The 57671-nt window shown below is 63.3% G+C and carries 52 protein-coding genes and 1 pseudogene (1 of these 53 running past the window's edge); 23 read left to right on the forward strand and 30 right to left on the reverse strand.

Features of this window, described 5'->3' with window-relative positions; genetic code table 11:
* Window positions 1-157: 157 nt before the first annotated feature.
* The 6 genes from AB0362_RS19825 (at window position 158) to AB0362_RS19850 (ending at window position 12281) form a co-directional block, all read left to right on the forward strand.
* On the forward strand, window positions 158-595 hold the full coding sequence (locus AB0362_RS19825) for a hypothetical protein (protein WP_366236058.1): 438 nt from the start codon (window positions 158-160) through the stop codon (window positions 593-595).
* A 486-nt stretch (window positions 596-1081) separates the two neighbouring features.
* Window positions 1082-1543: a hypothetical protein gene (locus tag AB0362_RS19830; RefSeq protein ID WP_366236059.1), complete on the forward strand. Its 462-nt coding sequence runs from the start codon at window positions 1082-1084 to the stop codon at window positions 1541-1543.
* Between the two features lie 123 nt (window positions 1544-1666).
* The gene (locus tag AB0362_RS19835; protein ID WP_366236060.1) at window positions 1667-5077 is read left to right on the forward strand and encodes a helicase-related protein; all 3411 of its coding nucleotides are present in this window, start codon (window positions 1667-1669) and stop codon (window positions 5075-5077) included.
* Between the two features lie 130 nt (window positions 5078-5207).
* On the forward strand, window positions 5208-7955 hold the full coding sequence (locus tag AB0362_RS19840; protein WP_366236061.1) for a DUF1156 domain-containing protein: 2748 nt from the start codon (window positions 5208-5210) through the stop codon (window positions 7953-7955).
* On the forward strand, window positions 7955-8920 hold the full coding sequence (locus AB0362_RS19845; RefSeq protein ID WP_366236062.1) for a hypothetical protein: 966 nt from the start codon (window positions 7955-7957) through the stop codon (window positions 8918-8920). The genes AB0362_RS19840 and AB0362_RS19845 overlap by 1 nt, the downstream gene beginning before the upstream one ends.
* Complete coding sequence (locus tag AB0362_RS19850) at window positions 8910-12281, forward strand: Swt1 family HEPN domain-containing protein (protein ID WP_366236063.1); 3372 nt, start codon at window positions 8910-8912, stop codon at window positions 12279-12281. Before AB0362_RS19845 ends, AB0362_RS19850 begins: the two co-directional genes overlap by 11 nt.
* 214 nt (window positions 12282-12495) lie before the next feature.
* On the opposite strand, the gene AB0362_RS19855 is transcribed toward AB0362_RS19850, so the two are convergent.
* Both AB0362_RS19855 and AB0362_RS19860 read right to left on the reverse strand, forming a co-directional pair.
* Window positions 12496-13116, reverse strand: coding sequence for an HNH endonuclease signature motif containing protein (locus tag AB0362_RS19855; RefSeq protein WP_094639443.1), 621 nt, complete (start codon window positions 13114-13116; stop codon window positions 12496-12498).
* A 52-nt stretch (window positions 13117-13168) separates the two neighbouring features.
* Entirely contained in the window at window positions 13169-13429 is a 261-nt protein-coding gene (locus AB0362_RS19860; RefSeq protein WP_358373296.1) for a hypothetical protein, read from the reverse strand.
* A 738-nt stretch (window positions 13430-14167) separates the two neighbouring features.
* Between AB0362_RS19860 and AB0362_RS19865 the strand changes: the two genes are divergently transcribed.
* On the forward strand, window positions 14168-15340 hold the full coding sequence (locus tag AB0362_RS19865) for an ATP-binding protein (protein WP_094639440.1): 1173 nt from the start codon (window positions 14168-14170) through the stop codon (window positions 15338-15340).
* A gap of 88 nt (window positions 15341-15428) precedes the next feature.
* Here AB0362_RS19865 and AB0362_RS19870 read toward each other — a convergent pair whose 3' ends face one another.
* On the reverse strand, window positions 15429-15965 hold the full coding sequence (locus AB0362_RS19870) for a PH domain-containing protein (protein WP_094639439.1): 537 nt from the start codon (window positions 15963-15965) through the stop codon (window positions 15429-15431).
* Between the two features lie 392 nt (window positions 15966-16357).
* Here AB0362_RS19870 and AB0362_RS19875 point away from each other — a divergent pair, with 392 nt between their 5' ends.
* The 7 genes from AB0362_RS19875 to AB0362_RS19905 all read left to right on the forward strand — a co-directional run bounded on the left by AB0362_RS19875 (window position 16358) and on the right by AB0362_RS19905 (window position 28801).
* Window positions 16358-16807: a hypothetical protein gene (locus tag AB0362_RS19875; protein ID WP_141215293.1), complete on the forward strand. Its 450-nt coding sequence runs from the start codon at window positions 16358-16360 to the stop codon at window positions 16805-16807.
* Window positions 16808-16972: 165 nt separating this feature from the next.
* Window positions 16973-18493, forward strand: coding sequence for a hypothetical protein (locus AB0362_RS19880; RefSeq protein WP_366236064.1), 1521 nt, complete (start codon window positions 16973-16975; stop codon window positions 18491-18493).
* Window positions 18494-18740: 247 nt separating this feature from the next.
* Window positions 18741-19403, forward strand: coding sequence for a TraI DNA relaxase (locus AB0362_RS19885; protein WP_094639436.1), 663 nt, complete (start codon window positions 18741-18743; stop codon window positions 19401-19403).
* Complete coding sequence (locus AB0362_RS19890; protein WP_366236065.1) at window positions 19397-21292, forward strand: TraM recognition domain-containing protein; 1896 nt, start codon at window positions 19397-19399, stop codon at window positions 21290-21292. Before AB0362_RS19885 ends, AB0362_RS19890 begins: the two co-directional genes overlap by 7 nt.
* Entirely contained in the window at window positions 21289-21753 is a 465-nt protein-coding gene (locus tag AB0362_RS19895) for a DUF4913 domain-containing protein (RefSeq protein WP_176460363.1), read from the forward strand. Before AB0362_RS19890 ends, AB0362_RS19895 begins: the two co-directional genes overlap by 4 nt.
* Window positions 21754-21998: 245 nt before the next feature.
* Window positions 21999-22613 carry a hypothetical protein gene (locus AB0362_RS19900; RefSeq protein ID WP_222090475.1) on the forward strand — a complete coding sequence of 205 codons (615 nt, stop codon included), beginning with the start codon at window positions 21999-22001 and terminating at the stop codon, window positions 22611-22613.
* A 158-nt stretch (window positions 22614-22771) separates the two neighbouring features.
* Window positions 22772-28801 (forward strand): helicase-related protein, encoded by a 6030-nt coding sequence (locus tag AB0362_RS19905; protein WP_366236066.1) that lies wholly within the window; start codon window positions 22772-22774, stop codon window positions 28799-28801.
* Between the two features lie 69 nt (window positions 28802-28870).
* On the opposite strand, the gene AB0362_RS19910 is transcribed toward AB0362_RS19905, so the two are convergent.
* Together AB0362_RS19910 and AB0362_RS19915 are read right to left on the reverse strand one after the other, a co-directional pair.
* The gene (locus tag AB0362_RS19910) at window positions 28871-29536 is read right to left on the reverse strand and encodes a hypothetical protein (RefSeq protein WP_222090474.1); all 666 of its coding nucleotides are present in this window, start codon (window positions 29534-29536) and stop codon (window positions 28871-28873) included.
* Window positions 29537-29552: 16 nt separating this feature from the next.
* Window positions 29553-29897 (reverse strand): helix-turn-helix transcriptional regulator, encoded by a 345-nt coding sequence (locus AB0362_RS19915; RefSeq protein WP_366236067.1) that lies wholly within the window; start codon window positions 29895-29897, stop codon window positions 29553-29555.
* 120 nt (window positions 29898-30017) lie between these two features.
* On the opposite strand from AB0362_RS19915, the gene AB0362_RS19920 reads away from it, so the two are divergent.
* Window positions 30018-31655: a hypothetical protein gene (locus AB0362_RS19920; protein ID WP_222083392.1), complete on the forward strand. Its 1638-nt coding sequence runs from the start codon at window positions 30018-30020 to the stop codon at window positions 31653-31655.
* A gap of 222 nt (window positions 31656-31877) precedes the next feature.
* On the opposite strand, the gene AB0362_RS19925 is transcribed toward AB0362_RS19920, so the two are convergent.
* From AB0362_RS19925 to mobF, 3 genes and pseudogenes are all read right to left on the reverse strand, one after another.
* Window positions 31878-32885, reverse strand: a complete 1008-nt coding sequence (locus AB0362_RS19925; protein WP_222090472.1) for a hypothetical protein — start codon at window positions 32883-32885, stop codon at window positions 31878-31880.
* Window positions 32886-32913: 28 nt separating this feature from the next.
* A complete protein-coding gene (locus AB0362_RS19930) occupies window positions 32914-37593 on the reverse strand; it encodes an AAA family ATPase (RefSeq protein ID WP_366236068.1) in 4680 nt (1559 codons plus the stop codon).
* Window positions 37594-37906: 313 nt separating this feature from the next.
* A pseudogene (gene mobF, locus AB0362_RS19935) lies at window positions 37907-39298 on the reverse strand (MobF family relaxase); the annotation flags it as partial.
* On the opposite strand from mobF, the gene AB0362_RS19940 reads away from it, so the two are divergent.
* From AB0362_RS19940 to AB0362_RS19965, 6 genes are all read left to right on the forward strand, one after another.
* Window positions 39297-39677, forward strand: coding sequence for a hypothetical protein (locus tag AB0362_RS19940; protein ID WP_366236069.1), 381 nt, complete (start codon window positions 39297-39299; stop codon window positions 39675-39677). The pseudogene mobF and the gene AB0362_RS19940 overlap by 2 nt on opposite strands.
* The gene (locus AB0362_RS19945; RefSeq protein ID WP_366236070.1) at window positions 39674-40492 is read left to right on the forward strand and encodes a hypothetical protein; all 819 of its coding nucleotides are present in this window, start codon (window positions 39674-39676) and stop codon (window positions 40490-40492) included. The genes AB0362_RS19940 and AB0362_RS19945 overlap by 4 nt, the downstream gene beginning before the upstream one ends.
* Window positions 40493-40494: 2 nt before the next feature.
* The gene (locus AB0362_RS19950; RefSeq protein ID WP_366236071.1) at window positions 40495-41049 is read left to right on the forward strand and encodes a hypothetical protein; all 555 of its coding nucleotides are present in this window, start codon (window positions 40495-40497) and stop codon (window positions 41047-41049) included.
* A 110-nt stretch (window positions 41050-41159) separates the two neighbouring features.
* Complete coding sequence (locus AB0362_RS19955) at window positions 41160-41495, forward strand: hypothetical protein (RefSeq protein WP_094688991.1); 336 nt, start codon at window positions 41160-41162, stop codon at window positions 41493-41495.
* Between the two features lie 41 nt (window positions 41496-41536).
* On the forward strand, window positions 41537-42040 hold the full coding sequence (locus AB0362_RS19960) for a hypothetical protein (RefSeq protein ID WP_366236072.1): 504 nt from the start codon (window positions 41537-41539) through the stop codon (window positions 42038-42040).
* A gap of 190 nt (window positions 42041-42230) precedes the next feature.
* Window positions 42231-42668 carry a hypothetical protein gene (locus tag AB0362_RS19965; protein WP_366236073.1) on the forward strand — a complete coding sequence of 146 codons (438 nt, stop codon included), beginning with the start codon at window positions 42231-42233 and terminating at the stop codon, window positions 42666-42668.
* Between the two features lie 288 nt (window positions 42669-42956).
* Here the strand turns inward: AB0362_RS19965 and AB0362_RS19970 are convergent, their stop codons facing one another.
* The 9 genes from AB0362_RS19970 to AB0362_RS20010 all read right to left on the reverse strand — a co-directional run bounded on the left by AB0362_RS19970 (window position 42957) and on the right by AB0362_RS20010 (window position 47874).
* The gene (locus AB0362_RS19970) at window positions 42957-43235 is read right to left on the reverse strand and encodes a hypothetical protein (protein ID WP_317549652.1); all 279 of its coding nucleotides are present in this window, start codon (window positions 43233-43235) and stop codon (window positions 42957-42959) included.
* Window positions 43232-43819, reverse strand: a complete 588-nt coding sequence (locus tag AB0362_RS19975; RefSeq protein WP_317549653.1) for a DnaB-like helicase N-terminal domain-containing protein — start codon at window positions 43817-43819, stop codon at window positions 43232-43234. Before AB0362_RS19975 ends, AB0362_RS19970 begins: the two co-directional genes overlap by 4 nt.
* Window positions 43820-43866: 47 nt before the next feature.
* Window positions 43867-44100, reverse strand: a complete 234-nt coding sequence (locus AB0362_RS19980; RefSeq protein WP_317549654.1) for a glutaredoxin family protein — start codon at window positions 44098-44100, stop codon at window positions 43867-43869.
* A gap of 695 nt (window positions 44101-44795) precedes the next feature.
* Complete coding sequence (locus AB0362_RS19985; RefSeq protein WP_317549655.1) at window positions 44796-45176, reverse strand: hypothetical protein; 381 nt, start codon at window positions 45174-45176, stop codon at window positions 44796-44798.
* Complete coding sequence (locus tag AB0362_RS19990; protein ID WP_317549656.1) at window positions 45173-45505, reverse strand: hypothetical protein; 333 nt, start codon at window positions 45503-45505, stop codon at window positions 45173-45175. Before AB0362_RS19990 ends, AB0362_RS19985 begins: the two co-directional genes overlap by 4 nt.
* A gap of 122 nt (window positions 45506-45627) precedes the next feature.
* Window positions 45628-46584 carry a hypothetical protein gene (locus tag AB0362_RS19995; protein ID WP_317549657.1) on the reverse strand — a complete coding sequence of 319 codons (957 nt, stop codon included), beginning with the start codon at window positions 46582-46584 and terminating at the stop codon, window positions 45628-45630.
* A gap of 38 nt (window positions 46585-46622) precedes the next feature.
* Window positions 46623-47282 carry a DUF6349 family protein gene (locus AB0362_RS20000; protein WP_317549658.1) on the reverse strand — a complete coding sequence of 220 codons (660 nt, stop codon included), beginning with the start codon at window positions 47280-47282 and terminating at the stop codon, window positions 46623-46625.
* Complete coding sequence (locus AB0362_RS20005) at window positions 47279-47554, reverse strand: hypothetical protein (protein WP_317549659.1); 276 nt, start codon at window positions 47552-47554, stop codon at window positions 47279-47281. The genes AB0362_RS20000 and AB0362_RS20005 overlap by 4 nt, the downstream gene beginning before the upstream one ends.
* 80 nt (window positions 47555-47634) lie before the next feature.
* Window positions 47635-47874 (reverse strand): hypothetical protein, encoded by a 240-nt coding sequence (locus AB0362_RS20010; RefSeq protein WP_317549660.1) that lies wholly within the window; start codon window positions 47872-47874, stop codon window positions 47635-47637.
* 234 nt (window positions 47875-48108) lie between these two features.
* On the opposite strand from AB0362_RS20010, the gene AB0362_RS20015 reads away from it, so the two are divergent.
* A complete protein-coding gene (locus AB0362_RS20015; RefSeq protein WP_317549661.1) occupies window positions 48109-48327 on the forward strand; it encodes a transcriptional regulator in 219 nt (72 codons plus the stop codon).
* Between the two features lie 103 nt (window positions 48328-48430).
* Here AB0362_RS20015 and AB0362_RS20020 read toward each other — a convergent pair whose 3' ends face one another.
* The 9 genes from AB0362_RS20020 to AB0362_RS20060 form a co-directional block, all read right to left on the reverse strand.
* A complete protein-coding gene (locus AB0362_RS20020) occupies window positions 48431-49342 on the reverse strand; it encodes a hypothetical protein (protein ID WP_317549662.1) in 912 nt (303 codons plus the stop codon).
* A complete protein-coding gene (locus tag AB0362_RS20025; protein ID WP_317549663.1) occupies window positions 49299-50066 on the reverse strand; it encodes a ParB N-terminal domain-containing protein in 768 nt (255 codons plus the stop codon). Before AB0362_RS20025 ends, AB0362_RS20020 begins: the two co-directional genes overlap by 44 nt.
* Before the next feature lie 94 nt (window positions 50067-50160).
* A complete protein-coding gene (locus AB0362_RS20030) occupies window positions 50161-50445 on the reverse strand; it encodes a hypothetical protein (protein ID WP_317549664.1) in 285 nt (94 codons plus the stop codon).
* A gap of 150 nt (window positions 50446-50595) precedes the next feature.
* Window positions 50596-50982 (reverse strand): hypothetical protein, encoded by a 387-nt coding sequence (locus AB0362_RS20035; protein WP_317549665.1) that lies wholly within the window; start codon window positions 50980-50982, stop codon window positions 50596-50598.
* A gap of 387 nt (window positions 50983-51369) precedes the next feature.
* Complete coding sequence (locus tag AB0362_RS20040; protein WP_317549666.1) at window positions 51370-52221, reverse strand: hypothetical protein; 852 nt, start codon at window positions 52219-52221, stop codon at window positions 51370-51372.
* 65 nt (window positions 52222-52286) lie between these two features.
* Window positions 52287-52487 (reverse strand): hypothetical protein, encoded by a 201-nt coding sequence (locus tag AB0362_RS20045; RefSeq protein WP_155291147.1) that lies wholly within the window; start codon window positions 52485-52487, stop codon window positions 52287-52289.
* Between the two features lie 2 nt (window positions 52488-52489).
* Window positions 52490-52642 (reverse strand): hypothetical protein, encoded by a 153-nt coding sequence (locus AB0362_RS20050; RefSeq protein WP_196249247.1) that lies wholly within the window; start codon window positions 52640-52642, stop codon window positions 52490-52492.
* A 41-nt stretch (window positions 52643-52683) separates the two neighbouring features.
* Window positions 52684-53070 (reverse strand): hypothetical protein, encoded by a 387-nt coding sequence (locus AB0362_RS20055; RefSeq protein WP_032390481.1) that lies wholly within the window; start codon window positions 53068-53070, stop codon window positions 52684-52686.
* A complete protein-coding gene (locus AB0362_RS20060) occupies window positions 53067-53267 on the reverse strand; it encodes a type II toxin-antitoxin system HicA family toxin (protein ID WP_008720157.1) in 201 nt (66 codons plus the stop codon). Before AB0362_RS20060 ends, AB0362_RS20055 begins: the two co-directional genes overlap by 4 nt.
* Before the next feature lie 196 nt (window positions 53268-53463).
* Between AB0362_RS20060 and AB0362_RS20065 the strand changes: the two genes are divergently transcribed.
* On the forward strand, window positions 53464-53835 hold the full coding sequence (locus AB0362_RS20065; protein WP_032390480.1) for an Lsr2 family protein: 372 nt from the start codon (window positions 53464-53466) through the stop codon (window positions 53833-53835).
* Between the two features lie 174 nt (window positions 53836-54009).
* Here AB0362_RS20065 and AB0362_RS20070 read toward each other — a convergent pair whose 3' ends face one another.
* The 4 genes from AB0362_RS20070 to AB0362_RS20085 all read right to left on the reverse strand — a co-directional run.
* Window positions 54010-54771 (reverse strand): DUF4839 domain-containing protein, encoded by a 762-nt coding sequence (locus tag AB0362_RS20070; protein ID WP_317549667.1) that lies wholly within the window; start codon window positions 54769-54771, stop codon window positions 54010-54012.
* Between the two features lie 169 nt (window positions 54772-54940).
* The gene (locus AB0362_RS20075) at window positions 54941-55882 is read right to left on the reverse strand and encodes a DUF2637 domain-containing protein (RefSeq protein ID WP_052053084.1); all 942 of its coding nucleotides are present in this window, start codon (window positions 55880-55882) and stop codon (window positions 54941-54943) included.
* 458 nt (window positions 55883-56340) lie between these two features.
* Window positions 56341-56961 (reverse strand): recombinase family protein, encoded by a 621-nt coding sequence (locus AB0362_RS20080; RefSeq protein WP_032390479.1) that lies wholly within the window; start codon window positions 56959-56961, stop codon window positions 56341-56343.
* Window positions 56962-57106: 145 nt separating this feature from the next.
* Window positions 57107-57671: the 3' portion of a recombinase family protein gene (locus AB0362_RS20085; RefSeq protein WP_094689029.1), read on the reverse strand. The gene runs 35 nt beyond the window's last position; 565 of the gene's 600 nt are visible here — the last part of the coding sequence; its start codon lies beyond the right edge, outside the window — the gene reads right to left on this strand; it ends in the stop codon at window positions 57107-57109.

Below are 57671 nucleotides of genomic sequence, written 5' to 3' on the forward strand. Positions count from 1 at the left end.
CGACTACGAAAACGAGTACCGTCATCAATGCTCGACCGCCACCTCCGACCGCGAAGTGGCTTGAACCAGGTCTCCATCAGATCCAGGACGGTTCAGACTCTGCAGCGTAGAGTTCGGTCCCCTGCGTCGAACCGCTATGCGATGGCATGCTCAAATAATGAGGCATCCTGCCAGCCACCGAACCCACCTGGTGTCGCTGTCGCCGTGGCGCAACGCTCTCGACGTCTACGTCGCGGACGACGAAGCAGCTGAAGAGGCCAACAACGATCTGGTCTGGGAGTCTCCTGACACCTGGGACATCGGTGACGTCATGATCATCGTCGTCCCAGGCAGACAACGCGCCATCCTCAACGTCGAAGTCTTCTCCAGCAACTCCGAGCAGGGCACCTTCGAACACAAGACAGCGCTGATCCCTACACTCGCGGCATATCCGTGGCCGCACTCGAAGCCCGCCTACATCGGTCTATCCCTGCCGCACCGACCACTCTCGACGCAGAGTTCGCACAGCAGCTCCTGGAAGCGATCGATGAAGAAGCTCAACACCCCACGCCGTGGTACCTCACGGACACCACAGGATGCGCCGACGGATCGGTAGTAATCGAACCCGACTTGACCCGCCGCTACGGCCTGATCGATCCATGGAAGTGCTTCTGCTGCAACAAAGACTATTCAGCCCAACCGTTTTGGGCTGGCCGCGACGCGCTGCAACTCCACCAGTGTTCGTCCGAAGACATCTCGCAACTCGATGTGTTCATCTTTCCAACCGGTCCTGAGGCCGGCGTCACCGTGTGCGGTGGTTGCCATGCGATGTTGCACAACCCATTCGGGCCATCGGTTATGGACCTACTGCTCGGATGGAGACCACCCTGTCCCAAATGCCAGCGGTACCACGCGCTACGAGTACTCCACCGTATGCCAGCACAATCCCCGCCCCCCGGCACCATCCACGCCGCCGAACCCGTCGCTGACGACAACTTGGCCCCGCACTACCACTGTGGACACTGCGGACACGAATGGCCCACTCCGAGAAGCGCCGAATAAATGTTCGTGTGCGACCACCCGCAGTTTTAGGAGGAATACCGTGCTCATCGACCCGGAGTTGACTCTCCCACCGCTAGACGACGGACGACGACTGTTCATCTGCGTGGGCGACCCGTGGGACCAGGCTCTACGAGACGTGCGCGCCGGACGTGCGGATTCGACGTTTCTGTGGAACGTCGGCCGAAGTTACAAGAAGGGCGACTGGATTCTCACCTACCTCGGTACCCGCCCCCGCGTGTTCCTGTGCTGGGAGCAAGCGACCCGCGACGCGACGCCGAACGGCAAACTGTGGGTCGATCATGAGACCGCTGTGTACTTCTCGAACCTGGTCATCGTCGACGACATCGAAAAGCAGACGGGCTTGAAGATTGCACCGAAAGCCCAGTTCGGAGGTGCCGAAGCGCAAAGCATCCGGCACGAACTGATCACCAAACTGTGGTACCCCGCAACCTGGCATGGTCTCGATGGAAAGGTGACAGGTGCTGACATCGCTGACTATTGAGCGCGGCCGGTGACATGAGCGACGTGGATGTGGCGTCAAGTCGTTCCAAACCAGTGCCGAATCAGCGGCGCTGTCAGACCTGTCCACTAGCGTGGGCCGACTATCGAACTGGAGGTCCTTTACGTGCAACTCGAGAATCTGAAAACCGGGCTCCGTCTGGCCGGAGTCATCCCGGCCGACGTGGTCACTGTCATTGCAGTGCAGTGGCACGGTGCGGATGCACTCGAATTAACGTACAAAACCACGGCTGGAGCGCTCGGTCAGCAAGTCGTCTTTCGGAGGGACCAGGATCAGCTCGACGTCGCGCAGACCGGCAGTCGTCCGTTCGACGCCCCTGCGTCCGACTTCAAGTTGGCTGCGGAAGCACAGCGTATCGGTCTCGCAGGGCTGTTCGACCCCATGCTCGCCGTCGCCACCAGCGACGTCCAGCCGCTTCCCCACCAGATCAGAGCAGTTTACGGTGAGCTGCTTCCCCGCACCCCGCTCCGATTTCTCCTCGCGGACGACCCCGGGGCCGGTAAGACGATCATGGCCGGTCTTTACATCAAGGAACTGATACTGCGCGACGACGTGCGGAAGTGCCTGATCGTCGCTCCCGGCGGTCTGGTCGAACAGTGGCAAGACGAACTTTTCTTCAAGTTCGGTCTGCGATTCGACTTGCTGACGAACCAGCTGATCGATGCGAACGTCAACCTCAACGTCTTCGACTCCAACCCGCTGCTGATCGCCAGGATGGACCAACTCGCCCGAAACGAACAACTCCAAGACCAGCTCGCTGAGACCCAATGGGATCTCATCATCGTCGACGAAGCCCACCGCATGGGAGCCCACTACTTCGGTGGCAAGCTCCAGAAAACGAAGAGGTTCATGCTCGGTGAAGCGTTGGGAGAAATCACGCGGCATCTGCTGCTCATGACCGCTACCCCCCACTCCGGTAAGGAAGAGGACTTTCAGCTCTTCCTCACACTGCTCGACAAAGACCGATTCGAGGGAAAGAACAAGGTCACAGCCGACACAAGCGGTGTGATGCGCCGGATGGTCAAAGAGGACCTACTCACGTTCGAAGGCAAAAAGCTTTTTCCCGAACGCATCGCCGAAACCGTCCCGTACGAGCTCACTGCCGGTGAATACGACCTCTACGAGCGCGTGACCAGCTACGTCCGCGAAGGCATGAACCGCGCAGAACGCGTTGGCGGGAAGCGCAAAAACACTGTCGGTTTCGCCCTCACCGTGCTGCAGCGCCGACTCGCGTCAAGTCCCGAGGCGATCTACAAGAGCCTGGTTCGGCGAACCGAACGTCTCGAACGTAAGAAGCAAGACATCATCAACGGCACCTACACCGAACCGGCACCACGCCTCGACCTCGAAGACCTCGACTCCGACGACTACAACGCCGAAGAGATAGAAGAACTCGAAGAAGAACTCCTCGACGCAGCCACTGCTGCCCAAACCGTCGAAGAACTCGACACCGAACTACTCGAGCTTGCCGACCTCACCCAGATAGCGAAACGGGTCCGCGACGCTGGAACCGATCGGAAGTGGACCGAGCTATCGACCATCCTGCAAGACCATGCGCTCACTACCGATCGCAACGGCCGGCCACGTAAATTCATTATCTTCACCGAACACCGCGACACCCTCGAGTACCTGCGTGGCCGTATTGGTTCCCTCCTCGGACGACCCGACACAGTCAAAGCCATCCACGGCGGCGTTCGCCGAGGTGAACGGCGCCAGATCACTGAAGAGTTCACGAAGAATCACGCCTGCCAGATTCTGCTCGCCACCGACGCCGCCGGCGAGGGCCTGAACCTGCAGGCCGCCCACCTCATGGTCAACTACGACCTTCCCTGGAATCCCAACCGCATCGAGCAACGGTTCGGCCGCATCCACCGCATCGGGCAGGAAGAGGTCTGCCGACTCTGGAACGTTGTTGCGGCCAACACTCGGGAAGGCGAGGTCTTCACAAGACTTCTCGACAAGATCGAGGAGCAGCGAAAAGCGTACGGCGGCAAAGTATTCGATGTTCTCGGCGAAGCCTTCGCGGACACACCGCTACGCAACCTGTTGATGGACGCGATCCAATACGGCGAGCAACCGGATGTCAAAGCCAAGATGCACGAAGTGATCGACCACACCGTCGGCGACGGACTCAAAGACCTACTCGACGAACGAGCCCTGGCCTCCGAGCACCTCGTTGACTCCGACCTGGCGGCGCTCCGAGCGTCAATGGACGAAGCACGAGCCCGCCGGCTCCAACCGCACTACATCGAGCTTGCGTTCAAGGCAGCCTTCACACGGATAGGAGGGCGCATCGCTCGACGCGAAAAGGGACGCTACGAGATATCCAACGTGCCGGCCGCACTCCGCTCGAGCAAGCAGGGTCCCATCGCAAGTCGCTACGACCGGGTGACCTTCGACCTACCTCACGTCCAACCCGACGATCTCACCCGAGCAGACCTTCTCGCCCCCGGCCATCCGCTTCACGACACAGTCATGGACGAGGCCCTGCGCAAGTTCGGTGGCGCACTGACCTCGGGCACAGTGCTGGTTTCCTCCACCCTCGACGCCCCGCACCTACTTGTCGGCGTGTCGGAGGAGGTCGCGGACGCAACCGGCTCATCTGTCGCTCGACGATTCGGCTACGCGTACGTCGACCATCTCGGATCGGTCACTCCAGCGGGTCCAGCCCCATACCTCGACTGCGTCGCGGCACCGGATGTCCCTGCCGTCTCCGATGCCAGATCAATGCCTTGGCTCTCGGACGCCGAAGACAAAGCCGCGAGCTGGATCATTTCGCACCAACTTCCCGAATATCTCGCGGAGGTCCAACCGCGTAGATCGGCGGAGCTTCAAAAGACGCGCGACCTCGTTACCAATCGACTGCAGGGGGAGTCGGAGCGACTTCTCCTCGACGCAGCCGTCGCCGCGGAGAAGGAACAAGCTGGTGACAAGGCAAAAGAGTCATCCGAAGGCCTCAACAGGAAAGCCCTGGAGCTCGACTACCGGCTACAGCAGCGCCTGGAACTACTGGACCAGCAAGTACTGATGTCTACCAAGCCCCCACGAATTCTGACCGCCGCGCTGGTACTGCCGATCAACCTCGTCGATGGTGCGCTTCCGTCCAGTGCTCCGATGCACGCGAAGGAGACCAAGGAGGTCGAACGTCGAGGTATCGATTTGGTCTTGGCACACGAGCACGACGTCGGCCGCATACCTGTCGAGCAAGCGTTTAATAACAAGGGTTTCGACATCCTGTCCACTGCGCCGAACGGCGACACATACAGAATTGAGGTCAAAGCGCGAATCGAAGGCGCAGAGGACTTCTTCGTGACTCACAATGAGGTCATCATGGGCAAGAATTCCGCTCCTCGCTACCGCCTGGCCCTAGTACGAGTCGACACGCGCGGGGCTCAGTTTGACGAGGTCCGTTATCTGGACAACCCGTTCGCAACCACCGACCTCGGCGACTTCGAGGCCACTGGCATCCGCGGCAATTGGGCCAAGACCTGGGCGAAGGCCACATCACCATTCTGATGCTCTCAGACGCCACGAATTACTCACGTGCCCACGCGCTGGGGGCCGACCGGTATGTTTATGTTCAACCACGTGCCGCATCAGCGGCGAGGTCCGCCCACCCTTTCGGGCGTGGAAGGTCGAGGAAGTAGTGCAAAAGCGCAAGCTGATCGAGGTGGCTCTGCCGCTGGAGACGATCAACCGAGAATCAGCTCGGGAGAAATCGATTCGGCATGGTCATCCATCAACTCTTCACCTCTGGTGGGCACGGCGTCCTCTCGCCGCCGCACGCGCAGTTCTGTTCGCACAGTTAGTCGACGATCCCAGCAGCGATCCAACCCTTACGGAAGATCAACAAAGAGCGGAGCGAGAGCGGCTCCACAACATCATTGAGCGACTCGTGTCCTGGGACAATGCACGGGACACCGAGCTACTGGCGGAGGCTCGGGCTGAGATTGTGCGGTCAGCGGCGGGAGCACTCCCGGAGATTCTCGACCCCTTTGCAGGCGGAGGAACCATCCCGCTTGAAGCTCAGCGACTGGGACTCCGGGCTCGAGCTTCGGACCTCAACCCAGTGTCTGTGCTGATCAACAAGGCACTGATCGAGATCCCGCCGACTTTCCGCAATCAGGCCCCCGTCTTTCCCGGTCTTGCGGATTCGCAGATTCGAACGTGGGCTGGCGCGCAAGGTCTCGCGGCCGACGCGCGCGCGTACGGAAGATGGTTGCGCGACGAGGTAGCGAACCGTATCGGCCATCTGTATCCACAGGCGGAGCTTGAAGACGGCAAGAAGGCGAACGTGATCGCATGGCTTTGGGCGCGCACGGTGACGTGCCCGAATCCGGCATGCGCAATCGAGATGCCGCTTGTTCGTAGTTGGTGGCTCGGCACGAAGAAGGGGCGAGAGGCATTCATTAAGCCGACGGTCGTTGGGGATTCGACGCATCCTTCCGGTCTGCGAGTCCAATTTGATATCGGTCATGGCAGCGTGGGGCCGTCGACAGGAGGGACGATGTCCGGTCGGCAAGGTGCCGTATGCGTTTCTTGCGACGCCGCCGTGAGTAAGGACTACATCAAGGCCGAGGGGACCGGCGGGCGTATGGCGGCGCGGTTGATATCAATCGTTGCTGAGGGCAATCGACGAAGGGTCTACCTTCCGCCGACTCTCGAGCACGAGGCCGCCGCGCGGATTGATCGTCCTGACGATGTCCCCAACGAGGAGTTGGGGTTTGACCCGCGCAACTTGTGGACGCCGCATTACGGGCTCACGCGCTTCTCAGACCTTTTCACAAACCGACAGTTGGTTGCACTCACGACATTCTGTGACCTGATTCCGACGGTCAGGGAACGAATCGTCGCAGACGGAGGATCGTTGGCATACGCCAACGCCATCACGACGTACCTCGGCCTAGCCCTGTCGAAGGCGACAGACATGAACAACTCGCTTGTCAATTGGAAGCCGAGCATGGATCAAGCGATCAACCTGTTTAAGCGGCAGGCTATCCCGATGGCGTGGGATTACCCAGAGACGCCGCCGTTGTCGGAGAAGCACGGTGGCGGATACCTGACGTCGCTGAACGGTATCGCCAAAGTACTTGAGTCACTTGTTCCGTCGGCCGAAGGCCAGGTTGAGCAGGCCGATGCTTCGACCAGATCCTACGCCGGTGTAGTGATCTCGACCGATCCGCCATACTACGACAACATCGACTATTCGGACCTCTCCGACTTCTTCTATGTCTGGCTTCGAAAAGCGCTTCGTCCCGTATATCCCGATCTGCTGTCCACCTTACTGGTGCCGAAGGCGGAGGAGTTGGTTGCCAACCCCTACCGGCACAACGGAAAGGAAGGTGCCAGGACCTTCTTTGAGGATGGATTCCGGTCGGTTTTTGCTAATGCTCGGGAGTATGCATCGCTCGACTATCCGATCACCGTTTGGTACGCCTTTAAACAAAGTGAGTCCGACGCCGGCGGTGAGGCTTCGACAGGCTGGGAAACCCTTCTGGAGGGCATGATCCGCGCGGGTTGGGAGATCACGTCTACCTGGCCCACCCGGTCGGAGCTGAGCAATCGGATGATTGCCAGTGGCACGAACGCGCTTGCATCGTCAATCGTGCTGTCTCTCCGTCCACGTGCTGAAGTGGCGCCCACGACGGACCGGCGTGGGTTTATCGCAACGCTTGAGACCGAGCTGCCGGATGCACTCCGGAAGCTCCAGCAGGGACAGATTGCCCCGGTCGACCTGCCGCAGGCTGCTATCGGGCCTGGTATGGCAGTGTTCAGTCGCTACGGTGCTGTCTTGGAACCGGACGGCCGAAAGATGACGGTTCGCTCTGCGCTTGCGCGTATAAATCAAATTCTCGACGAGGTCCTTAATGAGCAGGAGGGCGATTTTGACGCGACGTCTCGGTTCGCCATCGCTTGGTACCGACAGTACGGGTATGGCGTTGGCAAGTTCGGCGACGCCGACAACTTGGCACGTGCTCGTAACACAAGCGTTGACACGATGGATCGCGACGAAATTCTGACCAGCCGTGCTGGCAACGTCCAACTCATCAAGCCAGCTGAGCTTTCGTGGGAGTACGACATTCTGAAGGACTCTCGCACCAGTAACTGGGAAGCGCTCCATCACCTAATTAAGGTGATGGAACGCGACGGCATTGCGCCAGCAGGCGACTTCTTGAGAACCGCGCTCAACAGGCCAGACGAAGGCGTGAATACAGATCTGGTGAAGGAACTTGCGCATCTACTCTTCCGAATTGCTGAAGGAAACGGCTGGACGAAGGACGCGCTCAGCTTTAACACGTTGGTGACATCGTGGCCAGACCTCGTCGAGGTGGCGCGCACGGCGGTCAACCCGACGAGCGCTCAGGGTACCTTCGAGTTTGATGAGGATGAGTAGTGGTTTCGATCGGCCCTCTCCCCCAGTCGGATTCGCGGTTTATGCGGCGCACCCGAGTGCACCAGGCTTGGTATCGGTCCGAGGTACTCGGTATCACCGGCTATGGAGTTCTGGCGGGATCGGGTGCACCATGTGGTTCGGTTTTGCCAGTTGGAGCTGTCCAGCGCAACCTCAATTTCACGGATCCAGAAGCCTTGAACCGCTACCTTGACCGCCGAACACGAGGGTGGGGAGTGGATCCGATCCGGTGCACGAGCTACATGACGTCCAGTCAAACGCTGAGTTTTAACATGTTCGCGGGTGCGCTCACGGAGCGAAGAGCATCTGCTCGCCTGTTTAACCAGCTCCTTAGACGCAGTGACCTCTTCGAGGTGGTGTCTTCAGATTTCGAGTTCGCTGCTCAGGGCACTCCGTTTGGTCTGGGCGACAAGACGCTTGTCGATGTAATGCTTCGCTTTCGGACGCGAACCGGACACATCCAGGTGGTTGCTGTTGAGACAAAACTTGCTGACAGATTCTCGACGCGAAGAACTCGCGCTACTGGCGAGCACGCGTATCAACGGCTTGCAAGGCAGAGTTCGCTCTGGCCTGACTTCGCCGCAGCTGTTGCCGATAACCGGACACGCCAGCTCACTCGCTGTCACGCGTTGGCTCAGTCTGTTCAGTTCGGGGAGCGTGATCGTCCCACTAACCATGCGGTGATGCTTGTCCTTACGCACCCTGACGATCACGTTGGAGCCGCATGTGCAAGTGCATACGCGGTGGCCACGGCGTCAAATTCTTCTGCCCACCGGACCTGGGCGGAATTTGTTGAGAGCGCCATCCTGACCAACGCAATCGACGGTCAAAGCGCGAGTCGGCTTCAGCGGCGCTACGTCGATCTTGCCTGGAGTAACGCAGTGTGGAGTGAGTTGAACGAGCTAGCCAACGGTTCTATTGAGAGGAGCGCTGGGAATGGCGCTTAGCAACCGCGACCGCATCGATCGGATGTTCCAGATCTTGGCCCCAGCGCTGGACGACTTCATCTCGACCGTCGTCGGTCAGGGTAACCCTGCCATTGGTGCTGTATGGACCAAGCTCGTCCAGGCCAAGGACGGCAAGAACGGGGCTCCGTCGACGAAGACGTACGACGCCCTGGATCCGCAGGTGCAGTTCAGAATCCTGACCGAAGGCAATATCACCACCGGGTTCAAGAAGGGTTGGTACCCGTTCAATCAGGCCATCGGTCGCACCGGAGAAACCTTTGCCAATGAACTGCGCGAGGTGCGCAACCAGTGGGCGCACAATGGCACGTTCAGTGACGACGATGCTTACCGTGCTCTTGATACCGGTGAACGACTCCTAAAGCTTGTCGGCGCTGCGAAGGAAGCCGATGAGGTCCGAGGAATCCGGCTCAACCTTCGTCGTGTCACCGCCGACAAGGATGACAAGAAGGTCCTCAAGGCCGCGGTTGACAACCCCGAGGCCGCGGGGCTTCGGCCTTGGCGAGAAGTGCTTCAACCACACGATGACGTCGCGACCGGCAACTTCCATGCATCCGAGTTCGCGGCCGATCTCTACAAAGTCGCTACGAACGGCGAAGTCGACTCTGATTACGCCGACCCAGTCGAGTTCTTCCGACGCACGTATTTGACCGAGGGCCTTCGCGACCTAATCGGTCGAGCTGTCCGGCGGCTCGCAGGCGACGAGAATTCGTCTCCAGTGATCAACCTGCAGACTAACTTCGGTGGCGGCAAGACCCACTCGATGCTCTCTCTGTGGCACGTCGCGTCGGGCTTGCCTGTCGGCGAGTTCCCCCAGGAAACTCAAGAACTCCTTACCGCTAGCGGATATTCGGCCACCAGGGTCAACCGGGTCGCCATTGTCGGCAACCATTTCAGCCCATCTGGTGAGACCAAAGAAGATGGCACCCACGTGAACACCATTTGGGGCGAGCTTGCATGGCAACTTGGTGGGCAGACGGCCTACTCGGTGGTCGCCAAGGCCGACGCCGCCCGAACCCATCCGGGTGAGGCTCTCCACGAGCTGCTGGCCCAGTACGCGCCCGCCGTCATCCTGATCGACGAATGGGTTGCCTACGCGCGATCGCTGATTGGTCGCGACGATCTTGCCGGCGGCACGTTCGACGACCAGTTCACGTTTGCCCAGTCGCTTACCGAGGCGGCTAAGGGCACCCAGGGAGTTTTGCTGGCGATCTCGATTCCGGCGTCGGAGATCGGAGACGCCGACGACAGGATTGTTACGGGTAGCGCAGAGGAGGTCGGCGGGCAGAATGGGCTGGAAGCGCTCAAGCGGCTCCAGAATGTCGTTCGACGCGTCGCGGATCAGTGGCGTCCCGCTTCCTCCGACGAGGCGTATCACATCGTCAAGCAGCGGTTGTTCAAGCAGGCGGATGCAGCGGCACTCGCGGCGATCGGCGCGACCGCCCGCACATACGTCGAGATGTATCGCAAATACTCTGACGACTTTCCTCGTGAATCACGCGACGCTGCATATGAAGACCGAATCAAGCGGACCTACCCGATCCATCCGGAGCTGTTCGATACTCTTTACGAAGAGTGGTCGTCGTTAGAACGCTTTCAGCGCACTCGTGGAGTTCTGCGCCTGATGAGTACGGTTATTCACGCACTTTGGATGGGCGAAGACCAATCGCCGCTGATTATGCCCGCATCGATACCGCTCGCCACTGCGAACGTCAATTCCGAGCTGACCCAGTACCTCCAAGACTCTTGGAAGCCGATCATCGACGCCGATGTCGACGGTTCGAATTCCGAGCCGGCGCGTATCGACAAAGAGAAGCCACTGTTTGGTCAGCGCGCTTTGACCAAACGACTTGCACGAACGGTGTTCTTCGGAGCCGCCCCAACGATCGCACCTGGGTCGGTTCACAAGGGAATTGGTGCTCAGCGGGTTTTTCTCGGAACAGCTATTCCTGGCGATATTCCCGGTAACTTTCACTCCGCACTGACCCAGCTCGGCGACCGTGCGACGTACTTTTACTCAGGCTCGGGCAAGTACTGGTACGACGTCCAGCCCAACATCACCCGCACTGCAAAGGACCAGGCGGAACGGCTACACAAAGAGGATGTGTGGGCGGAGATTGTCCGAAGACTCCAGGACCAGGGACGGAGGCGTGGCGACTTCGCGGGCGTCCACATTTGCCCGGAGTCGAACGCAGACGTCCCCGACACTGACGAGGCCCGTCTTGTCGTTCTGCACCCAAAGGTCGCCCATAAGCGAGGTGCGGATTCAGCGGCGAAGGAATTCGCGCATCAAGCCACGGAGCATCGTGGCACCTCGAACCGAACACATCGAAACGCGCTTGTCTATCTCGCCGCGGATGAAGCGCGACTGGAAGAACTCGAGAGCGCCACCCGCGACTACCTCGGTTGGACACATGTACTTGCCAGTGAGGCGGACCTCGACCTCACTCAGAATCAGAAGAATCAGGCTTCACAGCGTGCAGCTCAGGCCAATGAAACGGTGACCGCGCGGTTGCTGCAAAGCTTCACGTGGGCATTGGTTCCCGCGCAGCCGGACCCGGGAGCACCGTTCATTATCAAAGAGACCAAGGTCGACGGTCAGTCCGACTCGCTGGCCGACCGTGTCTCGCGGCGCCTGGGAAACGACGGTGCCCTTTCGACTAGGCAGGCAGCGTCAACGATCCGTCTTGCAATCGGAAAGGTCCCGCAGATCTGGAAAGTCGGACATGTTTCCTTAGGCTCGCTGTGGGGGCTGTACTCGCAGTATCCGTACATGCCCCGCTTGCGGGACCGTTCCGTTCTTGACGCCGGCATCTTCGACCTTCCGATGATCTGGCAAACAGACGCGTTCGCCCTAGCTGCAAGCTACGACGGGACCGCCGGTCGGTACGTCGGCTTGTGGACGCCAGACGATGGAACCGCCGCACCTGTTGCAACCGATTCGTTGCTGCTCGTCCAACCGGATGTCGCGACACGACAGCGAGCTGGAGAGATCGTTGTAGACGTCGACGGAGAAGGGGGCGACGACGGCGATGGTAGCGGTGGTGGGGCGATCCCACCGCCACCCAACCCTCCAGGGCCGGGCCCTGATGTTCCTGCGGTGAAGGTCAAGACGCGCTTCTATGGCACGAAGGCCCTTAATGCGGACAAGATCGCGCTCGACTTCAAAAACATCGCGGACGAGGTCCTTACGCATCTACGAGCCGACCCCGACGTCACGTTGACCGTGTCAATCGAGATCGAGGCCCGCAAAGAACAGGGCTTCGACGAAGCAAGGATCCGCACAGTGTCCGAAAACGCACGCACACTCAAGTTCGACCAGTCCGGATTCGAGGAGGAATAGCAAACCTGGAACTGACCAGTGGCGATAGGACGAATATGCCGTTCGTCGGCCGGCCACGGCGACGCGGTTTCTACACCGGACCACCGCCGTTGGGTGATCGACCAGACCGGCGGATCCGAGACGCCGCCTGACATAAGGGCTCCTTATCGGCCGCGCCCATGGATGGAGCCTGCCTGGTACTCCCCTGGTGCTGCCGTCTCGACGTGCCTAACGTTCAGGCGCGTTCAGCCTGAACGGCGCGGGTGGCGCGCAGCCACCGGCTCAGGTAGCCCGAGGACGATGCCAATCCCGGGTGCTCGGTGAGGTAGTCGGTGAACCAGCCCGACAGGCCGTCCCAGTGCTGCGCGTCGCCGGGAGGGCGCAGGGTCCAGCCCAGCTCGTGCAGTGTCCAGTGCGCTTTGGCGGAGTTGCGCAGCATCGAGGTGGTGACCCAGTTGGAGGCGTCGTCTGCGCCGCCGCGGGCGACGGGATCGACGTGGTCGATCGACGGAAACAGCTCCCAGAACGCGAAATGCGTCTCGGTCATCTTCCAATTTGGATGTGCGGGAAACTCGTTCGGCAGCACGACCGACAGCAACCTCAATGCTCCCGGGTGGATCAGTCGGTCGCCGGAGTAGCGGTCGAGGAAGCCGTCGCGGTAGAACGTGCGCAGCATCTCGGGCAGTGTGTATCGGCGTTGCGCTGCGGTGCCGACGACGTGTGGGTAGTCGGTGCCGATGATGGCCTTGGCGGCGTCCGCGTCTCCGGCGGTCAGGGCCGCGCAGGCCCGGGCGAGGACGTCCGCTTTCTGCGGCGGCCGGGCCGATTCGGAGGCCACGACGATGTCGCCGGTCATGCGGGAAGCGCGTTGATACGGGCGACCGGGTCGATGGCCGAACACGGTGCCGCTACAGCGGCCATTCCCACCCTCCCTGGCCAGGCTCCATGACCCCTGGCTGGAACACGATCGTGGTCGAATCAGTGGGAACGTCGAGCACCATGAAACCCTCGTACGTGGATGCAGGCGACAGCTGCGAAGGGATCGAATTGTTGGACTCGGCGCACACCCATGCCGCCGGCGACGTAATTTCCGGAGTTGTCACTCCCGATTCGAGAACGGCCGAAAACGAATCAGGGGTGAACATGGCCGTGTACTGCGCTACGTTCACACCAGGCAAGATCTCGACTCGAATGGGGAATGCCAGGATCGATCCGAACTCCGGCTGATACTGCGTCGTCGAACATTCCGACGCAGGTACTGGCGCTCCGACCACGAATTCGACCTCACACGGGAACCCGCCGCCGCTCTCGCAGCCAAGGCCCGCCCGTTCGTCGAACGCCTTGACCTTGTTCCCTCTCGGACTCTCGCCGGTGTTTGCAGCCGCCGAAGAAGAAGTCGACGATTCGGAAGTCGCTGCCTGCTGCGTAGGCCGATCCAGCTCTGCTGTCGTCTGTTCGCCGGACGAACATCCGACCGCGAACAGAAAACTCGCCACACCCACTGCGACGACACTTTTCTTCAAGAGACCATCCTCGTCAACAGCACTCCGGGGGCACTTCGAATTTCTCGACTCATTGAAGCACCAGAAGCTGCGGGTTGGAGGAGCATCGAACCGACCGGCGCGCCGAAACTTCCGCATAGAGAGGAACGGAGCCGCGCGCTGGTCGATCGACCGATACCAGTGCGTACGGCAGGCGAGTCGCGTGCGTCGTCGATCGCGAGTCGGTATGCCCGACCGGTAGCACCGAGTCCTTGAACTGCAGAGTTGCTCATGGAGGCAGCCACCTCTGTCACGCAGTCCAGTCCAACGACGACCGAGAACGCCACGGGTTCGTTTGCGCACGATCAGTATGGAACATTATGACCACTTATGGACAGAACACCATAAATGACTATAGTTCTCCATATGGACCCCGCCTTGAATCCCTTCAAACCAGGATCAGGGCTGCGGCCACCAGCGCTGGAGGGGCGAACCCGCCAACGCGAAGAATTCGACCTCCTCGTGGCTCGGAGCAAGAACCGCAACTACGACCGCGGCATGATCCTGTCGGGCCTGCGCGGTGTCGGCAAAACCACCCTGCTCAACAATTTGTCCGAGCACGCCGAACGACAAGGTTGGTTGACGATTGGGTTGGAGGCGCGGCCCAACGAGTCAGGCGTCAGCGCCGTGCGCGCCAAGCTCGGTTCCGAACTCGCCGCCGGCCTGCGCCGGTTCAGCCGCAAACATCAGATGCAGAAAGCGCTCGATGACCTGATCTCCCTCGCCCGCGGGTTCACCCTCGGTGTCGGCCTGGGACCGGCGAAAGTCGAAGTGTCGCTCGATCACGGTGCCGCCAGCGGGGACATCGACCTCGACCTCGAAGAACTGGTCGAGGCGATCAGTGCCGCGATGAAGAAGAAGGGCACCGCGTTCGGGCTGTTCATCGACGAGATGCAGGACCTCGATTCCGACCTTCTCGGCGCGTTGCTGTCGGTGCAGCATCGGGCCAGCCAGCGGGAGTGGCCGTTCTTCGTCATCGGCGCGGGCCTGCCCAATCTCCCGTCGGTGCTCGCCGACAACCGGTCGTACGCGGAGCGGCAGTTTGCTTACAGCACCATCGGCCCCCTGGCGCCAGCCGATGCCGCCGAAGCTCTGGAGATCCCGGTCAACCAGCACGGTGGGTCCTTCACCCCCGATGCCCTGTCCATTCTCGTCGAGGCCAGCGGCGGGTACCCGTACTTCCTGCAGGAATACGGCAAAGCCGTCTGGAACGTCGCCGCCACAGCAGTATTCGACGAAGACGACGCCCACCTCGCGGTCGAAGAAGGACGACGAGCACTGGACGAAGGCTTCTTCCCCTCCCGATGGAACCGCCCCTCCGACAGGGAGCGGCGCTATATGCGCGCAATTGCCCTCGCTGCCGACGACGCACCGCGTTCGGGAGTCGTCGCCGCCGCAATGGGACAAACGACGACCGGTGTCAGCGACGTCCGCGACTCCCTGATCCGCAAAGGCCTGATCTGGTCCCCCGAACACGGCAGGATTGCGTTCACAGTGCCGGGGATGTCGGACTTCATCCGGCGTCAGCCGATAGACTGACCCCCGCGAAGCCCCATCGATCGTCGCGGAGCGCCTGGATCCGGTAGGTAGGCTCGTCGACCAATCCCAGTCGACGAGGACTGTCCGCCTAAATCCTGCTGAGGATCTCAGCTTTCTTGGTGTGAAATTCGTGGTCGGTAAGGATGCCCGCTTGGTGCAATTCCGCCAACTGCCTCAGCGCGGCCATGTGATCAACCGGCGGTGCCGCTGGGGGTTGCCTGTGGCGTGTTGTTGGCTCGTCCATACTCGGGCGCGAAAGACGGTTGCGCGCGTTCTCGACAAACAACTTGCCCTCGGGCTTGGCGACGTTCTTGATCTCCGCCTTGTTTCCGCTCGCGAAGATGGTGATGCTTCCGAGCAACATGCCGCTGCTCCACTGGACGGACGATGTCTTCTCGAACGGAAAATCTTCGGAGGACGACGACACTATGCCTTCGAAGATGAACAGAATGCGCCGATTCGTGAGCGCCAGCAGGCCCTGCCCCTTGCCGTACTGACCGACAACCAGTGAATCGACCAGCTCGCTTTCCCAGAGAAACTCCGGCAGCTTCCGAATTTCCTTCTGAGCACCGTATTTGTTCGTCAGCCGCGCGACGGCCTTCTCGATATCAGGGCGGTTAGCCACGTTCTTACTCCTGGATGGTGCACTGGCCAGCGACTTGGGCCTTATGGGGCCAAACAAACCTGCTCGCGCGGTTGCAGTGTCATTGCTCTATTACCGACTCACGTCAGGCTAATCGTTACCGCGCGCACAACGCATCGTACGGGCGACAACCGCCGAAGGTGTCGACCCCGAGATCTGTGAGATAGCGGTTCACCACCCACCGACGCGAATGCAGGGGTCGGTCATTCGCTACCGACCGTCAGCTGCTGCATGCAGCGTAGAGGTGCCACCTTCACGTTCGCTGCTGCAGAGAATCTTAATGAGTTACAGAGACTCACTTGCACTCACTAGCATGTACGCATCAAGTAACGTACTCTTATAGAGATCACAGAGACTCTCTAAGAGGAGACAGAATGCTTGTAACAATCAGTTTCGACCCGGACGTCGACACCTCCCGCATGGTTGCACTACAACTCGCGTGGAGCTATGGATTCGTATCGGTCGACGATCTGCTCACTGCCGACGAAGACGAGGACACAGAGGAGGAAGACGACGTAGCGGCCGACCTGTCTGGGTGGACCGCTCCGAAGATGAGAAGGTACGTCACCCAGTTGAAGCCGACCGCACGAAAGGTGTTGCGGGCCATCGCGGACGAGGCACCCGAAGCCACCGTCGAGTCTGTGCAGAATTCCACGGGTCTCGAGCCGAGTTCGTTTGCTGGGTCTATGTCGTCCTTCGGGTTTGCCGTAAAAAACACGCGCGGAGTCCGTGACAAGCCGTTCAGCAAGAACGGGCATCTGTACAACATGACCCTGCCGATTGCCGACCTGGTACTCAACACTCTCGACGACGCAGGTTTCTAGCGTCCCCGAACCAGCGAATGACCTGCCAATGGCAGCTGAGCGTCGACAAGCGAAACGAACAAGCACAGTCTCGCGTCGCACACCAACGGACCGAATGAGCGTTCGCCCGACCGCCGGTCTCACACAAAGCTCGGTCACCACCGCTACAACTCTCAGGAGGGGTCGATGTCCGATCCGATCACCGTTCATCTAGGCACAGGTACGCCTCGCGAGCAGTTCCTCGCCTTCTACCGTGACGACGAACCAAACCTGGATCAGTTCAGGCTCTCCTACCCCGACTACGAACCCGGTGATCTGGTGGCGTGGATCGTCCCCGGCGACGTTCCTGCCGTGTTGAATATCGAAGAATTCGACGTCCACTCGCCTGACACCTTGGTGGTGGACTCCGCCGGTTGGAACATTCGCGGGGTGGCCGTTGCTGGGATCGAACGACGACTCGGGCACAGCCTGCCCGTTCCCCCGGCAACCTTGGACCCCGTGACAAGCCAGCTATTTCTCGACGCCGCGGCAGCCGAAGAAAGCGATCCGACACCGTGGTATCTCATCGACACCACCGGGTGCGCCGACGGTGATCAAGGCATGGCCCGCCACTCATGGGAGTGCGCGGCATGTCATCAGCGCTTCGACCATCTGCCGCTCCTGCAGGCGCGGGCAGCCCTTCAACAGCACCACGGCTCCGAATTGTTCGGTAGTTCCATGGTGCTGTGTGCGAGTTGCCATGCGATGGTGCATGACCCGTTCTCCGGGGGCCTGTCCGAGCTGATCATGGCGCATCGACCGGCGTGCACACGGTGCGAGTGCCACACGGTGATGCATCTCGAATACGGCATGCCCCCGGGTCCCGTGCCGGGCATCGCTTTCACCGGTTGCGTCGTCCTGTTGAACAACCCCAGTGACGCCGTCAACCGCCACTGCCTCACCTGCGACAACACCTGGTTCGAAGACGACACTGTCGTGGGGGCGGACGGCACGATAACCGGGAAGGTGGGGCGCCACACCGCTACTGTTTCCACGCGAGTCATGGTTCCGGCTTTGCTGTCTCAATATTTGAGAAGTCCCACGTATCAGCGGGGTTCGGCGTACGCGATCGGTCGGTGGTCGAAGTGGGTGGGGCACATTCCGGGCGTCTCCGATGTCCTTCAGTCTCTGCCGGAATCGTTGAAATGCGATGATGCAGCCCAGTTGATCGATCGCATTGCACACGACAACCCGGCTGCCGCATTCGTGGTCGCGATGATCTGGGGTCACCACGGTTCCGGCTACGGGCCGTATCGAACGGCACAGATTCTGACCGGTGAACACAAGCCGATCGGCGCGGAGCTCTCACCAAGTGTCGTGGACCGCCTCGTCCGTTCGATGTGGATCGCCAGAGACGAAGGCGCAGTGGAGGGATACCGCTACCTCAACAACGCCGGTGCAATTCCGCGGCTTGGTTCGGACTTCTTCACCACATGGCTGTTCTTCGTCACCGCACGCGGTGACTCCACCTCCGCTGACGCCGCCCCAATCCTGGACGCTCTCGTCATCCGGTGGCTACGTGAAAACATCGGAATGCGGATTCGGCCCGGACAGACCGAGGACTACAACCGCTACCTCACTCAATTGAAGAATTGGGGCGATTCCTACCACCGCACCCCCGCCGAGGTGGAGGAACGCATCTTCAGCATTATCCATGGGCACGGCTGACGTTCCGATACCGAGATTCGCTGGGATTGACCTGCCTGTCCTGCGCCCTATGCGCTAACCTGACATCGTTCGACCGTCGATGAGGGTCACGGTCGAGCGTCCATCCAGCAACAGCGCTGCACCGCACGTTTTCACGTGCCGGTGTCTTCGTGCTGTGGGCTGGCCGACGCTCCCAGTGAAGGCCCTCCATGTCGATCCCGCCCAGCACATCCGAAACCGCACACCTTCTCGACGGTGGTGACCGTCGATGACCAACGACACTGTTTCGACCGCGGAGTTGCAGCGCCGCTCAGAGATCGCTGCTGCCGCCTACGAACGCGGCCGACGCGCCGCTTTGGCTGCCGCACGCCGCCGCAGCCTGCCCGACCGGGCGCACACCCGACGCGAGGAGTTTCGCGCTCGGTCGCACTCCTACGAGCCGCGCAGTGACAATCGCGCGTCCGGTCTGCTCGATACTGACGTCTCACTTGTGCGGGCGGCGGCGTATCTCGCCGCGACCGGTGTCGCACACGAGATGATCGCCGGCCAGACCTTCACCGACCCCGTCCAACAGGACTGGGCCGATGTCACAGCCGATCGCACGGCTGTGCACGAGGATGCATGGAGGCAGCGGCTTGTCGACAACGGTGTCGATGACGCCGTACTCCGTCCGGGTCTGTCACTGGACGTCCTGGAGTTACCGGCCGAGCTCGACGGCCTCGACTTCGACGATATCGCCGAGCACACCCTTGATGTGTCCTCCACCGCAGCGGACGTCGAACCGATCCGTCTGGTCGATCTGATGCTCGAGACACCACGGCAGAATCGCTCGTCGGACTCGGTCGTCGACATCACCAACCGGGTCGCGAACGTCATCGAGATCGACCGCGGCGTCGACAAGGCCACAGAGGCTGGTGTGGACGCATGGTGACCAAGAAGCCGACCTCGAAGGGAGCCGGGACATCGTCGTCGATGTTCCCGCTGATCGCCGTCTCGGTGGTGATCGTGCTGATCGCGCTCGGTTACGGCTCACTGTGGCTCGGGCATGTATTCGTAGAAACAGGTGAAGATATCCCCGTCAACCCGTTCGGGGCGCTGTTCTCGGTCGCCGGCGGAAAGCTGACGTGGCCGAGCGTGTCGACATGGATCTTCGTGATCGCGGTGATCATCGTCTCCGGTCTCACCGGCGTCGCCGCAGCAGCCCGCGCAACGGGCAGCGGCAAGAACGACGTCGACGCCAAGGCCCGCCTGATGGGACCGACATCGAAGCTGACCGGGGTGACCGGCAAGCAGGCACGCGAACGTGCGAAGTCGCTGCGAACCGATCTTGCCGAGTTGGACACCCTCGACGACTCCGACATCGGAGTCGTCGTCGGACGCACCGTCCAGGGCAATCAGCAGGTGTTCATGTCGTGGGAGGACATGCTGTTCGCCCTCGCCGGACCTCGTATGGGCAAGACTGCGGCGTTGGCGATCGACGCACTGTGCACCGCGCCGGGCGCTGCACTGTTCACCTCCAACAAGCGCGACGGACACGATCTCACTCGCGGTGTCCGCGAGTTGCTCGGCACGGTGTGGCGCTACGACCTACAGGGGATCGCCGAAGGCCCCCGCACCGGCGATGACGGGTTTTGGTGGAACCCGCTGCGCGTGATCGAGACGATCATGGACGCCCGCAAGCTGGCCTCCTACTTCGCTGCCGCATCGAGGGACGATTCGGCCCGCGTCGATGCCTACTTCGACGGCGGAGCGCAGGAGTTGTTGGCGCAGATGATGCTCGCAGCGGCGTGTGCGGACGGGGATCTGTTGCACGTCTACGGCTGGCTCTCCGACGAGGCGAACGAACTTCCCCAGCGACTGCTCACGGTCCACGGCCACCACATCATCGCCAACCGCTTAAAGTCGACCAGCGAACTCAATCCGCGCCAGCGAGACGGTCTGTACGACATGGCTCGTCGGTTCATCGGCCTGCTCGAGGAGCAGGCCTACGCGATGTCGGTTCTCCCACCGAACCGCCGCGACATCTCCGTCGAGGGCGCACCGGACACCAAGATTGGTGGATCGGTGCGGTATCCGCACTCGATGCGTGAATTCGTCGTCGAGGACTTCGTCATCAGCACCGACACTTTGTATGCGTTGTCGAAGGAAGGACCCGATTCGTCGTCGGCGCTGACCACGGCGTTGATCGGGTCGATCATCGACGCCGCCCAGCGCGTCGCGCGCCGGAGCCCCCGCGGACGGCTTCCGGTGCCGATGCTCGGCGTCCTCGACGAGGCCGCGAACGTCTGCCGCCTCCCCGAGCTCCCTGCCTGGTACTCGCACCTCGGATCGCAGGGGATCTGTGTGATGACGATCGTGCAGAACCTTTCTCAGGCCCAGAAGGTGTGGGGGCAGGACGGGGTCAAACAGCTCCTCGACGCCGCGAACTTCCTCTGGTACGGCGGCGGTGTGAAGGACAAGAACACTCTCTCCGAGCTGTCGGCACTCGTCGGTGATCACGACGTCGAACGCTGGTCGGCCTCGCGTAGCGGCGGGGTGTTCGACAGTGGGTCGTCGTCGAAGTCGCAGTCCTGGTCAAAGGAGCCGATCCTGACAGTCGACGATCTCGCCGCGATCCCGAAAACCCGGGCACTGGTGCAGATCTCAGGCAATCGGCCGGTGTTGGTGAAGAAGATGTATTGGTCCGACGGCCCCAATGCCCACGCGATCGATGCCTCGTTCGCGATGTACGGGATCCCCGACAAAGAGCAGATCCCCGTCCCCGATCGAGTACACGCCGCCGCCACCATCGACGACGTCGACGAGGAGCCGTTCCTGTGAGCGCTGACGACGACTTCTACCCCGACGACGACTTCCCTGACGAGAACTTCCCCGACGACCATCCCGACAACTCCGATCCGGATCCCGAGAAGGCTGCGTCGACGAAGTTCTCGAGCTTCCATGCCTGGTTCGACACGTGGCTGTCGGCAATCGTGGCACGCAAACTCTCGTCGTCTGCCGGAAAGAACCGCGTGTTCTGCCCACGCTGGTTCGAGCATCCCGAGGTCGTGGTGCGTCTGCACGCACTGTGGACGGCATGGGAGGCAGCGTCCGCAGCCGAGGACGGGGCCGCGATGTCGGGGTGGTGGGTCCATCACGCGGACCCGCAACTGCGCACGATGCTCGATGCCGAGCACGGCCCGATGTACCTGTGCAGCCGTGACTCTCATCAGAAGACTCCGCCGATACGGCTGAACTTGGTGCAGGCCCCGGCCGGCTGGTTCGACGAGCTCACCGGCTGAAAAACCTGACACAACCACTGACCCGAAACAGCCAGAAGCCCTGGTGGGTCCTGCATGACCCACCAGGGCCCTTTGTGGCCGGAGTTTGCGCCTCCAGCCGACGACGACGTTAACGACCCCCACCCGGTCTCGGGTTGCGCGGGTCGCATACACCTCTCGCCCGACTTCAGGAGCGCACGCTGTGGCCAAAGATTCCGACGATTTCCAACTCGATTTGTTCGCCGAGACAGAGGACAGTGACACCCATGATCGACCCGATAACGCAGGAAGTAATGAAGCTGTATCTCGAGCACCAGGGGCTGCCGCCGGAGTTGAGCCCGTCCGATCAACAGGCGTTCCTCGAGAGCGAGAGCGAGCGGATCGCGGAGCGGATCGACAACATGAAGATCTACATGGAACAGCAAGTGCTGCAACGCTACATCCGGGAGAACGGGCAGCCGGCCCCGTACATGGAGCAGGTCGGGTTGATCAACCAGGCCTGGGCGCAGGCGACGGACTTCGTGATCAACGAGGAGATCTACAACCAGCTCCCGGAGGACATGGAGGCCTACCCGCCGGATCAGGGGAGCCCGGAAGCCGAAGCCGAGCGGGATCGGGCACGGATCCAGGTGCACCGGAGCGACCCGGAGCGGTGGCGCAACCCACTGAACTGCGCGGACCCGGACAAGGAAGCGAACCAGCTGACGGACCTGTTGTGGGCGGAGCAACCGATGAGGTTCCGGTACTACGCAGCGCATCTGATCGCGGCACGGATCGAGGACAACGAGCCCTACCCGACGTCGACCGAGCACCCACTGTTTCCCACGTTCACGAGCCAGCTCGACGAGCGGGTGGCCGAGCACACGGCAAGCGGAAAGTAACCCGCCGTAGCGAATCCGACGCCCAGCTGGACCTGTTCGCGTTCGACGCCGACGGTGCAGCGCCGATCGACCCGACTGCCGTCGATGTCGGCGGCACACCGCTGCCCACACCAGTCGATCCCGACGTTCTGATCGCCGAGGCCGACGCTTCCCCACCGGTGCCGAAGTTACAGCCCACACCAGCAGTTTCCGCGAACACCGCCGTCGACGCCGCGGCGCTCCCCCCGTCGCCGGTCGAGCTGGTGCGCGACGCCTACGGTCGGCTGGCGCGCGAGGACGAAGCCTATGTGCGGCTGGCGCGGATCCGCGCCGAACTCGACGGGACACTGACCGCCGAGCAGGTCACCGACACACTGATGGAGCTGCGCCGCGCAGGCGATGTGTCGTTGATTCCCGAAGAGAACCAGAAAACTCTCGGGCCCGACGATCACGCCGCCGCGATCAGCTACGGCAACCAGAGTCGGCACCTGATCGCCGTCGACGGTCGCCGCGTCGACCAACTCCTGGCCGCGCAAGGCACTCCCCCGCCCGGCGTCGAAACCGCCTCCCCCACAGTCGAACCGAACCCCGACCCCACGGCGACTACCGCAGTCCCTGACACCACCGAAGGGATGGTGGTCGACACTCAGACAGTCGCCGAGCGATTGTGGAATGTCGAGCCCGTCGACTTCCGGCCCGGCACCGAGATTCTGGTGCCGTCCGGAGCGAAAGCCCGTGTATCAGCGAACATCGACGCCCTGCGCACTCTCGCCGTCGTCACCGCGCAGGATCGCTACGCCACCGCCGACGAGCAAGCGGTCCTGGCTCGCTGGTCGAGTTGGGGCGCGACCCCGCAGGTCTTCGACCCGCGACGCGACGATTGGACCGCCGAACGCGAGCAACTACGCACGCTGCTCGACGACACCGGCTGGGCTCAGGCACAGCGCACCATTCTCAACGCCCACTACACCGACCCCGCTATTGCCGCCGCGATGTGGAAGGCGACGATCCGGGCCGGGTTCACCGGCGGCCGTGTCCTCGAACCGGGTTGCGGGTCAGGCACATTCATCGCCCACGCTCCCAGCTCGGCGCAGATGGTCGGGGTGGAACTCGATGCCACCACTGCCGCGATCGCTGCCGCGTTGAATCCGTCGGCGCAGATCCGCGGCGAAGGATTCGAGAAGACCACCGCGCCGGCGTCCTCGTTCACCGCGGCGATCGGCAACGTCCCGTTCGGGGACTATCGGCTCTACGACCCGGTTCACAACCAAGCCAAGCACTCGATCCACAACCATTTCATCGTCAAATCGTTGGCGATGACTGCACCCGGCGGATACGTCACCGTCCTGACCTCCCGCTACACCCTCGACGCCCAGAACCAGCGAGCCCGCCGCGACATCGCCGCCCTCGGCGACCTCGTCGGCGCAGTGAGGTTGCCGTCCACCACGTTCCGGCGGGTTGCCGGGACGGAGGTCGTCACCGACATTCTCGTGTTGCGTCGCCGCGCCGACGGGGCGAAACCCGCACCGCTCACCGAGCGGTTCTTGCAGCTCGAGAACGCGACCGCCCTCGACGATGCCGGCGAGGACAAGGGCGTACCGATCAACGCCGTCTACACCGATCACCCGGAATGGGTGCTCGGTGAGCTGCGGGTCGGGCACGGCATGTACGGCAACCAGACTCTGTCCGTCGCCGCGACCGACAGCGACGTCGACCTCGCTTACCTGGTCGAGGATCGGCTCACCGCGATCGTCGATGTCGCGAAGACCGACGGGCTCGGGCTCACCGCGTCCTGGCGCGACACCCTCGGGCCGACTCGGGAAGACTTCGAGCGCGGGCTCCTCGCGATCGGGAACGGCCCGGCCCAGGACGAGCTCGCGGTGGGAGCGCTGCGGCACGACGCGCAGATGGAGACCATCGAACGCTGGAACTCGCGGGATTGGGAGCCGGTGAACACTCGTGGAGCCAAACAGGTCGCCGAATGGGGCGAGCTGCTTGCGCTGCGCGACACCACCCACGCCCTGATCGACGCGCAACGAGGCCCCACCGACCCCAGTCAACGGCAAGCGCTGCGGGAGATCCTGGGTGAGCAGTACGACGCCTACGTTGCCCGCTACGGCCCGATCAACCGGTTCAAGATGTCTATACCCAAGGACCTCACCGAATCGCAGCACGATGCCGCTCTCGCGAAACTGATCGAGACGTGGCGTAAGGACGAAGGGGTTGCCGGCGACCCCTTTGCCGGAGAGGTTCCCGAAGACGTCTACGCCCGGCTGTCCGACGATGCCTGGATCAACCCACGACAGCCCACCAAGCTGCAGAGCCACCTCGGCCGAGCTATCCGCACCGACCCGACGTTCGCCGCAGTGCTCTCCCTCGAGCATTTCGACGAGGAGACCATGACGGCCCGCAAGGCGGCGATCTTCCACACCGACGTCCTGCACTCGCGTGAGCTGCGCAACCACGCCGATACCGTCGACGAGGCAATGGCCATCAGCCTCGACGAGCACGCGCGTCTGGACGTCGGGCGTATCGCCGAGCTGCTCGGGACCACGGTCGAGCAGGCCGAAAGTCAGATGGAGGGACGCGCCTTCCGTACGTTGACCGATCCGACCCGCTGGGTATCGGCCTCGAACTATTTGTCGGGCAATGTCCGCACCAAGCTCGCCGACGCCGAAGAGATCGCCGCGCTCGATCCCCGCTACCAAGCGAACGTCGACGCCCTGACCGCCGTCATTCCTCCGCGTAAGACCGACCCCGACGTCGCCCTCGGTGCTACGTGGGTGCCGACCCCGACCTACGTCCAGTTCGTGCGCGAGACCTTCGAGGTGCCGGGCGATGTTCCGGTGACCATCGAACGGGCATCGGGACGATGGTCGGTCACGGTCGGGCACTATGCGGACTCGGGGACGCAGAATCTCAAATGGGCACTGGTCCCCAAACGTGGGGCGTGGTCGACGAAGTACAACTTCGAGCACCGCCCGGCCGAAGACCGCGGTATCGGCAACGCCGGAATGCGCGCCGGGGACTACGACTGGAAGGAACTGCTCACCGACCTGCTCAACAGCGACCCGATCGAAATCACCACCTCCAAGGAGTTCCGCGACAGCGCGGGCGCACCGACGGTGCACGATGCCGCGACCCGCGCCGCGCAATCCAAGGCGCGACGCCTGGCACAGGAGTTCGGGCAGTGGGCGCTGCACGCCGACGAGATCCGCCGCGAGCAGCTCCTCGACATCTACAACGACACGTTCAACTCCCTTGTTGCGCCAGTGCATTCGGGCGCGTACATGTCCTTTCCCGGTCTTGGGGAGAAGTACTCGCCGTACCCGTACCAACGCGACGCCGCCGCCCGGATCGTCTCCGAGCCGACGGTGATGCTCGATCACGTCGTCGGGGCCGGCAAGACCGGCACCATCTTGATGGGGGCGATGGAGCTCAAACGCCTCGGGTTGGCGAACAAGCCGTGGGTGGTGGTGCCCAACCACATCATCGACCAGGTCGTCCGCGAAGCGGGCCAGTGGTATCCCGGCGCACGGATCCTGTCCGGATCGGCGGCCACCGACGCCGAAGGGCGCCGATTGCTCGTCGCCCAGTCCGCTTCACAGGACTGGGACATGGTGATCGTTCCGCGGTCGGCGTTCTCCTCGATCGGCGTCGATCCCGGCACGAAAGCCGAATACATCCGTACCCAGGTCGAGGCCATCGACGCCGAGCTCGACAACGTCGAGAGCATCCAGACCGGCAAACGTCTCGAGGCGATGAAAGCCAAGCTCGAGGAGAAGCTCGAAACCGCGCTGGAACAGGCCGGGAAGGATCTCGGGCTCACGTTCGAGGCATCGGGCTGTGACTACCTATTCATCGACGAAGCCCACGAGTTCAAGAACCTCGCCCGCGCCTCCGGGGTCACCGAGCTCGCCAACGAAGGCTCGCACCGCGCCACCGACCTCGATCTGAAACTGAACTATCTGCGGTCGATGCGCCGAGAGGAAGCGATCACCAAAGGCATCCCGCCGGAGGAGTACGTCGAACGCGTGGCCACGTTCGCCACCGGCACCCCGGTCGCGAACTCCCTCGCCGAGCTGTGGGTGATGCAGCACTACCTGCGTCCGGATCTGCTCGAGGACGCCGGGGTCGCCCAGATCAACGACTGGGGAGCAACATTCACCGACACAGTCGAGCGGGTCGAGCTGAATTCGTCCGGATCGAGACTGCGGGCGATCACCCGGGTCGGTGAATTCACCAACGTCGGCGATCTGATCGGCATGACCAGCGTCTACACCGACGCCGTCACCCGTGATCAGGTGCCGGCGAACCTGCCCGTCAAGGACGGTGGCCGCAACACCGACGTCACGTTCACCCCGGCGCTGGAAGTGCAGGACTTCATCGCCGACCTCGGGTATCGCGCTGATCATGCCGACGCCAAACGCCCGGATATCGACAATGCGCTCAAGGTCGCCAACGACGGCCGCAACGCCACCCTCGACCCCAGGGTCGCGCACCTCGATCCGGCACCGCCGGAGCATTCCCGGGCGCACATCGTCGCTGAGCGAATCCTGGACGTGCACAACGACTCCAGCGAGAACACCTACCTCGATGCCTCCGGTGAACCCCACCCGACGCCGGGTGCGTTGCAGATCGTGTTCTGCGACCGATCCACCCCGAAAACCGACAGGTCGTGGTCGATCTACGACGGGATCCGCGACGAGTTGCTCGCCGGCGGAATGGAGCCCGCGCAGATCGCCTACGTCCACGACTACCCGAAGCCGTCGGAGAAGGCCCGCCTGTTCGAGATGTGCCGCACCGGAAAGGTATCGGTGGTGTTCGGGTCCACCGAAAAGATGGGCACGGGCACCAACATCCAAGACCGGGCGATCGCACTGCATCACGTCGACGTGCCGTGGCGACCGGCCGACCTCGAACAGCGTGAGGGCCGAATCATCCGGCAGGGCAACCAGAACGCGCATGTGAAGGTGTTCAACTACGTCGCCGAGAAGACCTTCGACACCGTGATGTGGCAGACCGTGCACCGCAAGGCGCATTTCATCGAGCAGCTCAAGAAAGCGGACCGCTCGATGCGGCGCGTGGTCGACCTCGACAGCGACTCGCTCGCCGAGAACTCGGCCATGACCAAAGCCCTCGCCACCGGCGACGATCGGTACATTCAGCAGATCGAACTCGACTCCCAGCTCCAGGAGCTCCAGTCCGAAGCAGATTCGCATTTCGCCGAGCAACGTTCGATCGAGCGTGACCGCGACCGGCTGCGCCGCGAAGTACCCCGCGCGCGTCAGCGGGTTGCCCAATTGACCGAGGCAGCACCGATCCTCAAAGGCAGGCGCGAGGTCGACCAGTGGCCCGGCATGACCATCCGCGGGGTGTTCTACGACAACCGCAGCGATGCCGCGAATGCGATGGCCATAGCCTTGCAGGGCACTTATCACTCGCTCAAAGGCGAAGGATTGACCAAGACGGTGGTGATCGCGGAGATGAGTGGATTCCCGATCGAGGCGTCGCGTCCCGCCCAAGACAGTGCGCTGTATTTGTCGTTCTCCGGACTCGGGTCGTCGACGAAAGTGATCGAAGCCCGCGACCTGCACCCGAAGATCGGGGACAGTGACCGCAGCCAGCACGCCTTCGGGCTGCTCACGCGCGTGGAGAACATGGCGTACACCGTCGACACCGACCTGGCCAAGGCCGAACGCTCCCTTGATCGAGACGAGCAACGCCTCGACGACCTCGACCTGATCGAGCTCTCGGACTTCCCGAAAGCAGTGCAGCTCAAAGACCTCTCGAACGAAGTCGCTCGTCTGCGACGCGAGATCAAGGAAGCCGAGACCAGCCCCGAAGCCCTCGCCCGAGATGCTGCACGGGCCGAACGCGCCGCAGCGAAAGGCCGCGAGCCGAAGTGGTCGCTCATGCTCAACCCCACCCCCGCACTCGTCGAAGACCTCGGAATGGGTAGCGCCGACGATGTACGAGCGATGATGCACGACAAAGCCATTGCGGCTCAGCTTGCCGCCGCACAGAGCACGGCCGGGGACGGCCAGCTGGAATCGGGCGATAAATCGACCCGGCCCGGCAACTTCCTCCGCGCGGTGGACGACAATCCCGGAGTTGCCAAACGATGGAATGGTGCCGACAACGAAGCTCCCGAAGCCGGGACCGAACGTGGGACTGAAAAGGGCCACGACTACGGCGCTGGCGACTGAGCCACGGGTGGCGAGGATCTGGCCAACTAAGTGCTGCTGCTGCGGCAGTTGAAGCGTTGACGGTGCGGGTCAGCTCGCCGGATCCGGCCGAGCGTCGTATCGAGACCAGAACTCGCGATTGGCTTCTCGCGTGTGACCGACAACCTGGAAGTAGGAACCGCCGGGTCCCATAGTCGGCATGGTCCCCTTCCTCAGCATCCAGGAAACGAATCCGCGAAGATGGATGCGATCGGGATTGGAACGGCGCATACACAGCAGCTGAATGAAGTAGACGACGCTGAAGACGAGCACCAGGACATAGACGATGAAGACATCTGCCACGACGCAGCGAAGAATTCGGCCTCCGAAGCTGAAGGCAGTTCGGCGGTCCGTAACGAGTAGGTTGCCGAGTCGAGCGATCCGTTGGCGGGCTCTGCTGAACCGACCCAGGTGCCAGCCCACCGTCGGTGAGTGCAGTATCAGCGAGATACTCAACTGAGAAGATCGCCAGATTCTCGCGATCAACTTGCCCTCGGTGTTCTCGCGGATGATCTCGAAGTGGTCGTTCCATTCCACGGCTCGCGTCGGCCGCTGTTCGACCGGTAGAGCCCGCAGGGCGATCCGGAGTGCGAGGTTAGGGACGTTGCCAACTCTGGTGACGATCTCGTCGATGAGAATCTTCCGGATCGCGCCGCCAACGACGGTAGCGAGGAACATTCCGAAAGCGACGGCTACGACGATGATCCAGTTACCCATGACTACTCCCGTCGGCCTATCGCAAGAGTGGCAAGGTGAGACGCGGTAGGTGCACGCGCAGAGGGTTACCGGTCCGCTGCCGCTCCGAGGCTTCGGCAAGTGCTCGCCTAACCGTCGGAGCGACCTCGGGCGGCACGGTGTACGTCACGCGTGGAGGTCCACCCGATACACGCGAGTCGTGCTCTGTTCGACGAAGCCATCCGGCGGATTCCAGTCTGGCCAGGATCGTGTAGATCTTTCCGCTGCTGAAGTCGGTTTGCTCCATGAGGCTGTACCCGTATTGAGGTTCAGCGAGATCGTCGAGGAAGACGCTCAGCACCGTCTGCACGTTGGGTGTTATTCGTACTCGGTCCTGGGGCATATGAGTATCTTACAGAGTTTTTTACATAGTGGAATGGGTCGCGACCAACAATCTGATGTTCAACGCAACCGGTGCGGCCCCGGCGGCGAGTTGGAGCGCTGGGGAGCGGATCATAGATTCGTGGGCAGAGAAGCCAAGACACCTCGTTCAGACGTTGATCGACGACAAGCTGGGAGAGATACCCTCAGCCGCTTCGTGCTGCGTGCTCGGCGCGTGCAAGCACATTCTCTAGTTGCGGACTGGGACAACCTGCTTCAACAGGCGCACGGTGGCTTCGACGGCCATCTGGACATGGCAGGGAAAATGACGATGACGCGACGTCTGCCAAAAGATGAAGAAGTTTTCGAGTCTCTCGCGTCACGAGTGCGTCCGCTGACTGTCAAAAGCGAACCCGTCTATTACGTGAAGGTTTTCGATGCATTGAGCGAGCTACTCGGGGAGGTCGACGGCGGTTTGCGGTCCCGAATCGAAGCGCTCAGAGCTGCATGGGACGACGCAGAGATCCAGGGCACTCAGATTCAGGCCTACGCGTTGCAGTCTGCGCGACTCGATGGAAGCTCGGCGACCCCACGGGTCTCGGACACTCAACTTGCTGCTGCATGGCTGTATGCGGATCTAGTCCACGCTGACGCTCAAGGCGCGAAAAAAGAGGCCCTGGCCTTCTCGATGAGCGAGCGGTACGCCGCAGCTGTGCGCGTGTTCTCACACATGGCCGCTTTGACTGTCACAACCCTGGACTTGATCGCCTCACTGCGCGCCGACGGATTGCTGACGGTGGATCCGGAAGCGTGGGACGACAAGGTTGTGGTCGGTGTCACCGAACTGACCGAGGAAGGACGCATATTCGTAGCGTCCGAGGTGGAGGACCTACCCGATCTTCGTGAGTCGATCAGCTTATCGGACAATTGGAGCGCGTTCACCGTCACTGACCTGCTCCGGCAGGCACCTGCAAACCGGGTTCGTGTGGTGCTGAGAGATGAGTCCGGTGAAGCGTTGATGCCGTTCGACGCAGCTGTGGTTCGACGAAACCGAGAATCCGACTCTCTCGAATGGGACGTGCTGGTCGCCGGAAGCACGGTGTTCAAGTTTGCGTTCGAGCAGCGGGATGGCCAGTTGACGGCGGCGCGCTACATCGGCTGGGACACAATCGAGACCAGCAACGAACTCAAACTGGCTTCTACTCGGTTCATGCTCAAAGTCCACGATGCGTCCGCGCTCACATTCGAGATCGGTGAACATCGTTTGATGCAGCTCGATGCACCCTCGTTTTCCGACGATATGACGAAGGAGCTGTTGGTAATCGAGGAGACCGTGGCGGACATTGTCGCTGTTGAACACATGATCGAGCAGGTCTTCGATCCGTGCATCGGAAAGTTTTTCGATACAGATCGTGTCTTCCTACGCCGGGTCCGGTTGATGATGGAAGGGCACCTTGTGCACAGCGCACTGGGGTCAGTAAGCGTCACTGCACCTCTTGGGAAGCCCCCACAGGTCCTTATCGCGGCTCCCGACACGCGGAACGTCGGCGGTGCCGAGGTTCCGTTACCCCAATACGTCATGCGCCATCCGCACATGTCGATCGAAGAAGTTTCGTCCGACACGGCGAACAACACCTCGTCGTACAAGATCGAGCCACCTTCGGGCGATCGTTTCTCGATGTGGATTCCTGCCGTATGCCGAGTGCAAGGCGACCAGGACCTGGAGAACGTCGCGCGGTTGAATCTCAACGGTATCGACGAAGAGAAGATCGACTATTGAGCGATGCTCACTGCGTCTGTTTAGGTGGCAGGACGTCTTACTGAGCAGACCGACCCGGTGGGCATGGCCCAATACAGCAACGTCGTCCTATCCGCACCGCCGGAGCGGTGCGGTCTGCATCGCAAGATGCAGCAAACCTCGAACGCGGCAAGGCTAGCGCTGCTCACGTGGAAAACGTCAGCCCTGGGCGCGCCGTCAAGCTATCTTGACGAGCCGTAGTGATTACTTGCGTTCCGCCCAATGGACTTCCCGTGGCTTCCCTTCCTCGTCGACGGTATTAACCCATTGCAGGTCGCATCGCGCACGAGCCACCCTGTCTGTGCGTTCGATGGGCAAATCCACGATGACCGACATGTACGGCCCGTCGCAGAGCTCGGCGAACTTACCTGCGTCACCGCCCGCGGTGACAACCAGCGAATCCGACCCTGTGACGATGAGACCGACTCTGCGCACGTACACCCCGTACGGGCTCTCGGGATCGAACTCAGCTCCCTCGCCTCTCACACCTCCGTCGGCTGATATGACCTTCCGATTCGGCTTGAGCATGTGCCGATCGATAGACAGCGTCGCCAATTGGAGACTCTGCCCCTCCCACTCATCCGACTCGACACACACCGACCACGATCGCCGTGGTAGCAGCGGCGGACGGTGCGTCGGCGGTATCGCAGTGACATCCAGTGTCGCGGTGAACGTGAACGTTGTGCCGACAATTTTTAGCTTCGGTGAGAAGAGTTCGATTTCTGGAACTGACGTCGTTTCGACGAGCAAACTCAGCAACTGTTCTCGTTTGGCCGAGTTCGTTCCGTTCGCTCCGCGCCAGGGGACCTCTTTGTGCACGCTGGCCGTGCCGGGTTTCACCTTCACCACATAGGGCGAACGATCAGTGGTGAACAGCAGTGCCATCACCGAGCCGTGCTCCGTCGACACCCACAGACTCTGGATTTCTGGTGCGACGCTGTCGAATTCTGCGGACACCGACGACCACCAGTTCGACAGCTCTGTTTGTTCGACAGGTCTGATAGTGCCGGTTTTTTCGTCCAATCCGATAAGCCACAAAACATCGCGACCACGAGCTGCATTGGAAAGACCGGCGATGTGACGTGCCGACTTTGGTATGTCGGCCGGCCACTCGGACTTGCACTCGGTCTCATCGTCCTCGATGGCTCCGCCCTCTACGACCACCCTGTTGATCAGTCCCAAAACTCTGGCTTCGAGGCGGCGCTTCTCCATACTCGGAGCATGACATAAAGCGTTATGGCTACAAGCCGTGTTCGAGGTCGTTGCTTCGAGTTCTTTCAATACCAGTGTCGGGTGGCCCGATCCTATCGGCGTGGCCAGATCGGGCACTGGGCGTGACCCTGTTCGAGGGGGACACCAGGGCCCGCGGGCGCTGCTCGAGGTCCGCCGGCGGTGAACCAATACCGCTGTTGCTGTCCGTGATTCCGGCGATGGTTGGCGCATCGAGAGAGTCGGGAGCGATTGCCGCCGTACGAACACGACGTTCCGCGTCGGCTTGTCGACTGGCAATCGTCACTGCGCGAAGGCGTCGTCCTTGCTCGGTGATGGCCTTATCGAAGACCACAGCGGCGGTGAGGTCGGCTGTGCGGCGGTCAGGGTCGGCTGCGCGCTCGATAATGGCGGGCCATTCGCTGGTCTCGGCCCGGACACGGCCGGCGGCATCGCGGGCGGCGCGTTGGGTGTCTTGGACCTGGCGGGCGAGGCGTTCTTCCCGTAGTCGTGCGTCCTCGGCAGCGGGTTCGAGGGTCTTGTGGTCGCGTCGTTTCGCGGTCGACAGTTGCTCGGTGAGGGCAGCGTGTTCGCTGCGTGCGGCCTCGTACTGCGCTGCGATCCGGCGTAGTTCGGTGGCGAGTTCGCGGGCTGCTGCGATCGCTGCGGCCTGCTCGTCGAGTCGGGCGTACAGCTTCTCGGTGTCGGCGACGACGGTCGGTTCGGTGCGGTCGCGTCCGGCGCGGTCGACGAACGCGGCCAGCTCGGCGTCCGGAACGAGCCTGATCGGGTCCTTCTCCATCTTCGCCAGCAGAGCGGCATCGGCCGGCGAGAGCACCGGCTGCGGCTCGGGTGCAGCCTCGGTGGCGTCCTCTACTGCCAGCTCTGTCGGGGCCGTCCGCTCGAGCTGTTCGACTGCGTCGGCTGCTGGTGCGTCGACAGCCTCAACGGAGGGCTGCGCGTGCGGCGTCAAGGTCGGAGTGTCGGTCATCGATGCACGCAGGGCTGCTTGTTCGGAACGCCACAGCATCGCTTCGGTGCGGTCGACGTCGGTCTTGATCTCGGCGAGCGCGGCGAGGTCGATGCTCTCGGCCGCCAGGCGTGCGGTGGTGACGTCGACGGCGGTGACTTCTCCTCCGTCGGCGGCGGTGGCCCGCTCGTACTCCGCGGCGGCTTCGTGTGCGCGGGTGCGGGCGGCGGTCGCGGTGTCGTCGACGAAACCGGCACGCCAGATCTCCCAGTCGAGACCGCGCTGTGCGAGGGCGCGGGCATCATCGTCGTCCCCGGCGGCCGCGACGTCGGCGACAACGGCGGGCCGGATGACGGTGTCGATGTGATGCCAGAGCGCTTCGGCCTCGAACTCGCGGTCGGTCCACTCCTGGCGGGTGTCGAGCATGGCGATGCGGGCGGGGCGTTGCCGGTCGGCTCGCTCCTGCAGCTCGGCGAGCATCGTGCGGGCATGGAACTGCGCGGGGCTGGCGCCGTCGGAAATTCGACCTCGCAGCTCCCGATACCTGGTTTTCGCGTCGTCGAGATCTGCGGTGAGCAGTCGTACTCGTTCGTCGGTGGTGACCGTCGGGTACGGCAGCTCGATCGTCTCGATCTGCGAGCGCAACGCGTCCCACACATCGGCGTCGGCGGTGCCGGCCTCGATCGTGTCGGCGGCCTCGATGTCGAGTGGTGCGCCGGCCTCGTGTTCGAGTCCGGCGTACTCGCCGTCGTAGCCGCTGTCGTACTCCGGCGGTGGTGCCTGGTCGTACTCCGGTGGTGGTGCTTGGTCGTAGTCGACAGGGGCATCGAGTGCGTCGAGGGAGGCGAGGTAGTCGGCATCGGCGTCGATCGGGATCGCGGGGGTCGAGCCGTCCACGACGGTGTCGGTCGCAGCAGCTTGGGTGGGTAGTGCTGCCGGGATGACGAACTCGTCGGGCAGCTCACCGCCGATGGTGTCGGAGACCGCCTCGTCCACGACGGGGACGGCTTCTTCGTCCTCGATCGAGAGTGGTTCGGCGGTGGGTGGGGTGTAGGTGCGGGCGAGGTGGTTCTCGCGCACCAGCATCTCGGCCCGCCACGTCAGCGCGGTGGCGAGTTCGTGGGCGGGCAGGGTGACACCGTGATCGACCGGGTCGATGCCGCCGTGCAGGAACTCGTACGCGGTGCCGAGCAACTGTCCCGGGGTCCACAGGGTCGGGTCGGCGTCGTCGACGGTCGCCACGAGAGAGGGCCACGCCGGGTCGGACATGACGCGGACGGCGGCGGTGTAGCCGAGCAGTTCGGTCAGTACCGGCGTCCACGATGGTTCGAGGACCGCGCCGTCGGTGTTGGCGTCGAGCGCGGCGACGGAGAGTTCACCGGACAGTCGCCACCACAGTGCGGCAGCGGGCAGCTCGTCAGGTAGCGGCGACGTGGCGAGGGAGTCGCGGACGAGGGTGTGGACGTCGATTCCGGCGCGTGCGGCGGCGGAGAGTCGGTCGGCGAGGATCGGGAAGTACGGGTCGCGGGCGATGTGGGTGTCGAGTTCGTCGACGAACGGACGCCATCGGGCGACGGCATCGTTTCCGGTGTCGATCATCTCGGCGGCGCGGCGGTCGAGGCTGCGTTGCGCTTTCACCGAAGCGGCGGCGAGCTGCTCGGGTCCGGTCGGACGGCGATCGGCCGGGTCGACGTCGTGTGCGGCGCGGAACACCGCGAGATCGGTCAGCAGTTCGAGGTCGGGTTCGTCGGTGAGCAGCGGGCGCGCCCACACCGGTGCAGTCGTCGGTGTCCACGTGGCGACGTCGGCGGCGATGCGTGCGCAGTGAGCCGTCACCAGTTCCTCGCGGGCGTCGAGGTAGGCACCCCACTCGGGAAGATCATGTACCGCTGTCGGGATAGCGGGTAGCCACGGCAGCGGCCCAGAGGCTGAGGAATGCTTGCCGCTGGGGTCCATACGCCAGTCGAGAACTGCGGCCCTGTCGAGGGCGGTATCGAGTTCGCGCGAGCGGACAGCACTGCGCAGGGCCTCGACGGGATCGCGTCCATGTGCACCGAGGATCGCCAAGTGCCCGCGCAGAGTCGGCCACGCGGGCTCGTCGGTCAGACCCGGTGCTTCTTGTTCGGCGGCGACGTCGATCGCGGCCATCACCTCCGGCCCGAGGTGCACTTCGGAGCCGGTGGCCACCGAGTAGTCGTAGGCCCGCGCAGCCGGCGAGAGGTTCAGGTGCGGATCGTCGGCTTCGGCGAGAGTCGAGTGCGCCGACACCTGTGCGCCGTCGCGCCGCAGAATCTCGCGGAAGTCGTCGACAGCGGTCGGGGGAAGCATCCCGCGTTCGGTTATCGCGGTATGCAGGTCGCCGTCCGACGCGGTCGCCAGATACAGGTGGTTCGCCTGTTTGCCGCGGGTGAGTCCGACGTAGGCGAGCTGTCGGGTTTCGTCGCCGGTGGCCACGACGTGGCAAGTGTCGGCGGTCGAGCCCTGTGCGGAGTGCACGGTTCCGGCGTAGCCGAGTTCGGTGGCGGACTGGACGTAGTCGGCGTCGAGGGTGACGGTGCGGCCGAGTTCGATATGCCGGACCTGTAGCGAGCCGTCCCGTCCGACTTTCTCGACGATCCAGCGGTCACCGTTGCGGACCCAGTCGGTCTGCGAGAGCGGGTTGCGGCGGTCGTTCGAGCGGGTGCGGACGGTGTCCCCGGCGCTGGCCATGAGCCCGTCGGCGAGGACGGCTTCTCGGCCGACACGCTTGCCGGTGGCGGCGAGGCGGTCGGTGCGGGCGCGGGTGTTGAGTTCGGCGACGAGCTCGCGGGTCGGGGCGAGCATGAGCGCGTCCATGCCGGCCGCATGATCGGCCGCCCACGCGGTGTAGGCGTCGTCGGTGACCGTCGCAATCGACCCGACGTGGACTCGTCCGTGGTCGATGTAGAACCCGATCGCGGCCTCGTCGCCGTCACGCAACGCCAGCGACGCGGCACCTTCGGCCGGGTCGCGGAACCGGACGACCTGCGAGAGAGACAACGCACCGATGCGGTCGTGGATATCGCGGAGCACGCCACCGGAGGCGACGGAGGCGAGCTGTTGATCGTCACCGATCAACCGCACCGTTGCACCGCGCTCGACGAGTGCAGTGATTGCTTCGTCGAGATCGAGGGTGCCGGTCATGCCCGCTTCGTCGACGATGACGAGAGTGTCCTCGCCGATGTCGGTGTACCACTGCGGAACTTTCACCGACCGGCCCTCGCGCAAGCGTTGGGTGATGTCGACGAACTTCGCCAACGTGTCGGTAGTCGTCAAGATATCTTGACGCAGGACTGCGGCGGCGGCAGCGGTCGGCGCGAACCCGACGACGCGGCCGGCGGCGTTCTGCCACGCGGTCGTCAGTGCTTTCATCGACGCGGTCTTGCCGGTACCTGCGGGGGCGAGTGCGAGTTGCACTTTCGCGCCCGAGGTCGCCATCGCGCGCACCAGCGACCGCTGCCCGACGTTGAGGTCGAGACCGTTCGCTGCGGATTCGAGCAACGCAATCTCGACATGCTTGTCGTCGATCGCAATACCGTCGGTGCGTCCGGCGAGGGCGACGATGCGCGCTTCGGCATCGAGTACTGCTGCGGTGGTGAGCAACTGCGATTCGTGGCGGGTGTGCACATCGGCACCGTCGCGTCGGCGCATCACATCCGGGGCGATATCGGCAGCGGGGTCGGTGTCGGCGGCACCGGAGGTCGATCGACAACTCCTCCCCACACGCGAGGTCGGTGACCGCCTCGACAAGTGCGTCGATGCGCTCGGCCGGCGGGTCGAAAGTGCGTACTTGCCGCACGACTTCGGCGCGAATGTTGTGCCGCAGGAACCGTGATCGCTTCCGCGAGACGATGTCGAGTGAGCGTTCGGCGGTCTCGCGCACCCAGGCCTGATCGAAGTCCGTCGCCGCTTCGGCGGCGGTGTGCGCGGTGATCGAGGAGACCAGTTCCGACAACGCCTTCTGTGAGCCGAGGATCTCGATCGCTTCGGCTCGCCAGCCACTGCGTTGGTCGGCGTGCGAGACCGGTTCGTGTTTGGCGGCACGGGTTTCCAACGTCGCTTGCTGGGCGAGAGAGATCGCTTCGATGGCGGTCGGCTCGCGTCCGTGATCGGCCTGAAAGGCGCGCGCGAGTTCGGCGGTGCGGAGCTTGATCGCGGCGCTGCGCGAGGACCACCGCTCGGCGAGCCGAGTGTCCATGCCGTCGATCTCGCGGACCGGACGTTTGCTGCGATCGGTCGACGCTCGCTCGGTGAACCGGACGCCGATGCATTCACGCAACTGCGCTTCGAGGACGGTGTTGTAGACCTCAGAAGCGGGAACGTTGTTGCGGTACAACGCGGCCCCGTCGAGCGCGAGCCACTTGGTGGTGCCGTCGGGCATCGTGGCGGCGACCTTGTTGCTGATCGCGACGTGGGTGTGCAGGTTCGGATCACCCGCGCGTGAATCGCGGTGGGTGAACTGTGCGGCGATCAAACCGTTGCCGTCGACCTGCGCCACTCCCCCGGTCCCGACGCGAGTGAAGCACGCGTGCTTCTCGAGGTACGTCACCGCGGCGGCGATCGCGGACTCGTGTGCAGCTTCGATCTGTTCCGAGACCTCACGCGGGGCGACCGCCCACAATGCCGACACCGATTTCACCGGTGTGAACGTCAAGTCGAAACCAGCTACAGCGGTGGTCTTCTGCCGTCCGACCTTGGCCACCCACCCGGACAGTTCCCGCTCGTCCGCCGGAGCGCGTCCGTACTCCTTCGCGAACATTCTCGATCCGACATCGGTGCGGATCCGCGCGCGGTCGGCGTCGTCGATCGCCGCATTCCACTTCTGCCCGCGTGCGAGATTGTGCGCCACGAACGCCTCCGCGCACGCCACCCGATACGCGGTCGCTCCAGAGTCGATCTTGAACGCCCGGCCCAATTTCGCCGACCGGGCGGCGGCGGCCTGGGACGCGCCTCGAGCGAGCGCCAGCTCGAACATCAGGTCCGCGTTCGGGTGCAGACCTTCACCGAACAGGGCCTTCATCTGCGCCTCGGACACCTGCTGGCCCGCCGCGACCGACCCCAGACCAGCGAGGCCGGCCCCGGCCCACCGGCCCGGTGACTCGCCTTTTTCGGAGTAGTAATCGGCCAACGAGGAGGCTCCCCGCTCGGTGGAATCGGCAGCGGCAACCTGCCGGGTCAGGTACTCGTACCCGTCCCCAGCGGTCAACTTGTGCAGACCCATCACAAACGCGGACTGTACCAGCGAAAGCGCGCATAGCTCCATAGTGCATGAGGTGTGTGGGTTGGTTCTGGCTTTGGATCGGTAAATGGTGATGCGCGGGTTTGGGTCGGTGAACTGGGGTTCCGGTGGTGGTGGATCGGTGATGTGGCGGGAGGTTGTGTCAGGATCTGTGAGAATGTCGGGGTCTGGGGCTATGGTTGGCCGCATGGCGTCGACACAGGCTCGGATGACTGCGCGTGCTCGGGCGCGTGCGGCGCAACAGAAGGTGCTCGCGGATCGTCAGCGCCGGGACGCGGCGAACATGGCGTCGTTGACGGCGTTCTTCACCGCCGCCGAGCAGATCGATGCCGCGAAACTCGCGATGGCTCGGGCGCTCGACGACATCCGTTCCCGCGAAGGAACACTCGCCGCCGCCGCGACACTGACCCAGATCACGACCGGGGAAGCACGCAAACTTCTGGCCCTGCTCACCGACACCGCCGATACCGATCCCTCGGATGACTCCGACACCGCCGACACCGGTGCCGGCTCGTCGCCGGACACCGTCGCGGCACCGGCCGACGACACGAACGGAGAACACATATGAGCGTCTACACCGGCGAACTGGTGGCGGCATTGACCGACGCGGGCTACCCCGCTCCCCACACACCGGACACGGATCCGAACGGGCTCGCCTGGAGCAGCGACGGCACCGTTCCGCATATCCATGTCGCCGACACCGGCCGGGTGCGCGTGCACACCGCGGCACGCCTGGACGCCGAGTTCACACTCGGCCCGCAGCGTCAGTCCGCCGCCGACTGGGTCGCACTACTGCACCCGCACCTCGCATCACCTGTCGCCGCCGCGACCGGCATTGCGATCGCCGAACCCGCGTCGGTCGTGCAGCGCCGCGCGGCGCTGGTGTGGCTCGAACCTGACTTCGACAGTCACGGGACGTACGCGGTCTACACCGACAACGCCCGCATCCGCGTGTCGGACAAGATCGGCGTCGAGACCGCAACCGACTTGTTCGGCACCGCTCTCGGACACCAACTCGGCGTCACACCGTCGGTGCTGTCTCTGCTGCAATCGGCACACCTGGGAACGGTGATGATCAACGCCGACCTCGCCTACGCGTCGGCGGTCCAGGGGTACAGAATGTGGCTGCCCGCGATCTCCTTCCGCGACACCCGAGGGTTCATGGAGCGAGCTAACATCCGATTCGGTGGACGCGAGGCACCCGCGCAACCGTCCGTTCCCGACGCGCGTTTTCGTGACTTCCACGCCCCGACCATCGAACTCGCGGCCGGAGGATCGAATACGACATCGACCTTCGCCGACGCCTCCACCGTTGCGTTCGTTGTGCTGCGGAACGCGCGGCGTCGACACCTCGCCGACGGTCACCACTTATCGGGACGCTGACCGTGACCGCGACGACGCAACTGGCACTGTTCGGCGGGGACACCGTCGTCGAACCGGAGATGTCGGTTCGTCGGTCGTGGCGTCCGTTGCAGGCACCGTTGACCGCCAAGACCGTCAACCGGTTCTGGACGAAAGTGGTCATCACTCCGACGTGCTGGCTGTGGCGATCGGCCGTCAGTTTTCCCGACGGCTACGGCCGCTTCACTTTCACCGACGGCGACGCACCGCGAACGTTGTCGGCGCACCGGTTCGCGCTGCTGCTCGCGCACGGCGACCTCGGGGACGGGATCGTCGGCGAGCACGACTGCGACGAAACCTTGTGCGTGCGAGTCGACGACGGTCACCTCAAGCGCGGCACCCAATCGGCGAACCTTGCACACGCTGTTGCAACCGGACGCCACATCGGACCGATGCCCGCAGGCGGCGATCCGCGCGGTCGCTACGGGCGGGCCGTGGCGATCCGTGACGCACTCCGCGACGGCTACGACGCCGACCGACTGCGCGCCGCCCTCGCCGGATACAGCTTCGACGCACAAGCACCACCAACCTTGTTCTGAACCGAACGCCACCGACACATGTCGGTGGCGTTCGGTAGAGATAGATCCGTCAGGCCTGGGCCGCGCCGCCGCACCGGTGAGAGCAGTCCTCAACGAAAAGGACGCACGACATGACGCTCTCCTCGCTCTTCACCGACGACGTCGGACCGCTGCCCCTGCTCGCCGTCGCCGGTGCCGGACTCCTGATCTGGTACGTGCGATACCTCGGCGAGAACGACCCCGGATGGAAGGGTTTCGTGGCGAACATTCTCACCGTCATCGGCGTCGGCGCGTACCTCGTCGTCCTCGCGGTCGTGTTCGGCGCGTTCATCGCGGTGATCGGCGCGTTCATCGCAGTGATGCTGTTCATGCTTCCCCTGTTCGCGCTCGGTGGTGCCAGCGGAGTCGCCGACCGCCGACCCCGACGCGGGTACCACCGCGACCCCTACGGCAACGACTACTACTGACCTCTGGTCGGTCGACTGTTTGTTGTGGCACGATCTGTGTCATGGGGTGGTTGGGGATTTTCGATGCGTCGATTCCGGTGTTCCTCGGGCTGTTCTCAGGCTGGCTTGCGTGGCGTCTCGCACGCAAGACGCCACACGAAAACCTGAAGGCGCTCGTGGAGATCGAGGCCGCTTTGAACCCGAACATCCAGGACGCCGGGGCAATCAGAAACGCGATAGAGCTGGAACTGAAGCGGCTAGAAAAGTCGACAGTGGCTCATGACTCGAAGTGGCATGAAGTTCTCTGGTCACGAATTCTCGACAACCTGGCTGCTGTATGTGTCGGCGGCTTCACGGTCGTCAGTTTCGCGGTGGCGTTGGTTGTACTCAATCGCGTTGACCTCAGTGGTAAGTCGATGGGTGGAAACCCCGTGCCGCCTGAGCCGCCGAAGAGCAACAGCGACATCGTGTTGGCTGTCATAGGGGTGGCGGTTGCAGCTGCATTGGCATTGGCGGGGACGTACTGGCGCTACAAACGCGACCGCGCACTCCTCGAAGGAGGCTGACGCCGCGGCAGCCGATGCTCTAGACTCGGCTACAAGTTCGAGCGTCGATGAGGGTCACGTTCGAGCGCGCCCCACCCGTACCGATCCACCCACACTGCTTTCAACACACTGTGGGCTGCACAGCTCTTGCGAGCGGTCGGTGCCTGTCCGGTGGGGATATTCGCGCACCGAATCTGGAAGGCCCTCACCAATGTCTATCTCTGCCTCTGTTTCTCCCGCTGTCGACAAAGACACCGCACTGGCCCACGCCCGCGCCGCGATCGAGAACCGCACCAAATACATCGAGTCGCTCTTCGACGCCGCCCAGGCTTCCGCTGATGCGCGCGAGAAGGTCGCCGACGCGACCCGCGCGGCCGAACGTGCGAACGCCGAACACGCCGCCGCCTACAAAGAAGCGATCGAGGCCGGATGGACGGCCGCCGAACTCACCGCCCTGCCGCTGCCCGCACCGGCCCCGGTCGGCAAGAAATCACCCAAGACCTCCAGGCGCACGACCGGTCGCAGTACGCCGCGCCGCCGAGTCGGTGCCGAGAACACCGCCGGCCCCGACCGCCGACCCGACGACGCCTCGTCGACGACACCCGGCACGCCGTCCGAACCGCAGCCCTCGCCTGCGGACGCGCACTGACACTCTGTCGCTCTCACTCCATCTGCGACCGGTACTGGTCGCGCCACTCCCCTGCCATCCGCCCGCTCGCGACCTCTTCTCGCGGACGAGCGCACCGCGATACATATCCAGCGGTGACCCCGATGCGCCGTATCTGGCCGACTACGACATCGACTTCGGCGACGAGGTCCGGATCGGCGATCGCCACTGACACCGCTCGCCTGGCTCAGCCCGTCCGCGCACGCGAGAAAGGCACCCACACACCCGGTTGTGGGTGCCTTTGTCGTTCGGGCCGGGTTGGGCGCGCGGTCAGCGCTGCGGGTGCGGCGCGGCGCAGGGTGCACCGAAGATTCCGGACGCCAGTGCCCACGCCGTCAGAGTGCGGCGTTCGGCGTCGGTCGTCTCGTCGGAGTGGAGGTAGTCCCACTCCTGCAGCGCATCGAGGTCGTGTGCGTCGGCTCCGACGTGTCCGCACCACCACAGGTACGCCCCGATCGGGGACTCCACCTCGTGCCCGTGGGAGTCGACACCGCGGGTGTCTCGTTCGTTACGGGGTCCGGTGCGGGTGTGGGGACTGTCGAGGGTCACGGCCCTGCCCGAAACGTGTTGAGCCGCCGCCACAGTGCGCGTTGAGCACGCCCGTGCTCCACGAGGTGATCGAATAATTGCTCCTCCGGCAGCTCTTCTGCGGCGTGGACGATGGCCGCTGCAACGGTCCGGTAACTGCGCCGGTAGGACTGCGAGAGCACGATGTCGGCGTAGTGGACGGCGGTGAAGCCGTCTGCCCCGGCGGTGATGACCTCGTTCAAGCGACGACGCAGGGGCGCGTCCTTGGCTCCGCCGGATCCGGATCGCATGAAGGCTGCGGTGACACTCGCCGGGTCGTAGGGTTCGCCGGCCGCGACGAGACCGGCGATCACGACGAACATTCGCCGGTACGCGACGTCGTCGAAGTCGTCGGCGGTCACGATCGCGGTGATGCGCAGATCTTCGGCGGACACTCCCCCGGTGTGGGCACTCCACATCAGGGCGCACAGCAGCAGTGCCTCGGGGTCGGTGGACGGCTCGTGAGCTGTCTCGTTGTCGACGGCAGTGTCGTCGTCGACAGCGGCGAGGCTGCGAACGACACGCTCGGGCTCGTCGGGCGGTGGAACTGCGCTCAGTGGCGTCATCGTCGGGCTCGTTCTCGCAGGTGAATCTCGGTCAACGGAGTGGTCGGTCAGGCGGCGGCGAGCTTATCGAGGGCGTCGATCCGAAAGCCGGACCAGTGGGTGTTCTCGTCGACGACCACGACGGGCATCTGCCGGTAGCCCAGTCCGTCGGTGACGAACTCGGCTGCCGCTGCATCTTCGGTGACGTCAACGGTCTCGTATTCGATGCCGCGCTTGTCCAGCCGTCGCTTCGTTTGATCGCAGCTGTTGCATTCCGGCTTCGTGTACACGGTGATCGACATGGATAGCTCCTCGGCGGAATTATTTCGGTACCTCAATTCTATATCGATGCCCTCGAAATAGCCATAGATAAAGATGGTCGCAATTCGGTTAATTCGTTGCAGTGAAGGATTTTACAAGCTCTGACCCTGACGCCCAGTAGTGCCGAATATCGAATTGCCAATGTCGGCAAAAGGAAGCTACGCGTGACCAATTCCATTTGCACATGGGGGCATACGACCGATTTCGGAGACAGCTTCGACAAAGCAAATGTGACAGAAAGCAGAACGCCGCCGGAGCAAGGGTGCTCGACGGCGGCGTTGCGAGGAACGGCTGGCGGGGGCGTGCGGGAGCGATGGAGGATGACGCGGCTCGTCAGTGGTCGAGTTCGTAGCGTCGGTTGCGGTGCGGGATCGGGGACCAACGGATACCCAGTGGGCCTCTTACGACTATCTGCTTCCGCAAGTGCACCCAACGGCGTAGGAGCTCTGGTGTGGATTCCCGTAGTGCCGTGAGAGAGAGGTCGTACAGTGCGTCCCTCCATTCCCGGACGTGTTTGTTTCTCGTACCTGCGGGGTCCAGTTCACGACGAGAGATAGGCAGGATCGAGTGGGTGCCCTGGAGCAGGTAGTTGTCGAGCAGGCGGCGGTCTCTGTCGATGAGGTCGGCCAGTTGGATCGGGCTGACTACTTTCGGCTTCTGTTCTGGGCTGGTCATGTCAATGGTCGGACGCGCTCGCTCGGCGTTGATCGCCGATGAATTTGGCCCTGTTCGCGGTGGCGACGATCTCTTTCGTGCCTTTCGAGCCCAGGTCGTTGCCGATACGGACAAGAGCGAACACCAATGCCACTGCAAGAGCGGGAAATAAGAGTTCGATGACGCTGACGTCAGATCCGTCGAAGCCCATCTTGACGTTGTACGCGGCAGCGGCGATCCCGAGGATGCCCACCACAACAGCGGCAAATCTGTTGAGCCCGATCCGAAGCCCGTCCATCGCGTCCGCTGATTCGAAGTAGCGTTCGGCGTTGTCTGCGCTGTCGTCGAAGAGGAATTCGTGGCGGATCCGGGCGTGGTCACGGAAGGTGGTGAACGGGTTCATCGGTTGGTCCTGTCTTCTTCGACGGTGGCTTCGGCGAAGCTGTTCCGCTGGTCGGCTTCGTACTGGGCGCGGATGGTGTTCAGTACATGAATATTGAGGTAAGCGACTGCAATCGTTCCTGCGACGGTCACGACCTTCCACCCCCACGGCATTTCGGGGAAGGTGACGACGAAGACGATGGAGGCGAGTGCAGCGACGCCGTTGAGTGCGAGTGTGTTGCTGTGCAGTCTCACTCGGGAGGGCCTGCGCGCGTACGCCGAACCGACGGCAAGGGCGCCGGTTATGAGGGCTACGAACACGATCAGTGCTGTGGCGTTGACGAGATTCATGAACGTTTCTCCATTCGCGTCCTGATCGACAGGTGTGTCTGTCGTTGTGTCGTTGGTGGGTCATGCTGCCAGGTGGTGCCGACATATTGCTGGGTGTCGGCTACCGCCAGGGCTGTGGTGGGTCAGCTGGTGAGTTGTTTGCGTGTGGTGGTTTCTATGGCGATCTTGGCGCTGTCGTAGATGCGGTCGTGGATGGTGAGGACGCCGGCCGCGAGTTCCTCGACGGTGCGTAGCGCTGTCTCGCGTTCCTGCCCGGTGGCCGAGGGGTCGAGGGCGATACCGAGTGCGCTGCGGATACGCCGGACGGTGCGGTGGTCTTCGGTACTGGTCACGCCCATGCCGATGGCGCGGGCGTAGCCGTCGGCCTTCCGCCAGGCAGTGTGCGCCTTCTGAGCGGCCACGGCGAAGGCCTGGACACGCTCGAGGGTGTCGGGGCACTGCTCAGGCCGGACATCGTTCATGGCGGCGAAGGCGTCGATGAACGCTACCGTTCGGGGCTCGTCGAGGTTGTCGAGCAGGGGCCTGACGAAGATGGAGTACGGGTCGGCCAGGTAGGCGGCGTAGGAGTCCGCGACCTCGCTGTAAACGGCGTGGGCGGCGGCGTAGTCGGCTGCGAGCGCATTCTTCGCCGTGCGGCGGTCTGTGACGTGGCTGCGGGTCCTGATGATCAGGTACGCAGCCAGTGCAACCGAGACCACGACTGCGGCGATGCCGCCGAACCAGATGACCGGTGTCCAGTCCACCGGAACGTCGGGTGCGGCATCGACCACCGGTGGTGGTGCCGGGGCGTCCAGTGTTGCGGGCGGGTCGGCGGGAGGAAGGTCAGTCGTCTCCTCGGTCGACACCGGCAGGAGGAGCGCTCGGACTGCGGTGGCGGCGATGGCAACGAGGAGCCCTCCCCCGCATATCTGCGGGGCGGTCCTGGCGTCTCCACCTGACATGCGGGACCGGTAGAGCGTGGCTGCGCCGAAGATCATGCCAGCGATACCGAGCGCGGTGCATCCCCACAAGACGTACGACAGGAACACTTCCAGATCGGCGGTAGAGGTGGGCGTTGGTTGGGGTATCGGGTTGTTCACTGGTGATGGGCCTTTCCTGCTCGGGTGGGGTAGCAAGGTCACGGTTTGCGGGCGAGGTGTGCGGCTGCGGTGGTGGCGGCGACGTCGTAGCCACCCCACGGTGAGCGGTTCGGGACCGAGCGCAGGCCGATGGTGTCTCCACGTCGGGTGATGACGGGCCATCCGGCGGGGCGTTCCCCGACGATGTCGATGACCTTCGCTGTCCACACCTGGTCCTTCTGCGACGGTCTGCGTTCGGGGATCACGATCGGGAAGTCGTCGATCCAGCCGGGGTGGGCGTGATCGAGGGCGTCGCAGACCGCGTCGGCCTCGTCGGCGCGGTTCTCCCCTTCCCACGGGCAGCCGGTGCACGCGCCGCGGTAGACATCGCCACCGACGCACTGACATGGAGCGTCCCTGCTCGTGTCCGGGCACTGGCAGTCGAGGTCCGCTGCGATGCAGGTTGGTTGGCAGGTGTCGGTGGGTGTGGTGGGGTCGCAGATCCCCGGTGCGAACGCGTGGGAGGCGGCGCTCGAGCCGTGCCGTCCCCAGGTGGTCGCCCAGGTCTCGAATTCGGCAATGCGAGCTGCCACCCCTCGGGTGGGGCTGGCGAACAGGATCGGGATGCCATACCGCTGGACGCGGATGTCCTGCTCGTCGGCTTCGGCGGCGGCAAGCACCTCGAATATGTCGATCTGGCCTGCGGTCTCGGCTATCACCGCACGCCCAGCTCGGGGCGGGTGATGGACTGCACGGCGAGGGAGAGTCGTACGTCGCTGGCGTCGACGACGACGGGGTGGGTGCGGCTGTACCAGGCACCGGGTGCGTCGAGGAGGGCGGTGACCTCGACGCCGCCTGCGGGTGCGGTGCGGTAGCCGAGAATGTCGATGATCGTTCCGTCGAACTGGGTGTCGAGCGAAATCAGTTTCATTCCAACTCCTTTGAGGCGGCGGCGCGCGGGCGTGGTGGGCGCGGTGAGGGTGGCGGTCATGAGTACTCCTAAGGTCGGGCGGAGAAGGACTTCAGCGACGACGGTCGCGGGCCGTGCGCAGGCGCTCAGGACGGCAAGGTCTAGCAGTCGGCGCATTCCCAGCGCCCGGCGGTCGAGGTGCAGGTCCGTCGCTCTTCACAGAGCCAGCAGATCTGGTTGCGCTTGCGGGTCGACACCTGCTGCGCGGCAGCCACGGTGGCGGCCTGTGCGCGGTACTGGTCGCGGGTGCTCGCGTCGCGGGCAGCGAGGTCGGCGCGGACCTGCTCTGGGTCGAGGTCAGGTCCATCGGTTCGCACGGTCAGCATGTCCCCGAAAGCCACGCGACAGGACTGGCACACGTCGCCCGGCGTAACGACTGGAGCGCCACAACCCGGCAAAGCGCAGTCATCGAACAGCGTTGACTGCCAGTCACATTGGTGTGATTCGGTGCGTGTCAGGGCCATACCCTAACCTTACAGTCTCACCCTGTAAGGTGCAAGACGTGGAGTCAGAATCCTTACAGTCGGAGCCTGTAAGGTCAGGGCATCAACCACTGCAACCCCAGGAAGCACCCGATGTCCGACGAACTCACCACCGCCGACGTGCTGGCACTGATCGAAGACAAGACCGGCAAGGCCATATCGACCAAGACATGGTCCTCGTACGTCGCACGCGGACAGGCCCCCAAACCGGCCCGCCACCTCTCCCGCACCCCGCTGTACGCGCGGGGCGACATCGAGCAGTGGATCACCGACCGGCCGGGGAGCGGTGCGCGAACCGACCTCCGACCGTGACGAGCGAACCCACCGACCCCTCGATCGTCAACATCTCTTGACGAACAGGAAGGGCCCCGGCCATCGGGTGATGGTCGGGGCCCTTCCTTTTGTCGCGGTTCGATCAGGCGTCGTCGTCGACGGCTACGTAGGCGGCGTCGACGGTGATGTTGCCGATCGCGGCCTGTTCCACCGGGGTCAGGGCGTGGCCGCTGTCGGCGAGGAAGGTCAGGTAGCTGTCGATGCCGACCATGCCCCGGTAGTGCTTGACGGAGAAGCGCCAGTAGTCCTTGGCGTCCTGGGGGCCGGTGAGTCGGGCCTCGAACGCGGTGAGCACGCGGGCGAGCAGCAGCACCTCGGCGCGAGCGGGCGTGGCAGCGGTGGCCTTGCGGTCGACCTCGTGCAGCGGTGAGCCCATGATCTCGGCGTACCGCTCCGAGCACTTTGATTCGGTGAACACATCACCGTGCGTGGCCAGGGTGGTCACCATCCACTTGGTGGCGTTCTTCGGCGCGGCCTTGCCCGACAGAAGCCCGGTGAGGAACGCGCGCCGGGCTTCGGTCGCGGTCGCTCCGGCGCGGTTGAGGGCCTTGACCTTTCGGCGCTCTGCACGTTCGGTCTCGATGCGTTCGGCCTCGGCGCGGGCCGCTTTGCGCTGTGCCGGGGTCAGCCCGTCCTCGGTGTCGCCATCCTCTGCGGTGGCGATTTTCCTGGGGGCGAGTTCGAGACCGGACGCCGCGCGGTGGTCCCGGTGCAGGAAGAATTCGTATCCCCAGGTGGGTACTTTCTCGACCGTGTCGGCGTGCCGTAGCTCGCCGTAGCGTTCTACGTCGTCGTCCTCGGTGTCGAAGTCGGTGTCGTCTTCGGCGACTTCCTCACGGGTGGTCTTGTCAACCCAGATGTCGCCGGTCTCGTGGACGTAGACGTGCCACAAGTGCGGTGCCTGCTCGGGTGCATCGGCCGGGACCGCATTGCCAGCGGCGGTGCGGAGGTCAGCGAGGGAGAACCACTCCCCCCTCGCTGGTGGACGGTTCATCGTGAAGCAACGTGAAGCCGCGCGCGACATGGGCGGCGGCGGCAACTCGCGTGGCGGATCGTTCGTCGACTCGACGTTTGATGGTCGAGAGGCGGTTCTCGATGCCTAATCCGATCTCGAAGACCTTCTCGACGGCGTCGGTAACACACGGCTCTGCCTCGACTGCTTCTTCGAGGTCCGCGATCAGAGCGGCAGCATTGAGCGTCAGCTGGCTCTGGTCGAGCCGCTGGCGGGCGCGCTCCGATCGTCCTGCGCGACCGGCCTTCTCGACATACTCCTTCGGGACGTGCAGTTGCGCGCTGACCTTGCGGACACTCAGGCCCAGATCGAGCAGGCCCGTAACGGCGGCAGCGCGTTGCCCCCTGGTGAGGTCTTCGCGCTGATCGTTGGACACGACCTGCTCGGTGATGCGTTCGATCCCTGCGGCCTTCTCGTCTGCGTTCTGCTCACGCACCAGCACCGGGATGGAGGAAAGGCCGGCTTCTCGGGCCGCGAGAGTGCGGCGCTGCCCGTCGTGGACAGCGAGGGTTCCGTCGGCACGGCGGACCGCCGAGACGGCCTGCAGGACGCCGTGAGCGGCGATAGAGGCAACGAACTCCGAATCCTCGGTGATGTCGACGCAGTCGCGGACGTTGGCGGCGATGTCGAGTTCGTTCGGGTCGGCGGCGGCGAGGGTGTAGCCGGTCGAGGTCGGTGCCGATTGTGCAGCCGTGGCGGTGGTCATGATGGGCGGTCTCCCTGGTTAGTGTGTGCAGGTGAGGCACCGGGCAGATATCAGCTGCCCGATGCCCGTTCGCAGGTCAAGGGTCGAGCGAGGGTCAGCGGTCGGCCGTCTTCGCGATGGGTAGTTCCCAGATCGGGTCTTCTGCACAGGGGTCACTGATATCGACCCAGCGACCGGTGACCTCGTATCCGCGACGGCCGAGCAGCATCTGCGCCATGTCCGGTGTCCAGGCCATCGGTGCGTGCTCCTCGATGCCGGTCACGTCGATGTACTCGACCTCGATGCCGCCCCGTCGGATGGACACTCCCAGGCCGTGTTCGGGGCGTTCGCCGCCGTATTCGGAGGTGACTGCCGTGAGGTCTCGCTGCGTTTCTCCCATGCCCCTAACCTTACAGTCTCAAACTGTATAGTCAAGTCCTGCAACGTATTTCGATGCCTATGCACAGGGGAGCCGATTCGTTGCGGGTACCGAGAGGCGGTACTGCAAACACTCGGATCGCCTACAGCGCAGGATGATCGAGCCCGCGGCTCACGCTGAGTCGGTGCGCCGGGTGGGGTTCTCGATGCGGGGGCGCAGATTGTAGGTGTCATACCACTGCTGTGCGGCTTGCTTGCTCATGCCGAGGATCTCGCCGATCTTCGACCACGGCACGGGTCGCTCCTGACTGCGGAGGCGTCCGATGATGGCGTAGCGGTCGGCGATCATCGTCGAGGCGAGGAAGGCGTTGATCTCGAGTGCGTCGACATCGGAGACCGCGTCATCCATGCGTCGTTGGGCGTTCGCGGTCCACGTCCCGGCGTCCTTGCGCCCCTGCTCTCGCACCATATCGGCCAGGTCGACGTCGACGAGAGCGTCCTTGTATTGGACGTAGAGTTCGGTCAGCTCGGTCGGGGTGAGGACCTTCTCTGATTCCATAACGTCAAGATATCTTGACGCATTCCGTCCGTCAACATATCTTGACGATGAGCATGTTTCAGCTGACGGGGGTTGCAGCTTCTGCGGGGCACCACTGTTGATGGAGGCGAAGGAATCCCTTGCCGTTCCCGATCGGTATGTCGAAGCTCAGACAGCAAATCCACTGTCCGCGAGCAGTTTTCGCCCACGCATGGAGCAGCCCGGGCGATTTTGTATCCATCGCGAGCCCCTCCGAGCGGACCTTGAGAGGCGTCCCGTCGCGGAAGGATACTCCGGACGAGCCTGCCACGGTCAGCGCTATGTTGACCAGGACTCTCCGAGGTGGATCGACGATGCGGCGCGTGGGGGGATCGAAGCTCACGGGCCAGTTCTCGTACAGGTCGGGGGTCATTGTGCGACCGCCAATCGGTGCGGCCCATGTTCGGCGACTGCGTCGGTGACCGCGGGGGCCCAGCGCAAGCCGTGTTTGCCGAACATGGGTGCGGTGAGGGTGTAACGGCCTGTGCGCTGGGTGATTCCGCGTCCGTGGACGGTGGTCTCGAGTGTGATCGAGCGGATGCGGCCCCTGCCTTGCTCGATGCCGCCGTAGCCGACCGGCCGAGAGGAAATCGTCAGATCGAGACCAGGCATTCGACCGTCCGTGATTGCGAATATCCCTGCGTGAGTACGGTTTCGGGCCAGCAGGGCACGTGCGCGGGTCGGCGGTACGTCGCGACCGTGGACGGTACTGATGACCAGATCGATCCCATCGATGCAGATATTGGCGGCGTCGAGAGGGTCTGCTTGACCGGGGTCGATCAGGGCGACCTTCGACAAGTCCCCGCCGTGTTCGTGGACGGCGAGGAGCCCGAACTTGGGTTGACCGATCAGTGCGACGTGGTGGCCGGCCACGGTGGCGGTGGCGACGAGTCCGACGAGAATCGATCCGGCACCGGTGATCGACAGGGCCGTTCCACGGGCCAGTGCGCCGCGCGGGAGCAGTTCCGACAGCGGCATGGGTACCGGCAGGTTTTTGAGGGTTCGCGAGCGCACGGGGCCGCTCAGGGCCCGTTCATCGCCGTCGGTCGCGGCGGCCTGCGCGTTCGGCTGCGAGGGGGCGAATGCGGGCGAGTCGTCGGAGTCGGTGGGTGCGTGGTCGCGGCGTCCGGGGATCGCGGCCATGCTGCGGCGAAGAGCGGCGAGCTGCGCAGCCTTGTCCAGGTTGGTCAGGTCGGGGATCGTGTCGGCGGTACCGGCCATGAGTGCGACCTTTCGCCGAACGGATCAGTGCCCTCAATCTATGCGAACATACGTTCGATGTCGAACTACCTGCGTACGCCCGTAGCTGGCCCTGGTTCGCGAACCCTGGCGGCGTTCACGAGGTGGTCGAGGGAGAGTTCGGGGTCGGCTGTCAGGTGGCGATGTTCGGCGAGCAGACGCCTGACGCGATCGAGGTCCGCGCGCACGGTCGGGTCGTCGGGGTCGTAGCCCTCGTCGATGATGGCGGCGCGTTCGTCTGGGTCCATGTCTAGTTCGACGCGGCGGCGTCGGGTGCGGTTCCCGTGTCGTAGATCAGGTCGTCAGAGCCGTCGTAGCGGTAGGCGCGCTGTCCGCTCGGCAGTGTCACCCATCCGGCCTGTCCGTGATCGGGAGTCGGATCGAAACTGCGGTCGCTGGTCATGGGATTAGTATCTCGTTCGCCGCGCCTGCACGGTCGGGTGGTCAGCTGTTGACGAGTTGGCTGGCTCGCTGAAAAGTCACTCCGAGAAGCGCTCCGATGTCGCGCACGGGTACATGAGCGGTGGCGAGCTTCTTCGCGAAGGCCTCGGTGCTGGCTTTGACGCGGGCTTCGTCCTCGGCCAGACGTGCTCGCTGTGTCGCGATCTCGGCGATGCGGACTGCCAGGTCCTCTCCCCCGGGCTCGAGTTCGATGTGCTGCTCGATCTCGACATCGGCGAGGGCCACTCCGGTTTCGAGGGCGATCAGCTCTTTCGCCGCGGTGGGGACATCGTCGATGCGACGGGCCTGAGTGAGGGCGTCGAGTTCGGGGACGGCGATCATCCACCACTTGCCGTCTCGGGTCACCGACACCGTGTAGGTCTTGTTCACTGCTGCGCCTCCTTCATGGCTGCGAGGATCTTGCGGTAGACGCCGGGCGAGATCGTCCGGTGCCCATCGGGCACAGTCACTTTGACTGCGCCATCGGCCGAGACCCACGTACTGTGCGAGCCGACCGTGCGGACCGAAGTGAACCCAGCCGCCTTGAGGGCCTTGACCACTTTCCGCGTGGGCTGCTCGGTAACCATGACTTTAGTCTAGTTCATTGGACACTTTCTAGTCAAGTCGACTAGACGAAATATGGCGAGTAGCGGTGCTGTGGTCGACACGGAGGAAGTGCCTATTCCATATTTCCTCATCTGGTGTATCTGCCTGCGAATTCGGTCCGGTTAGGGTGGTCATCGACAGCAATGTGTTTCCATTCGAGAGAGGCCGCATCGAACCGTGGCGAAAAAAGTATTCACTCAATTGGTCGACGATATCGACGGCTCGGTCATCGACGACGAATCAGGCGAGACGATCGAATTCTCCGTCAGTGGTGTCGACTACCTCGTTGATCTGAAGGCGAAGAACGCCAGCGAGTTTCACCGGAAGATCGGCTACTACATCGAGCACGCAACCCGGGTCGGCGGGCGTAAGCGTCGACACTCCCCCACCGCCACGCCTCCATCTGCTGCACCCTCGAACAGCGGGGCCACACGTGATCCGGCTCAGACCAGAGCGATCCGGCAATGGGCCGCAGACAATGGTTACGAAATCAACGATCGCGGCCGCATTCCCGCTGCGATCGAAGAAGCGTTCAACGCTGCACACTGACGTATTCGGCCTCGTCGGTCGGTTTTCTCCTCTGCCCTACACCAACCGGCCTCCCGATTTGCTCACGAAACGACTGCGCGAGATCAAAGCCAGGCCGTGCGTGCGCTTCGGGCATGTGTGCCGGGATCCTGTTCTGCGCAGGCAAGACTCTCTGATCTTTGGTTCGAGTTCGAGTTAGCGGACGGCAGTGGTAACCGGATCGAGAAGGAACAGGCACTGCTGCTCCACGTAGCGGTCGACCTCCGCCGTGACGCCAAGGTTCGTCCCGACGCCAATAGTGTCTGGCACCGAGCCGACCCAGTTGAGGTCGTAGCTGGTGTTCTCATCACGGAACTGGAAACTTGGCCCGGGCTGCGAGAAGGTTTCGCTGAAGTCGCCGGCGTTGATGAGGATGTCGTATCTGGTACTCGCGCCCTCGTGAGGTCCCATCGCGACGATGCTGCCCGGGAACGAGATTGTCTGACCTCGATGAGCCGCAGCGAACGCTGCGATGTCAGGCGAGCAAGTGTCGGTCAATGCGAGCAGGGCCGCGAACTCCGGACTGTTCTCCGACGTGAGAACCACGTCGTCAGGCAACGGCGATGGTGTAGGCGTCGCCGTGGCCATCGATTCCGGGGACGGTTGCTCGTTCGGGGCCGCTACCTCACTGGGCGCAGGACTGGCAGTTTCCGCAGGGCCGGTATCTCTTTCGCCGATAATGCCGATGGTGAAGATGACCGCGAGCGCAAGCGCGAACACGCCGCCACCGACAATCAAAAGGCCCCGGCGAGACTTGGGTGCCGGGCGTCGGAACGTGATCTCCGTCCGGATCTTCGCGGGTACCTGAGAGACAACCTCCCAGCCTTCACTTTCCCACTTTTCGATGGTCCGCGACTCCATGCCGCGAACCGCGCGGACCGTCTTAGTCTCATAAGTGATTTCGGTGTCCGTTGTCATGCGTCAGCTCCAAGATCTTCGCCGGAACGTCACCGGACTCGCGAGGACCCTACCGAACGACAACGCTGAAGTGACCGGCGGCACTGAGGACTCGGTGCAACCGTGTCGAGTGGAATAGGTTTCAGCTTCGCCAGCAGAAGTGTGCGCGTCGCAGTGGCTCGATTCTCGGTCAGCGACTTGAACCTACGAAGTCACGACCGGTGTCCATCGGGGCGTACTCGTCGTCGACTCGGTCGTCCGTGCCCGCTTCATCAATGCCTGGGCTCTGGTCGTGGCCGGGGTCGGTGGTGTGCGTGTGGTTGGCGGCGAGGGGGGTTGCGGTGCTGCGTTCGCTGGCGATGTTCTGCTGGACCTGTGTCCAGGTCTTGATGTGTCGAGAGACGGTCGAGGTGTGCAGCTCGAGGTGGCGGGCGATGTCACTCAACGACCAGTCGGGGTGCGCGAGGTAGAGGTCGACGCTGGTCCACACGGCGGGCTTGAGCAGGCCGTTATCGAGGTCCTCGTCTATCCCGGCGAGCGCCGATCCTGCTGTTGCGCTGTACTGTTCGCTCTCCACGCGATCGATTGGGTATTCGATGCGAACTGTCTCGGTGGCCGTATCGAAGGATTGGGAGGTCTCGATCGTGGTTGCGGCACGGCGGCGGGGTGCGCGGAGCACGACAGCGACGATCTCGCTCATCGTGAGGACCATCGCGGGCGCTAATGCTGCTATTGCCGCTGCGACGGCGGCGTTGAGGACGGTTGCGGTCAGGACGGCGTGATAGGCGTTGCCTGCGATGGACAGGATCGCCGAGACGGTCAGCACTGCCACGACGAGTCGCCGGCCTCTTTTGGTGGCGGCGTCGGTGTGTTGAGAGAGGGCGATCCGGATGACGGCGGCGGCGAGGATCGGGCCGTCGAGAGCGACGGGGATGACCCAGGCATCGGCCGGGTGGATGCCGGCCATGACGGCGAGGTCGAGCAGGGTGGAGAAGGAGAGCTTGAAGGATGCTGCGCCGACGACGATGGCGATGGCCAGGCCGGTGATCAGGGCACCGGTCAGGACGCGGGGGTGGATGTCGAGGGTGTCCTCGCTGGTGGGGTCGTGGTCGGGGGTATTAGCGTTGTTCATTGATCGCAGGTCCGTTCTGTGATCGACCGGCCCCGGCGGTGTTGGAGCACCGTCGGGGCCTTCGCGGTCGGATGATGTAATTCGGTGTGGCCACAGGTGCGCGAGGAGATCGCAGATCTCTGCGCTTCTGTTGCGCGGTCGGGGAAATGGACGTCGCGGCCGAAGTCATTGCATTACAACCGCTTCGGCGGGTGGGGTCTACCGCCTGGGCCGAGCAGGGCCAGCAGCCTTGGCATCGGCGGCGGTCCAGCCGTGCACGCCGGCTGGGCGGCACTCGTCGTGATAGACCGGATCGGCCGGCACCGAATTCGCTGGAGTCTCGGAGTGCCACTGGTCGCACCAGGCGCACTGTGCGACCACCCGTTCGGCGGTCATGAAGTCGCCTCGGCGGCAAGGCCGAACTGAGCGCCACCGGTCGTGTCGGTGGTGTGGCGATTGGCGTGGGTGCTCATTGTGTGTCAGCTCCTGGCGGTTGTGGCGCGGGGTGTGGGTGCTCCGTCGCGTTGCTCGCGGGCCCGAATGAGGGCGGCGTAGACTGCTGATCGGCTCAGGCCGTACAGCTCCATGAGTTTCACGGCACCGAACTCGCCGGATTCGTAGTCCTTGAGGATGCGTTCGTGTTGCAGTGCAGTGAGTTTGGGCTTGCGTCCGGTCATCCGGCCCTGCTCTTTAGCGATCGCGACGCCCTCACGGGTGCGTGCGCGAGTCAGGTCGGCCTCGAACTCGGCCATCGCGCCGAGAACAGTGAAGAACATCTTGCTCGACGGATCACCTGGACTGTAGACCTGGCCACCGTAGATCAACCGTGCACCTTTGGCATCGAGCTCGGTGACGATCGCATTGAGGTCGGTCACCGACCGACCGAGTCTGTCGAGCTTGGTGACCACCAAAGTGTCCCCCTCCCCCACTGCCGCGAGAGCTTCGGTGAGACCGGGCCGCTCGCGATTGCGCCCGGTGTATCCGCGGTCGGTGTAGATGTTGCCGGTGTCGACGCCCATCTTGCGAAGGGCTGTGCGCTGCGCTCGTAGATCCTGTCCTCGTGTGGAGCACCGGGCGTACCCGATCAGGTTTTCGTCCACCTGGAGCCCTTCGTCTCGGAATCTGCGATCAAACTGGGATTACTTGCAACACTATCTATCAAGACACCGACAGGCTGGTCCGAGCGTCGACCGATTCGGCTGTCAGTTTCAGAAGACGACTGCACTGTTTCAGAAGTGGACTGCACTACTCACCTCTCGCGACTGCTAGAGCGTCTCGTTCTTCCCTGGCGAGGGTGAGGTTGCTGTAGAGGGCGGATCGTTTCAATCCGGTGTTCTTGCAGAGTGTTTCGATCTTGAACTGACGAGTTTCGTACACCTGAAGCAGGTAGGCCCGCTCTTCCTGGGTAAGCGTATGGGGCCGTCCTTTCATCTTGCCGGCGGCTGCGGCTGCGGCGATGGCGTCGCGCGTGCGGGCTCGGATCAGGTCGGACTCGAATTCGGCCATCAGACCGAGCATGCCGATGAACATTTTGCCCATGGGATCCGCTGGGTCGTAAACCTTGCCGTCGATCAATAGTGCTACTCCCCTAGCGGCGAGGCGGTTCACGGTTTCGTGGAGGTCTCCGGCTGATCGGGAGAGTCTGTCGAGTTTGGTGACGCAGAATTCGTCGCCTTCGCGGCTGGCGTTGATGGCATTTTCGAGTCCGGGGCGTTTTGCCTGACGGCCGCTGACGGCATGGTCGATATAGACCCGGTCGCGTTCGACACCGATCTTGGCGAGCAGTCCAATTTGGACGGAGGTGTCCTGT

It is taken from the genome of Rhodococcus sp. NPDC079359, assembly GCF_040702585.1.
Taxonomy (GTDB): Bacteria; Actinomycetota; Actinomycetes; order Mycobacteriales; family Mycobacteriaceae; genus Rhodococcoides.

Bases quoted from the DNA above. Each gene is read 5' to 3' on its own strand.
- AB0362_RS19825 (WP_366236058.1), top strand. From the start codon at position 158: ATGAGGCATCCTGCCAGCCACCGAACCCACCTGGTGTCGCTGTCGCCG.
- AB0362_RS19850 (WP_366236063.1), top strand. From the start codon at position 8,910: ATGGCGCTTAGCAACCGCGACCGCATCGATCGGATGTTCCAGATCTTG.
- AB0362_RS19855 (WP_094639443.1), bottom strand. From the start codon at position 13,116: ATGACCGGCGACATCGTCGTGGCCTCCGAATCGGCCCGGCCGCCGCAG.
- AB0362_RS19865 (WP_094639440.1), top strand. From the start codon at position 14,168: ATGGACCCCGCCTTGAATCCCTTCAAACCAGGATCAGGGCTGCGGCCA.
- AB0362_RS19875 (WP_141215293.1), top strand. From the start codon at position 16,358: ATGCTTGTAACAATCAGTTTCGACCCGGACGTCGACACCTCCCGCATG.
- AB0362_RS19880 (WP_366236064.1), top strand. From the start codon at position 16,973: ATGTCCGATCCGATCACCGTTCATCTAGGCACAGGTACGCCTCGCGAG.
- AB0362_RS19885 (WP_094639436.1), top strand. From the start codon at position 18,741: ATGACCAACGACACTGTTTCGACCGCGGAGTTGCAGCGCCGCTCAGAG.
- AB0362_RS19890 (WP_366236065.1), top strand. From the start codon at position 19,397: ATGGTGACCAAGAAGCCGACCTCGAAGGGAGCCGGGACATCGTCGTCG.
- AB0362_RS19900 (WP_222090475.1), top strand. From the start codon at position 21,999: ATGATCGACCCGATAACGCAGGAAGTAATGAAGCTGTATCTCGAGCAC.
- AB0362_RS19910 (WP_222090474.1), bottom strand. From the start codon at position 29,536: ATGGGTAACTGGATCATCGTCGTAGCCGTCGCTTTCGGAATGTTCCTC.
- AB0362_RS19915 (WP_366236067.1), bottom strand. From the start codon at position 29,897: ATGCCCCAGGACCGAGTACGAATAACACCCAACGTGCAGACGGTGCTG.
- AB0362_RS19925 (WP_222090472.1), bottom strand. From the start codon at position 32,885: ATGGAGAAGCGCCGCCTCGAAGCCAGAGTTTTGGGACTGATCAACAGG.
- AB0362_RS19940 (WP_366236069.1), top strand. From the start codon at position 39,297: ATGGCGTCGACACAGGCTCGGATGACTGCGCGTGCTCGGGCGCGTGCG.
- AB0362_RS19945 (WP_366236070.1), top strand. From the start codon at position 39,674: ATGAGCGTCTACACCGGCGAACTGGTGGCGGCATTGACCGACGCGGGC.
- AB0362_RS19955 (WP_094688991.1), top strand. From the start codon at position 41,160: ATGACGCTCTCCTCGCTCTTCACCGACGACGTCGGACCGCTGCCCCTG.
- AB0362_RS19960 (WP_366236072.1), top strand. From the start codon at position 41,537: ATGGGGTGGTTGGGGATTTTCGATGCGTCGATTCCGGTGTTCCTCGGG.
- AB0362_RS19965 (WP_366236073.1), top strand. From the start codon at position 42,231: ATGTCTATCTCTGCCTCTGTTTCTCCCGCTGTCGACAAAGACACCGCA.
- AB0362_RS19975 (WP_317549653.1), bottom strand. From the start codon at position 43,819: ATGACGCCACTGAGCGCAGTTCCACCGCCCGACGAGCCCGAGCGTGTC.
- AB0362_RS19980 (WP_317549654.1), bottom strand. From the start codon at position 44,100: ATGTCGATCACCGTGTACACGAAGCCGGAATGCAACAGCTGCGATCAA.
- AB0362_RS19985 (WP_317549655.1), bottom strand. From the start codon at position 45,176: ATGAACCCGTTCACCACCTTCCGTGACCACGCCCGGATCCGCCACGAA.
- AB0362_RS19990 (WP_317549656.1), bottom strand. From the start codon at position 45,505: ATGAATCTCGTCAACGCCACAGCACTGATCGTGTTCGTAGCCCTCATA.
- AB0362_RS20005 (WP_317549659.1), bottom strand. From the start codon at position 47,554: ATGACCGCCACCCTCACCGCGCCCACCACGCCCGCGCGCCGCCGCCTC.
- AB0362_RS20015 (WP_317549661.1), top strand. From the start codon at position 48,109: ATGTCCGACGAACTCACCACCGCCGACGTGCTGGCACTGATCGAAGAC.
- AB0362_RS20020 (WP_317549662.1), bottom strand. From the start codon at position 49,342: ATGAACCGTCCACCAGCGAGGGGGGAGTGGTTCTCCCTCGCTGACCTC.
- AB0362_RS20025 (WP_317549663.1), bottom strand. From the start codon at position 50,066: ATGACCACCGCCACGGCTGCACAATCGGCACCGACCTCGACCGGCTAC.
- AB0362_RS20030 (WP_317549664.1), bottom strand. From the start codon at position 50,445: ATGGGAGAAACGCAGCGAGACCTCACGGCAGTCACCTCCGAATACGGC.
- AB0362_RS20035 (WP_317549665.1), bottom strand. From the start codon at position 50,982: ATGGAATCAGAGAAGGTCCTCACCCCGACCGAGCTGACCGAACTCTAC.
- AB0362_RS20040 (WP_317549666.1), bottom strand. From the start codon at position 52,221: ATGGCCGGTACCGCCGACACGATCCCCGACCTGACCAACCTGGACAAG.
- AB0362_RS20045 (WP_155291147.1), bottom strand. From the start codon at position 52,487: ATGGACCCAGACGAACGCGCCGCCATCATCGACGAGGGCTACGACCCC.
- AB0362_RS20050 (WP_196249247.1), bottom strand. From the start codon at position 52,642: ATGACCAGCGACCGCAGTTTCGATCCGACTCCCGATCACGGACAGGCC.
- AB0362_RS20060 (WP_008720157.1), bottom strand. From the start codon at position 53,267: ATGGTTACCGAGCAGCCCACGCGGAAAGTGGTCAAGGCCCTCAAGGCG.
- AB0362_RS20070 (WP_317549667.1), bottom strand. From the start codon at position 54,771: ATGACAACGGACACCGAAATCACTTATGAGACTAAGACGGTCCGCGCG.
- AB0362_RS20075 (WP_052053084.1), bottom strand. From the start codon at position 55,882: ATGAACAACGCTAATACCCCCGACCACGACCCCACCAGCGAGGACACC.